Origin of the sequence: Lysinibacillus telephonicus, from assembly GCF_003966145.1 — a bacterium.
Lineage (GTDB): Bacteria > Bacillota > Bacilli > Bacillales_A > Planococcaceae > Ureibacillus > Ureibacillus telephonicus.
Window position 1 is genome coordinate 1 of sequence record NZ_RXNR01000001.1, and the last position, 56,057, is coordinate 56,057.

The 56,057-nt window shown below is 35.7% G+C and carries 71 protein-coding genes and 1 pseudogene (1 of these 72 running past the window's edge); 7 read left to right on the plus strand and 65 right to left on the minus strand.

Translation table 11 applies throughout. From position 1 onward, the window contains the following. From EKG35_RS00005 to EKG35_RS00060, 11 genes are all read right to left on the minus strand, one after another. On the minus strand, positions 1-554 hold a 554-nt coding region (locus tag EKG35_RS00005; protein ID WP_148103492.1), incomplete at its 3' end, for a transposase. Positions 555-838: 284 nt separating this feature from the next. Then, positions 839-1,897 (minus strand): Mrp/NBP35 family ATP-binding protein, encoded by a 1,059-nt coding sequence (locus tag EKG35_RS00015; RefSeq protein ID WP_126292267.1) that lies wholly within the window; start codon positions 1,895-1,897, stop codon positions 839-841. A gap of 124 nt (positions 1,898-2,021) precedes the next feature. Then, positions 2,022-2,816, minus strand: a complete 795-nt coding sequence (locus EKG35_RS00020; protein ID WP_126292268.1) for a glycerophosphodiester phosphodiesterase — start codon at positions 2,814-2,816, stop codon at positions 2,022-2,024. A gap of 135 nt (positions 2,817-2,951) precedes the next feature. Further along, positions 2,952-4,325, minus strand: coding sequence for an ABC transporter substrate-binding protein (locus EKG35_RS00025; protein WP_126292269.1), 1,374 nt, complete (start codon positions 4,323-4,325; stop codon positions 2,952-2,954). A 90-nt stretch (positions 4,326-4,415) separates the two neighbouring features. Then, the gene (locus EKG35_RS00030) at positions 4,416-5,231 is read right to left on the minus strand and encodes a carbohydrate ABC transporter permease (RefSeq protein ID WP_126292270.1); all 816 of its coding nucleotides are present in this window, start codon (positions 5,229-5,231) and stop codon (positions 4,416-4,418) included. Then, positions 5,228-6,172 carry a carbohydrate ABC transporter permease gene (locus EKG35_RS00035; RefSeq protein WP_126292271.1) on the minus strand — a complete coding sequence of 315 codons (945 nt, stop codon included), beginning with the start codon at positions 6,170-6,172 and terminating at the stop codon, positions 5,228-5,230. Before EKG35_RS00035 ends, EKG35_RS00030 begins: the two co-directional genes overlap by 4 nt. Before the next feature lie 2 nt (positions 6,173-6,174). Continuing rightward, positions 6,175-7,287, minus strand: a complete 1,113-nt coding sequence (locus EKG35_RS00040; protein ID WP_126292272.1) for an ABC transporter ATP-binding protein — start codon at positions 7,285-7,287, stop codon at positions 6,175-6,177. Positions 7,288-7,571: 284 nt separating this feature from the next. Next, positions 7,572-8,285 carry an N-acetylmuramoyl-L-alanine amidase CwlD gene (cwlD, locus tag EKG35_RS00045; protein WP_126292273.1) on the minus strand — a complete coding sequence of 238 codons (714 nt, stop codon included), beginning with the start codon at positions 8,283-8,285 and terminating at the stop codon, positions 7,572-7,574. Positions 8,286-8,475: 190 nt separating this feature from the next. Then, positions 8,476-10,296 carry an ABC transporter ATP-binding protein gene (locus EKG35_RS00050; RefSeq protein WP_126292274.1) on the minus strand — a complete coding sequence of 607 codons (1,821 nt, stop codon included), beginning with the start codon at positions 10,294-10,296 and terminating at the stop codon, positions 8,476-8,478. Then, positions 10,289-12,028: an ABC transporter ATP-binding protein gene (locus EKG35_RS00055; protein ID WP_126292275.1), complete on the minus strand. Its 1,740-nt coding sequence runs from the start codon at positions 12,026-12,028 to the stop codon at positions 10,289-10,291. The genes EKG35_RS00050 and EKG35_RS00055 overlap by 8 nt, the downstream gene beginning before the upstream one ends. 75 nt (positions 12,029-12,103) lie before the next feature. Further along, complete coding sequence (locus tag EKG35_RS00060; protein ID WP_126292276.1) at positions 12,104-12,427, minus strand: 2-keto-3-deoxygluconate kinase; 324 nt, start codon at positions 12,425-12,427, stop codon at positions 12,104-12,106. A gap of 168 nt (positions 12,428-12,595) precedes the next feature. Between EKG35_RS00060 and EKG35_RS00065 the strand changes: the two genes are divergently transcribed. The 3 genes from EKG35_RS00065 to EKG35_RS00075 all read left to right on the plus strand — a co-directional run bounded on the left by EKG35_RS00065 (position 12,596) and on the right by EKG35_RS00075 (position 15,279). Continuing rightward, positions 12,596-13,453, plus strand: coding sequence for a carbon-nitrogen hydrolase family protein (locus tag EKG35_RS00065; RefSeq protein ID WP_126292277.1), 858 nt, complete (start codon positions 12,596-12,598; stop codon positions 13,451-13,453). A gap of 26 nt (positions 13,454-13,479) precedes the next feature. Beyond that, a complete protein-coding gene (locus EKG35_RS00070) occupies positions 13,480-14,148 on the plus strand; it encodes a GNAT family N-acetyltransferase (RefSeq protein ID WP_126292278.1) in 669 nt (222 codons plus the stop codon). Positions 14,149-14,361: 213 nt separating this feature from the next. Beyond that, a complete protein-coding gene (locus EKG35_RS00075) occupies positions 14,362-15,279 on the plus strand; it encodes a PhzF family phenazine biosynthesis protein (protein WP_126292279.1) in 918 nt (305 codons plus the stop codon). A 145-nt stretch (positions 15,280-15,424) separates the two neighbouring features. On the opposite strand, the gene EKG35_RS00080 is transcribed toward EKG35_RS00075, so the two are convergent. Both EKG35_RS00080 and EKG35_RS00085 read right to left on the minus strand, forming a co-directional pair. Continuing rightward, positions 15,425-15,688 carry an alpha/beta-type small acid-soluble spore protein gene (locus EKG35_RS00080; RefSeq protein WP_126292280.1) on the minus strand — a complete coding sequence of 88 codons (264 nt, stop codon included), beginning with the start codon at positions 15,686-15,688 and terminating at the stop codon, positions 15,425-15,427. 147 nt (positions 15,689-15,835) lie between these two features. Next, a complete protein-coding gene (locus tag EKG35_RS00085) occupies positions 15,836-16,045 on the minus strand; it encodes a hypothetical protein (protein ID WP_126292281.1) in 210 nt (69 codons plus the stop codon). Between the two features lie 178 nt (positions 16,046-16,223). Between EKG35_RS00085 and EKG35_RS00090 the strand changes: the two genes are divergently transcribed. Then, positions 16,224-16,646, plus strand: coding sequence for a hypothetical protein (locus EKG35_RS00090; RefSeq protein WP_126292282.1), 423 nt, complete (start codon positions 16,224-16,226; stop codon positions 16,644-16,646). A gap of 94 nt (positions 16,647-16,740) precedes the next feature. Here the strand turns inward: EKG35_RS00090 and EKG35_RS00095 are convergent, their stop codons facing one another. Beyond that, positions 16,741-17,400 carry a class A sortase gene (locus tag EKG35_RS00095; RefSeq protein ID WP_185807590.1) on the minus strand — a complete coding sequence of 220 codons (660 nt, stop codon included), beginning with the start codon at positions 17,398-17,400 and terminating at the stop codon, positions 16,741-16,743. A gap of 409 nt (positions 17,401-17,809) precedes the next feature. Between EKG35_RS00095 and EKG35_RS00100 the strand changes: the two genes are divergently transcribed. Continuing rightward, the gene (locus tag EKG35_RS00100; RefSeq protein ID WP_126292284.1) at positions 17,810-18,784 is read left to right on the plus strand and encodes a S8 family peptidase; all 975 of its coding nucleotides are present in this window, start codon (positions 17,810-17,812) and stop codon (positions 18,782-18,784) included. A gap of 113 nt (positions 18,785-18,897) precedes the next feature. Here EKG35_RS00100 and rpsI (EKG35_RS00105) read toward each other — a convergent pair. The 13 genes and pseudogenes from rpsI (EKG35_RS00105) to EKG35_RS00165 form a co-directional block, all read right to left on the minus strand. After that, positions 18,898-18,969 (minus strand): annotated as a pseudogene (gene rpsI / locus EKG35_RS00105) (30S ribosomal protein S9); the annotation flags it as partial. A 210-nt stretch (positions 18,970-19,179) separates the two neighbouring features. Then, positions 19,180-19,740 (minus strand): GNAT family N-acetyltransferase, encoded by a 561-nt coding sequence (locus EKG35_RS00110; protein ID WP_126292285.1) that lies wholly within the window; start codon positions 19,738-19,740, stop codon positions 19,180-19,182. 174 nt (positions 19,741-19,914) lie between these two features. Continuing rightward, positions 19,915-20,544, minus strand: a complete 630-nt coding sequence (locus tag EKG35_RS00115) for a hypothetical protein (protein WP_126292286.1) — start codon at positions 20,542-20,544, stop codon at positions 19,915-19,917. A 156-nt stretch (positions 20,545-20,700) separates the two neighbouring features. Further along, entirely contained in the window at positions 20,701-21,798 is a 1,098-nt protein-coding gene (locus tag EKG35_RS00120) for an oxidoreductase (protein ID WP_185807591.1), read from the minus strand. Then, the gene (locus EKG35_RS00125) at positions 21,788-22,153 is read right to left on the minus strand and encodes a MazG nucleotide pyrophosphohydrolase domain-containing protein (protein ID WP_126292288.1); all 366 of its coding nucleotides are present in this window, start codon (positions 22,151-22,153) and stop codon (positions 21,788-21,790) included. Before EKG35_RS00125 ends, EKG35_RS00120 begins: the two co-directional genes overlap by 11 nt. 2 nt (positions 22,154-22,155) lie before the next feature. Then, on the minus strand, positions 22,156-22,947 hold the full coding sequence (locus tag EKG35_RS00130) for a dCTP deaminase domain-containing protein (RefSeq protein ID WP_126292289.1): 792 nt from the start codon (positions 22,945-22,947) through the stop codon (positions 22,156-22,158). A gap of 1,046 nt (positions 22,948-23,993) precedes the next feature. Then, the gene (locus EKG35_RS00135) at positions 23,994-24,527 is read right to left on the minus strand and encodes a hypothetical protein (protein ID WP_148103493.1); all 534 of its coding nucleotides are present in this window, start codon (positions 24,525-24,527) and stop codon (positions 23,994-23,996) included. A gap of 624 nt (positions 24,528-25,151) precedes the next feature. Continuing rightward, positions 25,152-26,108, minus strand: coding sequence for a transglutaminase-like domain-containing protein (locus EKG35_RS00140; RefSeq protein ID WP_185807592.1), 957 nt, complete (start codon positions 26,106-26,108; stop codon positions 25,152-25,154). Further along, positions 26,077-27,912 carry a PKD domain-containing protein gene (locus tag EKG35_RS00145; protein ID WP_185807593.1) on the minus strand — a complete coding sequence of 612 codons (1,836 nt, stop codon included), beginning with the start codon at positions 27,910-27,912 and terminating at the stop codon, positions 26,077-26,079. Before EKG35_RS00145 ends, EKG35_RS00140 begins: the two co-directional genes overlap by 32 nt. A gap of 10 nt (positions 27,913-27,922) precedes the next feature. Further along, on the minus strand, positions 27,923-28,966 hold the full coding sequence (locus tag EKG35_RS00150) for an S-layer homology domain-containing protein (RefSeq protein WP_126292293.1): 1,044 nt from the start codon (positions 28,964-28,966) through the stop codon (positions 27,923-27,925). Between the two features lie 29 nt (positions 28,967-28,995). Beyond that, positions 28,996-29,583 (minus strand): hypothetical protein, encoded by a 588-nt coding sequence (locus EKG35_RS00155; RefSeq protein ID WP_126292294.1) that lies wholly within the window; start codon positions 29,581-29,583, stop codon positions 28,996-28,998. Between the two features lie 47 nt (positions 29,584-29,630). Beyond that, positions 29,631-30,545 carry a DnaD domain protein gene (locus EKG35_RS00160; protein ID WP_126292295.1) on the minus strand — a complete coding sequence of 305 codons (915 nt, stop codon included), beginning with the start codon at positions 30,543-30,545 and terminating at the stop codon, positions 29,631-29,633. Positions 30,546-30,601: 56 nt separating this feature from the next. Continuing rightward, entirely contained in the window at positions 30,602-30,877 is a 276-nt protein-coding gene (locus tag EKG35_RS00165) for a helix-turn-helix domain-containing protein (RefSeq protein WP_126292296.1), read from the minus strand. Positions 30,878-31,032: 155 nt separating this feature from the next. Here EKG35_RS00165 and EKG35_RS00170 point away from each other — a divergent pair, with 155 nt between their 5' ends. Then, positions 31,033-31,746 (plus strand): helix-turn-helix domain-containing protein, encoded by a 714-nt coding sequence (locus EKG35_RS00170; protein WP_185807594.1) that lies wholly within the window; start codon positions 31,033-31,035, stop codon positions 31,744-31,746. Between the two features lie 60 nt (positions 31,747-31,806). Further along, positions 31,807-33,012, plus strand: a complete 1,206-nt coding sequence (locus tag EKG35_RS00175; protein WP_126292298.1) for a tyrosine-type recombinase/integrase — start codon at positions 31,807-31,809, stop codon at positions 33,010-33,012. A 97-nt stretch (positions 33,013-33,109) separates the two neighbouring features. Here EKG35_RS00175 and rpsI (EKG35_RS00180) read toward each other — a convergent pair whose 3' ends face one another. From rpsI (EKG35_RS00180) to EKG35_RS00365, 38 genes are all read right to left on the minus strand, one after another. Further along, a complete protein-coding gene (gene rpsI / locus EKG35_RS00180; RefSeq protein ID WP_106781794.1) occupies positions 33,110-33,502 on the minus strand; it encodes a 30S ribosomal protein S9 in 393 nt (130 codons plus the stop codon). 22 nt (positions 33,503-33,524) lie between these two features. Further along, on the minus strand, positions 33,525-33,962 hold the full coding sequence (gene rplM, locus EKG35_RS00185) for a 50S ribosomal protein L13 (protein WP_126292299.1): 438 nt from the start codon (positions 33,960-33,962) through the stop codon (positions 33,525-33,527). A gap of 200 nt (positions 33,963-34,162) precedes the next feature. Further along, positions 34,163-34,903, minus strand: coding sequence for a tRNA pseudouridine(38-40) synthase TruA (truA, locus tag EKG35_RS00190; RefSeq protein WP_126292300.1), 741 nt, complete (start codon positions 34,901-34,903; stop codon positions 34,163-34,165). A 14-nt stretch (positions 34,904-34,917) separates the two neighbouring features. After that, positions 34,918-35,715: an energy-coupling factor transporter transmembrane component T family protein gene (locus EKG35_RS00195; protein WP_126292301.1), complete on the minus strand. Its 798-nt coding sequence runs from the start codon at positions 35,713-35,715 to the stop codon at positions 34,918-34,920. Beyond that, a complete protein-coding gene (locus EKG35_RS00200; RefSeq protein WP_126292302.1) occupies positions 35,712-36,584 on the minus strand; it encodes an energy-coupling factor ABC transporter ATP-binding protein in 873 nt (290 codons plus the stop codon). The genes EKG35_RS00195 and EKG35_RS00200 overlap by 4 nt, the downstream gene beginning before the upstream one ends. Further along, complete coding sequence (locus tag EKG35_RS00205; protein WP_126292303.1) at positions 36,560-37,405, minus strand: energy-coupling factor ABC transporter ATP-binding protein; 846 nt, start codon at positions 37,403-37,405, stop codon at positions 36,560-36,562. Before EKG35_RS00205 ends, EKG35_RS00200 begins: the two co-directional genes overlap by 25 nt. Positions 37,406-37,889: 484 nt before the next feature. Then, positions 37,890-38,270 (minus strand): 50S ribosomal protein L17, encoded by a 381-nt coding sequence (gene rplQ / locus EKG35_RS00210; RefSeq protein ID WP_126292304.1) that lies wholly within the window; start codon positions 38,268-38,270, stop codon positions 37,890-37,892. Positions 38,271-38,317: 47 nt separating this feature from the next. After that, entirely contained in the window at positions 38,318-39,262 is a 945-nt protein-coding gene (locus tag EKG35_RS00215) for a DNA-directed RNA polymerase subunit alpha (protein ID WP_122971292.1), read from the minus strand. A gap of 140 nt (positions 39,263-39,402) precedes the next feature. After that, entirely contained in the window at positions 39,403-39,792 is a 390-nt protein-coding gene (gene rpsK / locus EKG35_RS00220; RefSeq protein ID WP_036172483.1) for a 30S ribosomal protein S11, read from the minus strand. Positions 39,793-39,817: 25 nt separating this feature from the next. Further along, entirely contained in the window at positions 39,818-40,183 is a 366-nt protein-coding gene (rpsM, locus tag EKG35_RS00225; protein WP_126292305.1) for a 30S ribosomal protein S13, read from the minus strand. Positions 40,184-40,205: 22 nt separating this feature from the next. Then, a complete protein-coding gene (gene rpmJ, locus EKG35_RS00230) occupies positions 40,206-40,319 on the minus strand; it encodes a 50S ribosomal protein L36 (RefSeq protein ID WP_000868344.1) in 114 nt (37 codons plus the stop codon). Between the two features lie 37 nt (positions 40,320-40,356). Then, positions 40,357-40,575, minus strand: coding sequence for a translation initiation factor IF-1 (gene infA / locus EKG35_RS00235; protein WP_016839390.1), 219 nt, complete (start codon positions 40,573-40,575; stop codon positions 40,357-40,359). A 436-nt stretch (positions 40,576-41,011) separates the two neighbouring features. After that, complete coding sequence (locus tag EKG35_RS00240) at positions 41,012-41,668, minus strand: adenylate kinase (RefSeq protein ID WP_126292306.1); 657 nt, start codon at positions 41,666-41,668, stop codon at positions 41,012-41,014. Positions 41,669-41,731: 63 nt separating this feature from the next. Continuing rightward, the gene (gene secY / locus EKG35_RS00245; RefSeq protein WP_126292307.1) at positions 41,732-43,027 is read right to left on the minus strand and encodes a preprotein translocase subunit SecY; all 1,296 of its coding nucleotides are present in this window, start codon (positions 43,025-43,027) and stop codon (positions 41,732-41,734) included. Further along, the gene (rplO, locus tag EKG35_RS00250) at positions 43,027-43,467 is read right to left on the minus strand and encodes a 50S ribosomal protein L15 (protein WP_126292308.1); all 441 of its coding nucleotides are present in this window, start codon (positions 43,465-43,467) and stop codon (positions 43,027-43,029) included. The genes secY and rplO overlap by 1 nt, the downstream gene beginning before the upstream one ends. 33 nt (positions 43,468-43,500) lie before the next feature. After that, the gene (rpmD, locus tag EKG35_RS00255) at positions 43,501-43,683 is read right to left on the minus strand and encodes a 50S ribosomal protein L30 (RefSeq protein WP_126292309.1); all 183 of its coding nucleotides are present in this window, start codon (positions 43,681-43,683) and stop codon (positions 43,501-43,503) included. Positions 43,684-43,696: 13 nt separating this feature from the next. Further along, positions 43,697-44,197: a 30S ribosomal protein S5 gene (gene rpsE / locus EKG35_RS00260; protein ID WP_122971286.1), complete on the minus strand. Its 501-nt coding sequence runs from the start codon at positions 44,195-44,197 to the stop codon at positions 43,697-43,699. Between the two features lie 21 nt (positions 44,198-44,218). Next, the gene (gene rplR, locus EKG35_RS00265) at positions 44,219-44,578 is read right to left on the minus strand and encodes a 50S ribosomal protein L18 (RefSeq protein WP_126292310.1); all 360 of its coding nucleotides are present in this window, start codon (positions 44,576-44,578) and stop codon (positions 44,219-44,221) included. A gap of 33 nt (positions 44,579-44,611) precedes the next feature. Then, on the minus strand, positions 44,612-45,151 hold the full coding sequence (gene rplF, locus EKG35_RS00270; RefSeq protein WP_126292311.1) for a 50S ribosomal protein L6: 540 nt from the start codon (positions 45,149-45,151) through the stop codon (positions 44,612-44,614). Between the two features lie 30 nt (positions 45,152-45,181). After that, positions 45,182-45,580 (minus strand): 30S ribosomal protein S8, encoded by a 399-nt coding sequence (rpsH, locus tag EKG35_RS00275; RefSeq protein WP_122971283.1) that lies wholly within the window; start codon positions 45,578-45,580, stop codon positions 45,182-45,184. Between the two features lie 29 nt (positions 45,581-45,609). After that, the gene (locus EKG35_RS00280; RefSeq protein WP_097073484.1) at positions 45,610-45,795 is read right to left on the minus strand and encodes a type Z 30S ribosomal protein S14; all 186 of its coding nucleotides are present in this window, start codon (positions 45,793-45,795) and stop codon (positions 45,610-45,612) included. Between the two features lie 21 nt (positions 45,796-45,816). Continuing rightward, positions 45,817-46,356 (minus strand): 50S ribosomal protein L5, encoded by a 540-nt coding sequence (gene rplE / locus EKG35_RS00285; protein ID WP_126292312.1) that lies wholly within the window; start codon positions 46,354-46,356, stop codon positions 45,817-45,819. 28 nt (positions 46,357-46,384) lie between these two features. After that, positions 46,385-46,693: a 50S ribosomal protein L24 gene (gene rplX / locus EKG35_RS00290; RefSeq protein WP_126292313.1), complete on the minus strand. Its 309-nt coding sequence runs from the start codon at positions 46,691-46,693 to the stop codon at positions 46,385-46,387. Between the two features lie 37 nt (positions 46,694-46,730). Next, positions 46,731-47,099, minus strand: coding sequence for a 50S ribosomal protein L14 (gene rplN, locus EKG35_RS00295; protein ID WP_126292314.1), 369 nt, complete (start codon positions 47,097-47,099; stop codon positions 46,731-46,733). A 42-nt stretch (positions 47,100-47,141) separates the two neighbouring features. Continuing rightward, positions 47,142-47,405 (minus strand): 30S ribosomal protein S17, encoded by a 264-nt coding sequence (gene rpsQ, locus EKG35_RS00300; protein ID WP_036172453.1) that lies wholly within the window; start codon positions 47,403-47,405, stop codon positions 47,142-47,144. Between the two features lie 17 nt (positions 47,406-47,422). Next, the gene (rpmC, locus tag EKG35_RS00305; protein WP_004233646.1) at positions 47,423-47,623 is read right to left on the minus strand and encodes a 50S ribosomal protein L29; all 201 of its coding nucleotides are present in this window, start codon (positions 47,621-47,623) and stop codon (positions 47,423-47,425) included. Then, positions 47,613-48,047 carry a 50S ribosomal protein L16 gene (rplP, locus tag EKG35_RS00310; protein ID WP_126292315.1) on the minus strand — a complete coding sequence of 145 codons (435 nt, stop codon included), beginning with the start codon at positions 48,045-48,047 and terminating at the stop codon, positions 47,613-47,615. The genes rpmC and rplP overlap by 11 nt, the downstream gene beginning before the upstream one ends. A 2-nt stretch (positions 48,048-48,049) precedes the next feature. Continuing rightward, entirely contained in the window at positions 48,050-48,706 is a 657-nt protein-coding gene (gene rpsC / locus EKG35_RS00315) for a 30S ribosomal protein S3 (RefSeq protein ID WP_126292316.1), read from the minus strand. Between the two features lie 3 nt (positions 48,707-48,709). Further along, on the minus strand, positions 48,710-49,054 hold the full coding sequence (gene rplV / locus EKG35_RS00320; RefSeq protein ID WP_036183146.1) for a 50S ribosomal protein L22: 345 nt from the start codon (positions 49,052-49,054) through the stop codon (positions 48,710-48,712). Between the two features lie 22 nt (positions 49,055-49,076). Next, a complete protein-coding gene (gene rpsS, locus EKG35_RS00325; RefSeq protein ID WP_126292317.1) occupies positions 49,077-49,355 on the minus strand; it encodes a 30S ribosomal protein S19 in 279 nt (92 codons plus the stop codon). A gap of 60 nt (positions 49,356-49,415) precedes the next feature. Continuing rightward, a complete protein-coding gene (gene rplB, locus EKG35_RS00330) occupies positions 49,416-50,246 on the minus strand; it encodes a 50S ribosomal protein L2 (protein WP_126292318.1) in 831 nt (276 codons plus the stop codon). 46 nt (positions 50,247-50,292) lie between these two features. Then, positions 50,293-50,577 (minus strand): 50S ribosomal protein L23, encoded by a 285-nt coding sequence (gene rplW / locus EKG35_RS00335; protein ID WP_126292319.1) that lies wholly within the window; start codon positions 50,575-50,577, stop codon positions 50,293-50,295. Further along, positions 50,577-51,200, minus strand: coding sequence for a 50S ribosomal protein L4 (rplD, locus tag EKG35_RS00340; RefSeq protein WP_126292320.1), 624 nt, complete (start codon positions 51,198-51,200; stop codon positions 50,577-50,579). The genes rplW and rplD overlap by 1 nt, the downstream gene beginning before the upstream one ends. A 26-nt stretch (positions 51,201-51,226) precedes the next feature. After that, complete coding sequence (gene rplC, locus EKG35_RS00345; RefSeq protein WP_126292321.1) at positions 51,227-51,856, minus strand: 50S ribosomal protein L3; 630 nt, start codon at positions 51,854-51,856, stop codon at positions 51,227-51,229. A 47-nt stretch (positions 51,857-51,903) separates the two neighbouring features. Next, positions 51,904-52,212 carry a 30S ribosomal protein S10 gene (rpsJ, locus tag EKG35_RS00350; protein WP_036172433.1) on the minus strand — a complete coding sequence of 103 codons (309 nt, stop codon included), beginning with the start codon at positions 52,210-52,212 and terminating at the stop codon, positions 51,904-51,906. Positions 52,213-52,562: 350 nt separating this feature from the next. Further along, a complete protein-coding gene (locus EKG35_RS00355) occupies positions 52,563-53,879 on the minus strand; it encodes a Na+/H+ antiporter family protein (RefSeq protein WP_126292322.1) in 1,317 nt (438 codons plus the stop codon). Between the two features lie 133 nt (positions 53,880-54,012). Next, complete coding sequence (locus EKG35_RS00360; RefSeq protein WP_126292323.1) at positions 54,013-55,983, minus strand: FtsX-like permease family protein; 1,971 nt, start codon at positions 55,981-55,983, stop codon at positions 54,013-54,015. Further along, positions 55,973-56,057, minus strand: partial view of an ABC transporter ATP-binding protein gene (locus tag EKG35_RS00365; RefSeq protein ID WP_126292381.1) — the end only. It continues 677 nt past the right edge of the window; only the last 85 of its 762 coding nucleotides appear in the window; its start codon lies off the right edge, out of view — the gene reads right to left on this strand; its stop codon occupies positions 55,973-55,975. The genes EKG35_RS00360 and EKG35_RS00365 overlap by 11 nt, the downstream gene beginning before the upstream one ends.

Genomic DNA, 56,057 nt, shown 5'->3' on the forward strand with positions numbered 1-56,057 from the left:
TCAATCCGATCTTGATTCAATTCTTCTTGAAGTTTAGCTTCATATGCCCGAGTCTCTTTACGTACCATCTTCTTCTCGAATTTACGTTTATTCGCACTCGCTTTAACATGCGTTGAATCGATGAAAACATGGTCAGCACTTAGTAATCCTTTATCAGCAATTTCTTTAAGTATTCGATAGAAAATCTGTTCAAAGATATCTGTGTCTTGAAAACGACGTTCATAGTTTTTACCGAAGGTTGAAAAGTGTGGTACTTCTGAATGGAAGCCAAATCCTAAAAACCATCGATACGCCATATTCGTTTCGATTTCTTTTATTGTTTGACGCATTGAACGGATTCCAAATACATATTGAACAAATGTCATTTTGATTAATACGACTGGGTCAACACTCGGGCGACCTAATTTAGAATACAGCGGTTCTACTAGTGGATAGATGAAAGAATAATCAATGGCTGATTCAAGCTTTCTAACAAGATGGTCTTTTGGTACAAGTTCTTCAATCGTAATCATCTCAATTTGATCGCGTTCATTTATTTGATTTTTCGACATCATTTCCATTCACCTCAACGTATATTTAGAAGTAGTTGATTGTAGTGTAGGCGGCGACTCCTGCGGGAAAAGCGTGACGGCCGATACCCCGCAGGAGCGTAGCGACGAGGAGGATTGGCCCACGCCCGCGGAAAGCGTCCGCCGAAACGGAAATCAACTAACTTATTCAAAAAGGGTTATTAATTTTATTTTAAAAGAAAAAAGACTGTAGGCAAACTCGAATTTTCGAGTTTGTCTACAGTCTGAGCGGACTGCCTTAATGCAGTCCGCTATTATTTTTCAAAATACTATTTCGCTAATTTATTGACTACTTTTTGTGCCATTTCTAAATAAATTTTTCCGGTTGGATGATCTTCTTCATAAATAGAAGGGGCAAAATCTTCATTTGACCAGTCAGGTTGTCCAAGCGGAATTTGTCCTAATAAATCGGTACGCAATTCATCAGCAAGCTTTGGTCCCCCTCCTTGACCAAATACAAATTCACGTTCACCAGTTGTTTTAGATTCAAACCATGCCATATTTTCAATAACGCCAAGAATATCATGATTTGTTTGCAACGCCATTGCACCGGCGCGAGCAGCAACAAAAGCAGCTGTTGGATGAGGAGTCGTAACAATAATTTCTTTTGAAGATGGCAGCATTTGGTGAATATCTAACGCTATATCACCTGTTCCTGGTGGTAAATCTAATAGTAAATAATCAATATCTCCCCATTCTACATCACGGAAAAATTGATCTAATACTTTCCCAAGCATAGGTCCACGCCAAACAATCGGCGCATTATTTTCAACAAAGAATCCCATTGAGATAACTTTTACACCTTTACGTTCGACAGGATAAATTCGCTCATCTTTTACTACTGGCATTTCTTGAATGCCCATCATATCAGGTACACTAAATCCATAAATATCAGCATCAATTAGACCGACTTTTTTGCCAAGTCTTGCAAGCGCAACCGCTAAGTTAACCGAAACTGTAGATTTCCCTACTCCACCTTTACCAGAAGCAATTGCAATAAATTGAACTGTAGATAATGGAGAAAGTAAATCATGCACCTCTGATTCTGTTGCTTTGCCACGGAAACTTTCTAATACGTCTGGAGACAATTCCTCAAAACGAATGCCCACCGTTGCAGCACCAGCTTCTTTTAAAATTTCTACAATTTTCATTTGTAATTGCATTTGTTCAGGTGTATTCGTTTTTGCAATTGCTACTTTTACACTAACATGATTTTTTTCTTCTTTAATGGATACGTTTGTTACCGCATTTGTTTCAGCAAACGTTCTATGTAAAAAAGGATCTTGTAACTGCCCTAATATTTCACGTACTTGTTGTTCGTTTATCACTCGAAACACTCCCCTATATTTGCTTCAATTTTAGTATAACACAGTGATCGTTGAATGCTTTAATGAAACATTCTACTACATCATTTTTCACATTCCCGCATTAAATTACCGATTTAATAACTTCTTAGTAAAAGAAACCATCTACATTTAATTCTCTCATTTTTTCTTGTTGTGCTTCTATCGATTCTACATTATGAAAAAACACATGTACTTCTTTTCCTTGTTTATGCAAAGCATTAATTGTTTTTATGCTTGCATCAGAGGATTCTAAACCAATAACGGGATAATCAACGCTTAACGCTTTATTTAAATCGAATTTGCCTTTTTTGAAAAGCAAAGTTAAACGTAAGTCAGGAGCTAGTTTTGCCATCTTTTCCAAACTTTTTTCAGAAAAGGATTGAATAGCGACTTTTTCTTTCTTTAATAAATTATAGTTCTTCAGCAATTGGACTAACGGCTCCTCCATAATAGCTTCTCCATTTACTAATCGAGTTTCTATATAGTATCTTTGTGTATCTCCAAAAGTTTGAAATAATTCTTCCAACGTCGGAATATCTTCTTTTGTCGTTTTTCCATTATATTTGCCTATTGTTTCATATTTTTTAATTTCTTCTAAAGATAAGTCATTTACTTTTCCTTTACCATTTGTTGTTCGGTCAATTGTTTCATCATGCATGATAATTAACACATTATCTTTTGTCATTCGCAGATCCAGTTCTAAAGCATCCACGCCATTTTTTGCTGCAATTTTATATGACGTGATGGTACTTTCATTGAAGCTATTAATTGCACCTCTATGAGCAAATATTTTAGGCTTGTCTATAATTCCAGGCAATGCTTCATTTTCTCTAATACCAAAAACTATTAATCCAAGGAGCACCAAAATAAAAAATACAATCCATATTTTAAGCAGCTTCATATTTATTTACACTCCATATCTATCCAAGTTGCTATATGTATAATACCCATTAAGCTCTATTTAAATAGAAAAAGAATAAAGCGCAATATTCAACGCTTTATTCCTTAACTAAATATTATTATTTATTCAACCTTATTATTCACCGCGGGCAGCATTTGCTTTTTCGATTGCTGCATTAAATTGCTCTACTGCTGTATTGTAGGCCTCATCAACATCCCCGCCATTGTAGACTTTTTCCAAAGCAGTTTCCATAACTTTACGTCCCTCTGGAAGCATGTCCATTAGTGCACCTTGTGTTGCATAAGAAGGTTTAGTTGCTTGCAGCTGATCAACTGTAACTTGTAATTGTGGTTTTTCAGCATATGCATCTTTTACAATTTGCTCATCATATGCAGCTGGGTTAATTGCAAAGTACCCTGTTCCGATATGCCACTTCGCTTGTACCTCTGGTGTTTGAAGGTATTTCATAAACTCCCAAGCTGCTTTTTGTTCTGCTTCAGGTTTGCCGTCGATCATCCAAAGGCTGGCACCGCCAATAACTACCCCTTGACGTTCTTTATTTTCTGGATGCGGTAAAAAAGCAATTCCTACTTCAAATGGTGCATTGTCAATTACATCTCGTGAACTAGCAGAAGATTGTAGGAACATTGCTACATCTCCAGCTAAGAAACCAGCCATCATATTATCGCTGTTTGTACCATAGTTCGCAAAAGTACCAGCGTCTACCATACGTTTTACCCACTCAAAGATCGACTTGCCTTCTTCTTCTGTCCAACCAATTTCTGTAGGCGTACCTGTACGTCCATTGTCATTATTTAATAATAACGCACCTTGGTTTGCCAGTAATTGCTCCCATAACCAACCATACGCTTGTAAAGCAAAACCTTTCATGTCTGGGTTCGATTCAACAATCGCTTTTCCTGCAGCTTCTACCTCTTCAAAAGTTTCCGGTGGAGCTTCTGGATCAAGTCCAGCTTCTTTAAATGCATCTTTATTGTAGTACATAACTGGTGTAGAAGAGTTAAACGGCATTGAATAGAATTTACCATCTAATGAATAGTAGTTCGTGATATTTTCTTCCAGACCGCTCATATCATAGCCATCTGCATCAACAAATTCTTGAATCGGCACAATTTGACCGCTATTAATCATAGATCTTGTTCCGATTTCAAAAGTTTGAATCATTGTTGGCGCACTGTCACTTCCTGCCACGGCATTAAATTTTGTTAATGACTCGTCATATGTCCCTTGGAATTCAGCATTTACTTGAATGTCATCTTGAGAGTTATTGTAATCTTCAACGATTGCGTTCAACGTTTCTTGACCAGCACCACTCATTGAGTGCCAAAATGTTACGATTTGCTTTTCCTTTGATTCAGTATCTCCCGTAGATTCCGAGTTATTCGATGAATTCGTTTCTGTTGTTGATGAACTTTCATTTGAGTTACATGCCGCTAAAATCACAACAAGCAACATCATTAAAGACGTTAGTAAAAATTGTTTTTTCATTTTTCCTACTCCTTTTTAGTTCATTGATCTATTATTTATCCTTTTATCCATTTGACGAATGAAGAGAAAAGGTATAAACCATTGTATTCCTTATTTAATTGCTCCTTCAGTTAAGCCTTTTTGCAATTTCTTTTGTCCGAGGAACAACAACACTAAGGTTGGGATAATGACAATAATGGCACCCGCCATAATCATCCCCCAATCATTTAGCTGCTCTTGATTTTGTAGTTGCTTTAACCCGATTTGAACTGTTCTGACTGTATCATTTGTTGTTGAAAGCAGCGGCCATAGATACATGTTCCAAGATGTTAAAAAGCCATAAGCACCCAAAGTAACTAAACTTGTTTTTGAAACAGGCAGTACAACCTTTAAAAAGAACTTAAAATCGCCCATTCCTTCAATTAGACTTGCTTCTCTTAACTCTTTCGGAATTTGCTTATAGTTTTGTCGAAGTAAGAAAGTTCCAAATGCCATTGCAAAAAATGGCACTGTTAATCCTAGATATTTATCAATCCATCCTAGATCACGGATGATATGGAAATTTGGAATAATAGATGCTTCAAATGGCACCATCATCGTTGCGATAAATAAAAAGAATAAAAAGTCTCTGCCTTTAAACTCTAAAAATACAAAGGCATAAGCCGCTAAACTAGATAAAACCAATTGTCCAAACGTAATAACAAGTGCGACTACTAAACTATTAAACAAATACTTCAGCAGCGGAAACTTTTCAAATGCCTTGACATAATTGTCAAAGGATAATGTCTGCGGCAAACTTCCAGTCATAATGTCTTTGTTGTCCATAAAGCTCATAACGAAGGCCATTATGACTGGTGCGAATATCACAAGTGCTGAAATCATCAGCAATATATAAAATAGAATTTTTCTGCTGATTGGCACGGTCATTGATAATGAACCTTCCTTTCACCAAGTTTGAACTGTAGTACCGTCATAACGAGAATAATGATAAATAAGACGATTGACTGAGCGCTGGCAGTACCAAATTGATAATTTGCAAAAGCCTCACGATAAATTGAGTAAACGATTAAATTCGTCGTATTTTGTGGGCCGCCTTGAGTTAAAATATCGATTTGTCCAAATGTTTGGAACGCATTAATAATTGTGACTGTAATGACAAAAAAGAGTGTTGGAGATAACATTGGAATTGTGATTCTTCGCAATTTATAAAAATAACTCGCACCGTCAATATCTGCACTTTCATATAAATAGGAATCTATGGATTGAAGACCGCCTAGTAAAATTAAGAATGTAAATCCTAGATTCATCCAAATCGTTGTTGCAGAAACTGCAAGTAATGCCCATTTTGGATCAGTCAACCAACCAATAGCGTCAATCCCAAATATTTCGAGCATTTTATTTAAAAAGCCAATCGAAGGATGAAACATGTATAACCAAAATACAGAAGCTGCCGCAACTGAGATTCCCATCGTCGAAGAAAAAATCGTACGGAATAATCCAATCCCTTTAAGTTTTTCATTTGCAAGCACTGCCAAGAACAGTGCAATAACAACTGTAGTTGGAACAGTATATAAAACAAATAAGAATGTTGACTTCATACTTTGTTGAAATACTGGAGAAGCAAACATATCAATATAGTTTTGCAGTCCAACAAACACAGTCGTTTCACCTTGTGCATTTGTTAAAAAGAAACTAAGATAAATCGTTTTGAACAGCGGATAAAACAAAAATGCTCCGAATAATACAATGGATGGAAGTAAAAACAACATCCCTTTAGCAAAACTCTTCAAACGTTGTTTCTTTTTGATTTGCTCGAAATTAATTTCACTAATTTCATTTTCCAATGATTCAAGTGTAGGATTACTCATACTCATATCTTCACAACCTCTTGTTTATTCGTATTGGAAGCAGCTTGAATTAAGTTTCCTGTATGCGCATCGAAGAAATGTATATTTTCGATTGAAATATGAACCGGTACCTTATCCCCCACTTTTCCTAACCATTGACCAAGCCATTTCGCCGTCCACAGTTCTGATCCGACTTCAAAAGATACTAATGTTTCATTTCCTAGTTGTTCGACGTTCACAACCTCTATTTCATAGGTTTCTTCACCATTTGACCCCAAAGGCAAATTCTCAGCTCGGATGCCAATAATTAAGTTTTTATTTTTAATATTTGTTTCTATTTGAGTTGAGTTAATAGGTATTTTGAGTTCTTCTTCAATAATAAGATGGTCGTCTGTTAAAACTGCTTTTCCTAAATTCATTTTTGGAGAACCAATGAAAGAAGCTACGAATAAATTTGATGGCTTGTTATAAAGCGTAATTGGTTCACCAACTTGCTGAATAACTCCATCATTTAGCACCATAATTCGATCACCCATCGTCATTGCCTCAACTTGGTCATGTGTAACATAAATCATTGTTAAACCTAACTGCTTTTGAAGACGTCGAATTTCAATTCTCATATTGGCACGTAATTTGGCATCTAAATTTGATAACGGCTCGTCCATTAAGCACAGTGGTGCCTCACTAACTACCGCGCGTGCTAAAGCAACACGTTGTCTTTGCCCGCCAGATAGTTCACGAGGCTTGCGTTTTAACAAGTCGCTTAAACCCATTAGTTTCGCTGTTTCTTCTAATCTTTTCTTTTGCACTTGTTTATCTATTTTTCTTGCATTTAGTCCAAATAATATATTTTGTTCAACTGTTAAGTGAGGATATAGTGCATAGTTTTGGAAAACCATCGACAGATTGCGATCCTTTGGAGGAAGATGGTTCACGATCTTCTCATTAATTTTTAATGTCCCTCCTGAAATTTCTTCTAGCCCTGCAATCATCCGAAGTAATGTACTTTTCCCTGAACCAGAAGGCCCAACTAAGACGAAAAATTCACCTTTCTCTATGTTCAAGTCAATACCATTCAATACATTACTTTGTTTGTTGTATGACTTTGAAATATCCATCAATTCGATGTATCCCATACCTTAACCCCTTTCAAAGAACTACACTTATTCAACCATAAAATTATGACAAAAACGATTGGTTATGGAACTTTTTACATATATTATTACTAGATTTATAACTTTTACATTTGATAAATAATTCATATACAAAATTAAAAAACCATTCACAAGAAGTCGTGAATGGTTTTATCAAATAATATTTTTTTATAAATAATAACTGCTTAATAATACTTAGAAACCCTGACATTATAAGGCTTGTACCATAAACTAAAATAACTTTAAAAATCAAAAAATGTTTTTCATTATTCGAATTCCAAGTTTACATAGTTTTCAATACCTTCCACAATTGCATTTGCCATTTTCTCTTGATAGTCTTCATCGGATAATAATTTACGTTCTTCGTTATTGCTTAAGAACCCTGTTTCGACTAATACTGAAGGAACCTCTGTTTTCTTTAAAAGATAGATTTGCTTAATGGCCAATGCTTCACGATCCGTATTTTGCAAAGTTTCTTTAATAGAGGATTGAACAGACTTTGCTAACAATTCACTATTGGCGTGTCCATCTTTATGATAAAAAACTTGTGCCCCTCGCCATTTTTCTTCAGGAATGGCATTTGCGTGAATGGTAATGAAAATATCTGGTTCATTGGACTTCACAAGATTAGCTCTTAAAAAGATGTCTTGCTTTTTTCTTTCTCTTAATGTAGCAAATTCTTCACTTGGAGCATGTTCAGCTAGTACATCCTCATCTGTTGTTCGGGTCATGACTACTTCCGCTCCCATACGCTTTAATTGGCGTTCCACCTTTTTAGCAATTGCAAGCGTTACATCTTTTTCAATAACTTCTCCCGATGAAGCTCCCCCATCAATTCCTCCATGGCCAGCATCAACGACTATTTTCACTCCACCTAATGGTTCTGGTAAAAAGAAACGTCGATCGGATGCGCTTGTCTCATAAAATACAACAAGTAAACAACATAACAAAATAACTCCTAGAGCGATCCACCGCTTCAAAACTATTACACCGCCTTTAGCAACCTTTTGAACTACTATACGCTTGAAGTTGGTTTTGTATGCGTAAAGTTCAAATTACATAAAAACAAATATAGTATGTTCAATCATTAAACTATTTAGAACGGTTTCATCGTTTTTTTCAAAATCAAAAAGCTATCCACCTTCTTATAAAAGTGGACAGCTTAAAAGATTATTGAAGCTGCAATTGGTTTTGCAGATTTTCGTAAAAGCCCTTTTGCATCATTAATGTTTCATGGTTGCCTTTCTCTAATATTACTCCATCTTTAATAACTAATATTTGATCCGCATTTTCAATTGTTTTTAAACGATGTGCAATAACAAAGCTTGTACGACCCTTCATTAAATTATTTAACCCTTTTTGAATGTGTACTTCTGTCATTGTATCAACGCTTGAAGTAGCTTCATCTAGTATTAATATATCAGGGTCTTCCAATATTGCCCGTGCAATTGCGATTAACTGGCGTTGACCCTGACTTAAATTCAGTCCGCCTGAAACAAGCATCGTGTCATATGATTGCGGCAAATATTTTATAAAATTGTGGGCGTAGGCGATTTTCGCAGCTTTTTCGACTTCTTCATCTGTCGCATCCAGCTTACCGTAACGGATATTTTCTCGAACTGTCCCCGAGAAAAGATACGTATCTTGCAGTACTATGCCAATATGATCACGTAAGTTTTCCATTTGGTACTGTTTAATATTTTCTCCATCAATTAATATTTCACCGCTTTTGGCATCATAAAAACGATTAAGCAGTTGTATTATTGTTGTTTTCCCTGAACCCGTCGGACCAACAAGGGCAATCGTTTCTCCTGCCCTAGCATGGAATGAAAGGTTATGAAGAATTGGTTTATCGTTTTGATAATAAAATTGGACATTACGAAACTCGACATCCCCATTATAACGTTTCTTGGCAATTGCTCCCGCAACATCTGCTGCTTCTTCTTTTTCATCTAATATTTCAAATACACGTTCTACTCCTGCGATAGCAGATTGGAATGTATTTAATAAATTCGACAATTGGTTAATTGGACGGAAGAATTGTCTTGAATAAGTAACAAAGGAAGCAATCACCCCAATTGAAACCCCAAAGTTGCCTAATACCATTAAAGCCCCTACACCAATTATTAACCCAATCCCGAAGTTATTAATGAAGTTGTTGATTGGTCCAAGGAATCCCGAAGTAATATCTGCACTTAAAGCAGATGCTCTTAGTTTTTCATTTGCTTGTTTAAATTGAGCAATCGTCTGCTCTTCTTTTCCGAATAATGTTGTAATATGGGAATTCGATATCGTTTCCTCAATAAAACCATTTAAATTCCCTAAATCTTTTTGACGCTGAACGTAATTCTTACTACTTCGTTTAATAATTTGTTTCGTAGACCAAATTATAATTGGAATAACAAGTAGTGTTACTACCGCTAATACCCAGTTTAAATAAAACATTGCAATTGCAGTTCCCACTACTGATAATATTGTTGAAATGATTTGAATAACACTTTGTGATAGTGCAGCATTTAAATTTTCAATATCATTTGTCATCCGACTCATTAAATCGCCCTGTTGACGTTTATCGAAAGTTGATAAAGGAAGTGATTGGAACTTCTCAAATAAATGTTGTCGAAGCTGATGAATGGTTTTTTGTGATACACGAATCATCACAAAAGTTTGCAGCCACATAAATATTGCAGATACAATATATATTCCTGCAAGTATCAAAATCATTCTTATAGTTCCATCAATATCAAACTTTAAAATATGTTCATCGATAATAATTCCAATTAATAACGGACCTAATAAGTTTAAAATAGATGAAAAAACTACAAAGAAAATAGAGCTGATGATTCCTATTTTTTGGTTTTTTAAATATAACCAAATTCGTTTAAGTGTCGCTTTTTGATTTTTTGCTTTTTCTGCTGGACCATTAAATCTTGGACCGGGGTGTTTTCCAATTGGAGGAGGTCCAGGTGATTTTTCTGGTGATTTATTCATTTAAAATCCCTCCTCTTACCAGCTGTGTTGAAACAATTTCTTGATATACCCTATTTGTTTCAAGTAGTTCTTCATGGGTCCCTTGCCCTACGATACTGCCATCATCCAACACCAATATTTTATCCGCATGACGAATCGATGAAATTTTCGATGACACAATAAACTTCGTACTTTCCTTAAAATTGTTTGCGATGGCATTTTGTATTCTTCTCTCTGAAAAACTATCTACAGCAGATGTTGTATCGTCTAAAATTAATATTGCCGGCTTGCGAATAAATGCACGGGCCATTGCAAGACGCTGCTTCTGTCCGCCTGATAGGTTGGTTGCACCTTGCGTGATATGATGCTGTTGTTTATCATCAAACTTTTCAACAAATTCTAATGCACAGGAAGATTCTAATGCTTCTATTAATTCGTCCATTGTTGCCTCGTCATTCCCGTATTTCACATTCGCTTCAATTGTTCTGGAAAATAAAGTTGCCTTTTGAGGAGCAAAGCCAATTGAACTTCGTAATGTATGTAAATCATAGTGACGAATAGGTTGGCCATCGATTTTAATAACCCCTTGATCCGCTTCAAACATTCTTGGTATTAATTGAACAATAGTTGATTTCCCACTACCAGTCATGCCAATAATACCGATAGTCTCTCCTGGATTCGCTTTAAAGGAAATATTCTTTAACACTGGTTCATTATTTTTGTTATAAGCAAAACTAACATTTTCAAACTCAACAGCACCTTTAATAGGGGTACTCATTGGGTTTTCAATATTTTTAATTTCAGATTTTTCTTCAAGCACCTCGACAATGCGTTTGGCACTTGGTACTGCACGGGCAATTTGCATTAATACATTAGAAGAACTCATTAACCCACCCATAATCATCATTAAATAGTTAATAAATGCTAAAATTACCCCTACCTCAATTGTTTCATTCCCTATCTTGAAAGCACCCATCCATAGAGCTGCAATAATGCCCATATTAACGACAAATGCAGTTAAAGGCATTAGAATGCCAATGATTTGATCTGCGTGAATATTCCGCTTCATTAATGTTTCATTTACCGTTGTAAATTGCTCGATTTGATGTTTTTTGCGGTTATAAGCTTTAATGACACGGATGCCGGCTAAATTTTCTTGTACTCTTGTGTTTACGGCATCTATCGCTTCTTGTACTTTTAAAAATAGCTTTCCAGATAATTTTGTGAAAAAATAAATGGATATTGCCAGGATTGGCACAACAACTAATAAAATTGGAAATAGTTCACGGGCTGTAATAAATACGATGACAATGGCACCAATAAAAGTGAATGGACCGCGTACAAAAATCTTTAATAGCATCGTAAGTGCTCGCTGCAACATTTCCACATCACTCGTAATGTTTGTAATGAGCTTCCCAATCGTAAAATGATCTTTATTACTATTTGAAAAATACGTAATTGTCTCATATAAATCTTGGCGAATATCCGCCGCAAAATTAATGGCTGTCTTTGAAGCATAAATGGAACAACCAGCACCGCCTATTAATCCCATCACTGCACATAGAATAATCAGTCCAAACATTTTAATTACGTATGGCATATTGTCTTTTGCAATACCATTATCAATAATATGCTGCATAATTGTCGGTTGAATTAAATCCATCGCTACTTCAAGCACCATCATTAATGGAGCGATAATTGCAAAGACCATATATGGTTTCATATATTTCTTTAAGGAGAATATGGCTTGCATGATGTACCTTCTTTCTGTTGATACGATAGTAAAAGTTATTTGAATCCATGTAAATTAGTTATTGAAAGTCTACAGTTATTGATTAGACTTGTCATGCTTATTTAAGTCTGATATTTCATTAGAAACCTCTTGTAATTCAAAGGCTGCTTTGAAGTCATTTATGATGTCCTCAGTTGCTTTTAGTTCACCTGCAATTACTTGCTGTATTGTTTGATATTCTGGGCATGCCAATTGTTTCTTTAGTGTATCCCGCTTAATAACTAGCTGCTGATAAAAAGCTAACACTCTTCCACGTCTAAATGTTTTGGCTCCATGACTTCCTCTTCCTCGCTTACCGATTCCTTGATCATGTTCAGAAAAAGCCACTTCACCTAATTGACCATTCTGTTTGCTAATCATAAAAATGCACCGCCCTCTGCATACAATTGTATACATAAGTATACAAATTTACAATAAACTTTCATTAAAAACTTTTATGCATGGAGAAGAGAAGTTTAAATACTTCATTTAAGCAGAAAATCTCCTATAATATAACTATCAAAAAAATCTTAAAAAAGAGGGTTGTGTATGAAGTTTCGTGTTTCAGCAGTACAATATCATCTACATTCAATTCAGTCTTTCGAGGAATTTGCTCACCAATGTGAGCATTATATAAAGGCAGCTTTAGAGTTTGATACAGAGTTCATTTTATTCCCTGAGTTTTTTACAACACAATTACTATCGATTAAAGGCAAAGACGGCAAAGCTCTAACAATTAATGATTTACCTTCCTATACAGAGCAATATCAAGAATTATTCGTTTCATTTGCTAAAAAGTATAATATTTATATTATTGCGGGTACGCATGTTGTCGAGGTAAATGGAAAATTGCGCAACACCGCCCATTTATTTTACCCGGACGGTCGAATCGGAACACAGGCGAAACTTCATATTACTCCTACAGAAGTCCATGAATGGAATATGTCTCGCGGTGAAGGTTTAGAAATATTCGATACAGACAAAGGGAAAATTGCAATTCTTACTTGTTATGACATTGAATTCCCAGAAATCGTTCGTATGGCAAAAGCAAAAGGAGCAGATGTCATCTTCTGTCCATCGTGCACAGATGACCGCCACGGTTTCCATCGTGTACGTTATACAAGTCATGCCCGCGCGATCGAAAATCAAGTATATGTTGTCTTAACAGGTACTGTAGGAGCTCTTCCTACTGTTGATTTTATGCGTGCAAACTTTGGGCAAGCTGCAATTATTACTCCTAATGATGTACCTTTCCCTCCTAAGGGTCTTTTAGCTGAAGGGGAAATTAACAACGATATGATTATTACAGCAGATTTAGATCTTGAGCTGCTTTATAAAGTGCGAGAAAAAGGCTCTGTAACTACTTGGCGTGATCGAAGAGTTGATTTATACACAGATTGGGAATAGAAATTTTTGTTTAGGGGGAGAAGCACATGTATCGGAGTGAGCAGCTATTATTTGATAACGGAAAACCAGTACCAATTATTATCCGCAACTATTCAACAGATGATTTCGATGACTTAATCGAGATACAAGCGGAATGTTTCCCACCTCCTTTTCCATCAGAATTATGGTGGAATAAAAAACAGCTAACAAATCATGTAACACTTTTCCCCGAAGGTGCTTTATGCATTGAAATTGACGGGAAGGTCGTTAGCTCATTGACAGGGGTTTGTGTTCACTTTGACCCTGCACACCCTGAACATACTTGGGCAGAAGCAACCGACCACGGCTATATTACAAACCACGATCCAAATGGCAATACACTTTATATTGTAGATATAAGCGTTCGGCCTGCTTTCCGATCTCTAGGACTTGGGAAAATTATGATGCAATCCATGTATCATGTAATAATTGAAAAAGGATTAGACCGCTTGCTTGGCGGCGGACGAATGCCTGGATACTACAAACATGCTAACAACATGACAGCTAACGAATATATCGACGCAGTTGTTCGAGGGGAGCTGCATGACCCCGTAATTTCTTTTTTATTAAGATGCGGTCGCTTACCCTTAACTGTAGTAGAGAATTACTTGGATGATGAGGAATCACTTAATTATGGAGTTTTAATGGAGTGGAAAAATCCATTTAAGGGAATTTAGATTGTTCTTCCTATCCCACATTTGTAAGCAGTTTGTGTGCCCTAAGTGAACCATTGCTCTTTTTAATTTCAAAGGGATGCCTAGTTTAACTGGGCATCCCTTTAATTCATGTTACTCTAAATTACCATATTTCCTTTTACAAAACTGTATAATAAATACATACTTATAAATTTGTAAGTACAGTCTAAAATTTTAAAACTGGGGGGAAGGTATTTGAAAGAATATGTGTATACGTTAGTCGATGTATTTACAAATAAAAGATTCGGAGGCAATCCACTTGCTGTTTTTGAAAACGCAGAAGGTCTTACGACAGAAATGATGCAATTAATTGCTAATGAATTAAATTTATCTGAAACAACATTCGTATTTCCACCTAGTGTTCCTAATAACACTAAAAAATTACGCATTTTCACTCCGAAGTTAGAGCTTCCTATGGCAGGACATCCAACAATAGGAACAGCTTATGTATTAGCTACAAAAGGGATTGTTTCTACAAACGACGGCTCCAATGAATGGGTTTTAGAAGAAGGAGTTGGAGACATTCCAGTTACTGTTTATAAGGAAAATAATAATATTATTAAGAGCGAGATGGAACAACCGATTGCAGAGTTTGGAGAAACCTTTACGGATATAGATTTAATTTCACAGCTTTTATCATTGGAAAAAGAAGAAATTGCTCAAACATTGCCTATAATTTCTGTTTCCTCAGGCGTACCTTTTTTGTTTATTCCAATTAAATCATTAGCTGCAATGAAGAAAATAAATTTCCGTACAGATGTATGGCAGGAACATTTTAATACACATCCAAATCGTCAGCATATTTTTACATTTACTACTGAAACGGTAGAGGAAGTTTCGCAGGTTCATAGTCGAATGTTTGCACCTGCAATGGGTATAGCTGAAGATCCGGCAACTGGAGGTGCAAGTGGACCATTAGGAGCTTATTTAATAAAATATGGTGTTATTCCTAGCAATGCGGACGGCGTCTACCAAATTAGAAGTGAACAAGGATTTGAAATGGGGCGCCCAAGCTACATTGATATAACAATTCACAAGTCTAAAAATGCCATTCAAAAAATAAAAGTTGGAGGTCCAGCAATAATTATTGGTACGGGGAAAATTTATTTATAAATCGTTTTGAATATGTATCAGGCTGGAGGAATAATAAAATTTCTTCAGCCTTATTGACTTTTTTCGTTTTACAAAATAAAAAAAGCCCCAAAGCAAATGCATTGAGAGCCTTATATGTGCAAAAACTTAAAAATGAGTTTCTTTTTCATGATTGTTTTTTAGTTAAGTTTTCTTGAGCCATCTTTACAAGCTCCTTAACCATATTACCACCTAATTGTCCACCGACCTTGCCAGCTTCTTCAGAAGTAAGCTTTCCATTATAGCCTTCTTTTAACGGTATACCGATTTCTTGGGCAACCTCAAATTTAGCCTGTTCAGGATTAGCCGTGCCAGCAACTTTGGCCTTTAATTGATCCAGCGCCTGTCTTGCTTCTGGTATTAAAATTTTATTTCTATTTCTTCTCCCCATAATTGTCCCTCCTTTATTTTTATGATGTCCTGAAAGAGGGAAAACATGTTTCGAAGTTATTTATTCTAACGCTAAACACACGAAAATATTTTACCAAGTGAATCTGAACAAAGTGATTATCCTGTTTATTATAACTACGGTCATTTTTTATTTTGATTTTTCTTTTCTTGATTGCATATATTGCTGTGTTAGCATCCCTGCATTATAAACTGAAATAATCATTACTAAATAAAATAACAGTCTAGGAAGATTAAATTCTCCCCGAAATGAAAAGTCCGTATAGTTAAAAGAATTAATTATAAAACCCAGAGCAACTGCTATCGATAAAAAGAATTGGCCTTTTATAGATTTTACCATCATAATCCTCCAGACACACTTGTAAAATTTCCTTTATTTTACCATTTAAATTTTCACTTCTCCATCTAAATAAACCTTAAAAAATTCTGTTTATAAATAAGCGTGTTATTCCACCCGAATATCTCGCTGTTTTTTGTACATATTATCAATACAAATGTATATAAAGGTGGGAATCTATATGGAAGACGCCAAAAAAAGATTGGAAATACTAATAGATAATACACTACAAGTTCTTGATCATATGGTAGTAGATTCTGAATATAACGAAATGCTTCAATCTATTAAAAGTGGGTTAAGCGAGCAAAAAAGAAAGGCCGCGGCATTCTCGAATAACACAAATGAAGAGCTCAAAAATGAAGCACTTGCTATGACTAAAACTTTAAGTGAAATTAATAATAAGGTACAGGAATTAGAAACAAATTTAATGGAGGATTATAAAAAATCAACAGGGAACCGAATTGAAGCATATGAGAATTTGTCTATAGATGAGCAAAGAGAGCAAGCTGAGTCCTATCATGATAAAATTGATTACTTAAGTGCTGTAAAGGTCCGTGAAAATATAAATGATATGAATGAGATTTTATCTAAAATAATGTCTTAAAAATTCGAAAGATATATCCAGAGGTTTTGAATTTTTTCTTAAAAATAAAACACATCAACTCGTAATGTTGATGTGTTTCGTTTTCGATCCTCTTTTATTTATTATTCAACTCTATTTGAAAAGCCTCTATTACTTTACTTGTCGCCTCTTTAATCGGTATTTTTTTTACGAAATGAGCCCTTGTCAGTAATCTAGCGTTACCATCATTATCGCATGTAATTAAAGTTAAGATTTTCTTTCCTTCTATCTCATCAAGTACTTCAATTGCTGTTGCCTCGATTGTTCTTTGCTCGTCTACCTGATATTCATAAACATACTTTAAATCTGTTAGATAAACTGCTGCACCCTTTTCAACTTGAAATAAAGGGCTAAAAAGTAAATCTTCGCGATCCATATGATGCCCTGCTAAAGCATAATTGCCTTCTCCCATTGCTTGGTTCTCTTTCATTGTTCCTGCTGTTAATGCTAGTGTATAACTAGAAGTTCCTTTCCCGATAGGCAAATTCAAATTAACACTTGGAATGCTTATAGCTCCGATGACGGATATATCATCCTTATTTAAATTCGCTTTAAGAATTGTCTTTAAATCTAATTCTTCTACCTCTTCAAAGTTAAACGAAGTATTCTTTTCATTATTTTTTTCTATCTCACTTGCACTTATTGTATCTATTTTAATTGAATCTGTTCCCATTGAAACAAGTCGATTTTCTATTGTATTATGGAATACTAATAAAACCCCAATTAATAGAAGCATCAAAAATATTATGTTCTTTACTATTTTTAATATCTTTTGATTTTCCCTCATAATTTTCTCCCAGCATTAGATAGATATTGTCGTCATAACAAAACCCAAAAATAATTTCTTTAATTAAAGAGTTACTACTAGGTATTTACATTATATACATTAACTTATATTTTATCTTTTACTATATACTAAACAGCACCTAAAAATAAATGACCCGTAAGTAGTAGTTATTTTTGGGTACTAAATTAAGGGGGAATTTTTTAATGAAAGTTTATCTTCTCTGAAATAAACCTACCCCTTAGATGGAATGTAAAATTTATATACGAAAGAAGGAATACAAAACTTTATGTTGAACTTATAAAATAGGAAGTCATTACCAATTGGTAACTTCCATATTTTAATTTGAAGGAGGATGAAAATGATTCATAAGCCGTTACAAGTCAAATTAATCCCTTACACTATTGAGTCGATTGTAGAAATGGCAAACGAAACACCAAAAGGGGTAGATTTAATTCAAGCACCCTCGATTTGGGAAGATAGTAATCAAGGTGAAGGCATTGTAATTGCAGTAATTGATACTGGTATTGAAACCGACCATCCCGACCTCAAAGATCAAATTATCGACGGACGAAATTTTACTTCCGATTATGATGGAGACCCTAATATATTTGAAGATAACAATGGACATGGAACCCATGTCTCAGGAACGATAGCCGCTAGTTTAAATAATGAAGGCGTTGTTGGTGTAGCTCCTAAAGCTAAAATTTTAAGTTTGAAAGTATTAACTGGACAAGGAACGGGAGATTATGAGTGGATTATCAACGCTATTAACTATGCAGTAGAATGGCGTGGACCACAAGGAGAACGAGTACGCGTAATCTCAATGTCACTTGGTGGTCCTGAAGATGTTCCAGAATTGCATAAAGCCATACAAAACGCAGTTAGCCAAGATATATCTGTTGTTGTCGCAGCTGGAAACGAAGGGGATAATATTGAAGATACATTTGAGTATTCTTATCCTGGAAAATATAATGAAGTCATTCAAGTTGGAGCCGTTGATCATAACTTAAGGCTTGCTCCGTTTACAAATAACAATGAAGAAATAGATATTGTTGCTCCTGGAGTAGAAGTTGTTTCTACTTACTTAGGACACAAATACGCTTCTCTTTCCGGCACATCAATGGCTACCCCTCACATCGCTGGCGCTATAGCATTGCTTATTAATTTAAGTGAAAGAGAGTTTGGTAGACCTTTTAGTGAAACAGAAATTTATGCACAGCTTATTAAACGAACTTTACCAATAGGAAAACGTAAAAGTTCTGAAGGTAATGGATTTCTCATACTTAACTTAGTTGAAAAAATTCAAGACATTATGAATGCGGCTCGAATTTAACGCCACTGAAAATAACATGGTTTCTCACAAAGCATTTTATCCTTTGTGAACCACAAAAAAACCCTTTCTCGGCAATCCGAGAAAGGGTTTTAAAACGTTGATATAACGTAATATTAACGTTTTGAGAATTGAGGCGCACGACGAGCACCTTTAAGACCGTATTTTTTACGTTCTAAAATTTCAGCTATTTCATGGAGTTTCATTTAATAGCATAACGCTTTAATTTCAGTAATTTTATACTCAATCATTTTCATTCTAATTAATATAATTTCAGAAACTCATAGTTATTTTATAGTTAAAAACTTTAAATGCTGGCGGGCAATATTTCAAATACCATAATAAATGAAAGATGGGTAAAAGAGAAAAATATCTTTTCTATCTCAAAAACAAACGGTTCAAGATTTAATCCAAATAATGTCTGCAGCTTTATTTACAATAGTATTATCATTACCCCAAATCACATTGAAACCGTGTTTTTTATAGAAATAATCGAGCTTATCAAAATGATCCTTATCTGCGTAGGAAATCCAACCTAAAATTGTCTTTATAGAGTTATCTATAGCAAAATTAATTAAAGAATTAAGTAATATTGTCCCGTAACCCCTGCCTTCATTCTCCCCAATAACTTCTATATCACAAAGCTCAATTGTTTCTTCATCATTGAATTTGGCACTTAAACGTATTCGGTTCAATACTATACCTTTTTTATTAATAACTTTAAGTTCTATAAAAAATGCTCTAAAAATCTCACTTTGATCTAACTTATTAAGATAAACAATGATATGCTCACCATTTTTATGTAAAACATTAAGAATCAATTTCTCAGAATCATCTTCAATCTTTTTAGTCTCCATTTTTAATACTGTGTCTAAATCCTTTATTTCATTTTTTGAATAATGTCTTTTCTTCCATTGTCGCTCTAAATCAAATAAAAAATCAGCAAAAGATTCACCCATATAATCACTCCTAAAAGAGTTTATTTTTGATTAAATACAGTCTTATATGTAGGAAAAGTTAACCGCTGTCCATTTTGAAAACTATTCGCCATCGCCGCAGAGCATAGCAATTCAAATAAATTAGTTAAAAATTAAAAAAGTTGTCGGGTATTACTTAGCAAGATAGATTAATGCTTATAACTTTTTTGATAATTCAATCAGTTTGGAATTTAATTGTTTTTCCATACTTAGTGAAAGAAACCTATCATTTTTTGGTCGTAGTAAAACACTCAATAATACTTTACTAATCGTATATTCTTTCTTTGAGGTATCTAATTTTTCTATCTCTTTAAACAACTCTTCTAAAAGATTTGAATAGGCTATTATGTATTCTATTTTAATTTTTAATATATCGTTTACATGTTCAATCGCTAAAATTAAAAATTCTTTAACTATATCAATATTACATAAAACGTCTTGGAATACCTGTCGTTCTACAACGCTCTTTACAGCAGTCTTAACTAATTCTTGATATTCAAAGTCAAAATTATCAATAAACTTTAAATGCAAGCCTTTTAAAATCGCACTAAAATCTATTTTCTCTATACTGACTTTTTGCTCTTTTAATACCGCAGTTAGCATATAATAACAAATACTTGAATCATCAAGCATTAAATCATCTACCTTATATCCTTTAAAAAAATATTGTCCTTTACCAGACTTCTTTTTATTTAAACAAGTAACACCTTTAATATAACTAGGGGTAATTAACATCTCACTATGATCTGAAACATATTTAAATTCTAACTTTTTGATGTTTTCCATGTTCTATTCCCTCATTTTGCTTTTTAAAAGTTTAATTAATAATGTTAACGCGTTAACATACTGATATATAAGCGTTTTATCGTTAACCAGGTGTAAGTTTTGACATCTAACAAGAAATTTCTTTGCATTGGATTTGCAAAAATATAATTTTATAACTTAATTTCTTGAGGCCTCATATATTGGGCAAGTTATATTTTCTTTTCCAAGGGAATAGTAATGACATTGGTTTTTCCTCTCGCAATGATTGATACTTAATTTATGACCACTAAGTGATTTTGTTATAAAAGAAGGATCTGCTATAAGAGCTCGTCCGATTGAGAAAGAAAGATTTTGAGGTTGCTTTTCTAAGTCTAATTCATCTATATCCCATATATTACCTGATGCATTCCAAATTATATGTGGGTATCTTTCTGCAAAAGGAGCTATCTTTTTTATGAACACACCGTGTCCCCAATTTTTTAAAGGGTATATTAGTTGCTTATTTACATCATATATTCCATTGGAGAAACTGATCATATCAATATCTAGTTCCACTAATTGATTAATTAACAAATTTTTATATGCTAACTCAGATTCTTCCGAGATAAGACCATCGATTAATGAAATCCTCACATCTAAAATTAAGTCGCTTGGTAAAATTTCTCTGATACCATTTATTATCATAGATATCATTTTAAGCTTATTTGTTCCAAATTCATCATCTCTAACATTTAATTCTTTATTTAGCATTTGTGATAAAAAGTAACCATGCGCTGCATGAATTTGTATCACTCTAAAACCAACTTCATAAGCAAATTGTGCATTGTGAACAAAAAGTGAAACAATTCTCTCAAGTTCTGCTTTAGGTAATTGTTTTAATTCTTCTTGAACTGTCTGAATATAGATTTCTTTTTTAGTATTTAACATTCTTTTCACAGGAACTATACTTGAGTTTCTACATGCTATCTGAATACCTGGAATTGAACCTGCTTCTGAAATAACTGATGTTAGTTCCTTCCACTTAGAAGTACTTTCTGTAAAGTAAGATGTATTTTTATTAGTTACATATTGAGGCTCAATAGAAACGTTGCCAACATAACTTATTCCTATTCCCTTTCCAGAGCGCTCATTATGGAAAGTAATAAGCTCACTTTGCGGCTCTCCATTAAAAGAAAATCCTGTATTAATAGGAGCAAGAAAAAACCTTGTCGGTATTGTTATATCTCTTAATTTATAAGATATGTTCCTTGGGTCATTATCCACTTTACTTATCAACTTCATACCTCTTAAATCTCTCCCTATTCTTCTTTATTTTATAAAGATATTTCTCGGTCATATCCATATCAAGATGGTTGGCTATCCTTATTAAGTAGATAAATGTATCAATCAATTCTTCTTCTAAATCTCCTCTGATTTTGCTAAAATTAGCTTCAAATTCAATATCCTTTACTCTTTCTAAATCTAGATTAAGCTTTTTTATTAAATTGGAAAATTCACCTATCTCTCCAAAAATACCAATTAAGTCCTTGTTTATTAGTTTTACCTTTTCCTTAGTATCATTACTTTTTAAAGCCCAACCATGTTCGTAGTCAAACTCATTCTGTATCCTAATAATCTCCTCAATATCCATTTTTACCTCCTAAAATTAGTAGCAGCCCAAGTTACAAACGTATAAAGCACATTAGAAAAAACCCCCAACAAAATAGAAGATACAGGAGTTATCCAATTTGTCCCTTGAAGAGCGGCTATGAGTACAAGCGTAAATGTGAAGTACCCAATGGTAGCAATTACAAACTTTCTTTCATACTTATATATCCTATCGATTACCTTTCCTACGTTTGATCCATGGGATAATACAATTTCTTCAGGAATATTCTTGATTCTAGGATCATTCCTAACTTCTTCTTCTGTTAAAATCATCTCCCGTGGTACAGGCCAGACTCCCGTTTGAAAACCATGTTGACCTGAGTAAGAGCGTTCTACGTTTTTTTCTAACTTACTAAACTCTATCTTTGCAATAGATTCTCTTGGTTTAATCTTTAGATAGTTATTTGATAAATTAGAAAACACTATGCCCAAATTTCCTGAAAATCCAGGATCGGCATATGTATTAACAGGTAGAAGTCCTATTGAAAATAGTTTACCTTTTGTCAAAATTCTACCTAAAATATTTGGCGGCATTTCTAATCCTTCTAATGTCATAATAACAACTAATTGTTTAGGTTTTATTAAAATATAACTATCATCTGCAACTTCTATTTTTCTATCGGAAACAGTTATATCGTAATAAATGTTACTAGCCCTTAATTCATAGCATGCTTGCTTTACATTCCTCTCATTAAATTCTTCTGTAATCAATTTTCCATTTTGACAAAACTCTTTTATATCTTTATCACTTAATGTACCTACAGACAATTCACTCATACCATATCCTCCTGAAACCTTACATTGACTCTCTATCAATTTTTTCTACATAACTCCGTAGATTCCTCCATATATCAGCAAATCTTTATACAAAAACTCTTCCGTGAAATATTTTCCGAGAAGATTAGGTAATCTCAAAAACAATTCACTTGTAGATTGGTATTTTAGTATAAATCAATACATATAGTTGACTAATCAATAGCATTAGAATCCCTTAACTTAACACCAAAAAATTAATAGCCTCTCCATAAGGAAAGGCTATTTACTCTTACTCACTGTTACACCACTTAATTTTCTTTCTAATCAAGTAGTGTAACACTACATGTGTTATAAACTTGGTGTAGTTATATCCATTTTAATTAGAATAGAAAGAAAGAGCATAAGGGAAAACTGTCCCCACTTTCAGTGTGGAACTAGGCAAAGCCTAGTGTTTTTAAGGGGACATCAATTCTTCAAATTGACAAAAAATTTGACAGCAAAAAATGGTCATTTGACAAAATTTTTGACAGCATTTTTTCTAGAAAAGCCAGGTGTTAAAAAAATATTTTTTTACTGAAAAGGAGAGCCAAACCATGAAAGTAAAAGACCTAATTTTCCATTTGCAAGAACTGGGTCAAGAGGGTAATACTCGTATCTTCACTCACAAAAACGGACGTCCTCTTTGTGATACAAAACCTATTCAACCTACCGCATTGACTATGTTGTCGATCAAGATTCTATTTACGTGATTTCAGTAAATACAGATTTTGATTATCCAATTAAGAGGAAACACTAATTATCCCGCAACCACAAAATGAATATGACAGCACATCGTGGAATAATAAATTCAGAGGAAAAATGTAATATGACAATAAAGTTATTTAATTTTAATACCTCAAACAAGCATAACCCCGTTCTAAGCAAGGACGGGGTTAAAAATATAGTTGTTTAATTTTTGATGTAAGATACTTCTCTACACTAAAAAATAACAATAAAGTCATATAAAAATTAAAGTTTTATTCAACTAAAGCCCCCGTTAGATAAACAAGAGAACTTTTTGACTTAATTCAATAATAAATAGAATTAGCTATCTGAACTAAAATTTCAGGAGTAATTTTTTCCAAGATCCTTTTATCTATACTGAACCTGTATTGCAAGTTATCTTTTTCAAAGATCAATATAATTCCTCTTCCATAATCCAACAAGTATGCAGTGTCTCCACCCTTCAGTTTAAATTCGTTTATAACTTCTTTATCCAATATCTCAAAACCATCCTTTGGTGCTACACTTATCAGGAAATTATCCCCATATGATTTCTCATTTATAAACTGCATTTCAAAAAGATCTCCCCTGTATCCTTCAATAGTTCGAGCAAACACGTGAGTATAGACAACAGGTGGAACTCTTAATGGAAGTTGTAATTCCTTTTTATAGTGGTATTTATAATCTTTTAATGCTTCCCCGACTGATTTATATCCAATTTCAAGATAACTTTCTTCAATAGTTCGAGGTTGGAAGTGAGAATTGGCATCTACTTTTCCATTAAATAATGCTCCACAAATTATGGTAGACATAAGTAAAAGTAGAATAAACTTGTTCAAATAAATCACCCTTTATTTATTATTTGAATTATTTTAACCAAGTCTATTCGTACTATCCTTATTCAACTATATGGCCCGTTTGTTAATAAACAACTTTGTTACTTAACAAAAAAATTGAATGTTTTGAAGGAAAAAGATTTTGTGATATTGTTGAAGTATTAGAATCCAAAGGGAATTGTTAATGTAAATCAAAAGACAAGTCTGTTATGTAATATGGGCAACCGTTATTCCAAAACAATTTTAATTATATAAAACAAAAAAGAGTCTCCGGATAGAGACTCTTTTTCATTTTGCCCGATTCCAGGCATTGAATATAGCAAATATATATAATTTTTCAGGACTCCCTGAAATGAGTTTTTCATTTCAATCTTTATTGTATTATAAAATTTTGCTAATTGCTAATAAATATTCTTTATAAAAAGTTAAAAAACACCCGTCAACTTTTTTTGGCAAATCAACAAAATCATGTACCATGAAAACACTAGGATCTGCCTAGTTCCACACTGAAGGTGGGGACAGTTTTCCCCTTATGCTCTTTCTAACTCATTTTATTTATCAAACGTGTATAAAAGTAAAAGATAGAATTTGATTGATGACCCCTCATTGAGAGGAGACTTTTATGATTTATAAGTTAGTAGTATAAACTGAAACATAATTATCGTATTTTCTATTTTTATCAAACCCATTTCCAGTAGTATCTACTGGAACCCATTCATCATTAATTTTAATCTCATTCCAAACATGATTTATTTTTTTAGATTCACCTTCAAAATTACCGAAAGCTAATCTATTTTCCACGTTGTATGTGTCTAAATATAGTTTGTAGAAGTAGGCGAAATCAAAGCAAACACCTTTCTTAGTTTGCACAAAATTTTCAATCCCTTCAGCATTTGTATAATTGTTAATTGTCTCTTTAAGTAATTCAGCTTTTTCAGTATCGTAATCAAAGGTATTACTTATATAGTTGAATCCATTTTGAGCAATTTCGTATGCGTCTTCTGGATTTTTTGCTGTCGGGGCTTTTAAAATTTCATTAATAATTAAATCATTATCCCAGGCTGTTTGCTTTGCTTCAAATAACTTTTCTAAATAAATTTGGGCAGATGAATTGGTATCTGTTACTGAATATTGCTCGTTAATTAATGCCCCATTATAGTAATCTAATACCCCTAGATTAACAAATTTATATTCGGTTTGTGCATTTTCGTTTGTTGGGGTAGCTTCAAAATTAACTGTGACAGGATATTCATAAACGGTTGCGTTATATCCTTGAGTTTTGTAATCCGCTAGAACTTCTTTTTGATTGGAAAAGTCTAGTGTCAAAGTGTCATTTTGATTTTTCAGTGCTGCTCCATCAATTTTTATCGATGATGGATCAATTGATTTATAATTATCTGATTCAGTATTCAATAACTGCAATACTTCCTCAGGAGATAAATCGAATTGAGCAAGGTCTACATTGCTGACAAACTTCATTTCTAGTTCAACATCTTTTGTTAAAGTTTCATTTCCACTAGAGCAAGCTCCCAGAAGTAAAACCATACCTATACTAATTAAAACTTTTGGTAGTGTAATTTGCATTGTTCCATCCCTCCACAGCAGTGAGTAGTACATGATATTTTCCGACATACGGAGTTTCAAAATTTAAGTTGTAGTTGTTATCAAAAGAAGCAAATATTTTTAAGTTAGGGAATTCTGGGTGTTGATAATCATAGGTTTTTCCGACAACCATTTCATTACTAGAAAAATGCACGACTGGTTCATCATCTTCATACTCCCCGTCATTATTTGAATCGTAAGTAACTGAGTAAATGTATTCCTCTATCACATCCCCATCGGGTGAAGTTGCTTTACCATAGATAGTCTGGTCAGTGTATGGAAAATTGCTGTGTAGATTTTTAGGGTTCATATATACTATTGGTGAAGTTTCTATTTCTGCAACAGGTGGTAAATCTGGTTCAATGAAAAATGTTCCTGTCGCTTTATCACTTAATCCATGTTTGTTAACAACATAATGGGTTATTTTATAATCACCTGTTTTTCTGAATAGCAAATCAAACTCTTTTTTATCGTAGAAAGTACCCTTACCAACATGCTCACCGCCTAAATAAATTCGAATATGCTCGTCATTTTTACTATCAACTGCTGAAACCTCGACATATGATTTCGACCAATCAATAGCAGAGTATTTGGATCCAGTACTTGTCGTAACGAATGTTAAATCTCTATCCTCTTTAAAATGTCCTTTAACTTGAAATCTTGCGTCTGGTTTAGGAGGAGTAACTTTAATTGTATGAGTTGTGTCGTCAGAAGAACCTGCATCATCTGTTACTTGTAACTCAATTTCGTACTCTCCTTCATCTTCAAAGTAAACACCACATTTATTTTCTGTCGTTTCTGTCCAACCTTCTTCATCGTTTTTATCTAATTCAAGGTCACCACTAACATACCAATCGTGAAATACGATATAGCCATCAGAATCATAAGACTTAGAACGTATACAGAAATCTTCTCCAACTTCTACCTCTTCCGGTGCGTCAATGACTGCTACTGGAGGGGAATTTGGTTCTTTTTCGGGGTCTCCTGGTTCGGGAATTGGTTCACCATTTTCTAATACATTCAAGTAAGCTGTTTGTGAGCGATTATTATAAACTGCGGTGACAGTTAGCGAGCCTTTTGAAGTTCCCATAAACTTACCGTTTCCGTCGGATGTAGCAAGGTTAGTATTCATGGACTTCCATGTAGAGAGTTCTGTTACATCAGTTTCTTCACCGTTTTCCGTCCAAATTGCACGATATTGCGCTTGTTCTCCAACATAAATCGACTGTTCTGGTGGGATGATTGTTAATTTCGATCCGCCTTGTTCTCCATCAACTGTAAATGCTAATTTAAGATAAAAATCTAGGTTATTGTAAAAGTATGCCTTATCTCCATCTTTACAGGGTGTTACATCAAGTTTTTCATCTTTTTCAGAATGAATAACTGGTTTCCCTCGACTTGAATCGTAAACAAGAGTTTGCCCCGAAGCTAAAGCTTTTTGATATATATCCTTGCCATACAGGGCAATTATCTCATTCTTATAGTCAGCTACTTCATAAGTTTTATCTCGTCCGCTATCATCTGTTCTAACTGGCTTACCATCTTCTACCCAATCACCGCCTAGACATATATATAGCTGTCCGCTATAACCAGTACGTCCATCGGGGTCTTCTAAAAGTGTGTAACTTACTTCCTCATATCCAGAAGGCTCACGTCCGAAATTAAATTCATCGTGCGCTAGAATCCCTTCAATCGTAAAAGTTTGAACTTGTGTGAAAGCACTTGTAAAAACTGTTGCTAGAATCAATAGAGGGATTAACAATAATAAAAGTTTTTTTTTCTTCATCATTTACACCCTATCTATCAGAATAGTAAATATTTCCGTCATCATAGTTATAATACATAGAGAAATTACCTGAATCGTAAACTTCACCAGTTTTGACAATCTGATTAATAATGTCTGTAAATTCTTCCACAGAAATATTTGTGTGACGGGCTTTCGAATCTATAAATTGTCCTGTTGTTATAGCGAGTGCATTATAAACTGATTTATTATCTTTAAATCGACTTCTATTATCGTCAGCAATTCCAAATCCACCTACACCATTATGTAGTTCGCGAGTGCGAATCTCGATTTGTTCAGCATTTTGTTTCTCTGTTGTTACACCTTCTGGTCTAGGAACATCTTCTTTTTTCATCGCATATATATCTACCATTTCAGCAATCTTGATATACTCTTTATCTGTTAATTCGAATAAACCTTTTTCATCACCTTTTGTTTCTTGATCTGCCTCAATAACTTCTGAATCTCTATCTATGTTCATAGCGCGATACATGAATACTGCAAAGTGCGAACGTGTTAGACTTTCTTTCTCACGGAAAGTGCCATCTTCATAGCCGGTTGTTACATCATTTTCGTACAAGGCACTTACATATGGCTCAATGCCTTTTGAAACGTCTTTTAACGAGTTTTTGTCTCCTTCTAAGTTAAATGCTACAGAAATGATTTTAGCCATCTCTCCACGCGTTAGAGGGGCATTTGGATTGATGTTACCTTTTCCATCCACCTCTAACAAATCGGCTTTAATAAGTGCCTTTATATCGTTGTAATTAGCATTTTTAGAAGAAAGGTCTTTTGGTTGTGTGAATTCTTCTGTTTCTGGTAAATCAACAGCACGATTAATTAGAGCAGAAGCATGTTTTCTAGTGATAGATTGATTAGGTCTAAATGTTCCATCTTCATAGCCATTGATAATGCTCTGATTCGCCATTTCAACAATGATGTCGTGATATACATTTTTACTTGATACATCTTTAAAAGATGGTGCTTCAGCAAATGTAATAGTTGGAACTGTTGCAATTAAACTAGTTAAAGCAATTGTTTTTACTAATTTTTTCATGATTAAAAACTCCTTTTGAATTTGATTTTTTATAGTGCATATGGAATGAATACTAATTTTTCATTTTTGGCCTTTGGAATATAGCGTTGTACAAATTCGATTTCTTTTTCGATTTCTGAACGAATGTCTTCCAAGTGGCTTGTCTTATCTGTTCGATAATCTTTAGCCAAAGATACTAAGAGGTCAATGTTATATTCACCTTCAGAGTTTAATAGTTTGTTTACGTATTTTAGCGACTGATTAAGTTCCTCTAAATATTCTCGTGCCATACGTGTACGTAAGCCCTCTATCGCTTCGTCCAACATCCACTTAAACGGTATAACCCTTCCATGGCGCTCTAAAAAATTAGCTAGTGTTTCAAACTGTAGCCATTGAAATAAACCGTCTTTTTTAGGTACCACAATCCAACCCGTGCTCAAAGTCCAAGTCAACAAACCACATTCAGTCTTAATAGATTTTTCTACTGACAAATAAAACGAGTTAGGTTCTAACAATTCATCTAATACAACTTGATCTAGCTCAAAACCTATTAAAATATCATTTATATTACAACGTAACAGGTCTGTTTTTTTTAATACTTTTTCTAGTAACTCTTCTTTACTTTCAAATTTTTGCATTAATATTATCCTCCTATAAATTTCATAAATATCCCTCAAAACAGGTTTCATCGCCCCAGTTTTTCAAGAACTCGTTGTCTCTCTGCTTCAAAATCAATTGGTTCTTGATGTTGCTCTGATAAATTTTGTTGATTGCGATTGTAAAACCACTCTGGAATTACTTCTTTTTTGCTATGCTTATTTTTATACTGAAGTTGTTTGCGCGACTCTTTTTCTACCAACAATTGGTAAGTGGTTATACCTTCAAGTTTCCAGTTACGAAGTATTCCATCTGCATATCGCTCTTTAGATTCAATTTTTTTATCTAACAGAACTCTATTAAATGCCTCTACAATTAATTCTTCATCAAAATAACTTTCTAAGAAGTAATTAATATCCTCTTGGAGTTGTTCACATGGTAGTTTATTTAATCGCTTTGTAAATAAATTAAATAATTTTTGTGAAGAATTAGACGACAACTTAATATCTTGTTGTTGTTGTTGTTCTTCTTCTTCTTCTTCTTGTTGTTCTTTTTCTTGTCCACGTATCGTGGGCGTATCGTTATACGAATCGTAAATTTCCTTAATTAAATAATTTTGAATGCTTGCAGCAACATACGAGATTAATGAAGTATCTTTTACATTTTTAATCTCTGATCTTACGCAATCTAAAACTGGTTTACCGCCTTTGTTAAAGTTGTATTTACCCCAGTTTTTTATTGCGATTTCACGAGTCTCTAAGTTGTATTTAATGAGTTTATGATGATCTATAAATCGTTGCATAAGTGCGTTTACACTTTCGATAGAATAACCAAGTTCAAATGCAATCTGTTTTTTTGTAATTCCGTATATACCAATCTGTGTTGTATGTTCATTTGTCAAAAGATAAAGAAAAAAGTATTTATCCTCGGGTGTCATTTCTTCAGAAACATAGGGATCGTTCCAAAAGTTTGTATAGACCATACGAAATTTTGCTTTTGCCATCTCTTCACCTCCTAAAAAAATTATTATTCCCCTTACACATATTGCCCGCCAATGTTTTATTTATATTTTTCTAGAAAATCATCAATATCTTTTTTACTTACTATTTTAGTTCCATCTACTTCAATAATTGGTAAACCCATTTTTACGAGCTTTTGAAACGTATTGATGCTGATTCCAATGTATTGTGCCGCCTCCTTTTTGTTCATATATGGTCTGTATGAACCATTCTGAACTTTTTCTATTGCTTCCCTAGCTAGGTTTTCAAATAGTTTTTCATAAGATTGAAAAAACTCACTCGAAACTTCAATTGGTAACATCATTGTATTTCGCATATTTACCTCCCAGAAAGTAAGTATAGTTATCTAAAAAGAATAACTTTAGTTATTCATATGATATTATATGATATCGAATAATGTCAACAAAAAAACAAATCATACTTATCGAATTTAATTAAGTATGATGTTATTATAAGATTGAGGTGATGAGTTTGATTAAGATAAACCTGAAAAAAATATTAAAAGAAAAGAAAATGACATTAAAAGAACTATCGGAATTAACAGGGATTTCAACTACTTCACTGGGTGCTTTAGCAAATGGGAAAAGTAACGGAATTCAATTTAATACATTAGAAAAAGTATTAATTGCTTTAGAAATAGATATTGAAGAGTTAATTAAAAATGTAAATTCTATATTTTCTTTAAGATTAGTGCCAACTAACGTACAAGAGCATATTTTAGACCAAACACTTTATCGATTTCATTACACATTAGTCGGACATGATTTAGATACTAATCAATCAGAAGAGTTACCTATATCTGTAAATATCGTTTCAACTAATAATGCTATTCGTAAGGTAAACCTATTCTCGTATGAACCCCTACAAGAAGATTCTGAAAAGAGTTATCTTGCCCTTAACCTTTGTGGAGGAAATTCCTCTTTATTAAAAGCTTTGGACTTCCTAATAGTTCATGATGTAAATACTAATAATCGACTTCAACAAGGTTCATTAGATGATTTATATCTATTTGATTATTCGCTAATCTCCATAGGAAAATATCTTGATGGATTTCGTACAACTTTATTAGGAAATGATACATCTGAGCCCTTATTGGATTTCATCGAATATGTAGCTGACCCTGGCATAGATGAAATTATTTTTGACGAAGATAATAAATTTGAATGCATTAATGTTTTTTTATAGTAAATTTTATTCCTTTTACACATATTGCCCGCCAGCATATGAGAAAAGGAGCGCAATAAAATGATTCATTCAAAAGTAACTAAATACAAAGATATTAAAATCACACCCTATGTAAAGAAAGACGGTAAAACCTACTATAAATTTCAAATTTCTCTAGGCTTTGATCCGAGCAAAAATAAGCATATTAACACAACAAAAAGTGGTTTTGAATCCGTTAAAGCTGCTAAACAAGCTATTAACAAATTACTGATTGAGCGTGAAACAAAAGAATTTCATCAATTGAAAACTTACACGTTTAAGGAAGTATACGAAATGTGGCTAACTCAGCATAAAAACGAAATTAAACCGACAACCCTAAAAAGTAAGAAAAGTAAGTTTAGAACAAGGATCTTACCGAAATTCGGCCATTTAAAAATCAACGATATTACAAGCTATTATTGCCAGGAAGTTATTAATGAGTGGGCTAATGAAATGACAGCTTTTAACGACTATAAAATCCAAACAAATATAATTTTTAAATACGCTATAATTCATGGCATTATCGAACGAAATCCATTCGACAAAGTTGTTACTCCAAAAAAGCAAAATACACTGGTATTTGACGAACAAGAAGAAAATCTGAATTTCTACAGCAAAGAGGAATTAAGATTATTTTTGAAAAGGGTTCATCAGGAGCAACCTTTAAAGTACTTTGTTATGTTCCGTATTTTAGCTTTTACGGGACTTCGAAAAGGAGAACTATTAGCGTTACATTGGTCTGATATTAACTTTAAGGAAAAGATATTAAGGGTGCGTAAAACACTAGTCGAAATAAAAGGAGAACGGATACTTCAAACTCCTAAAACAAACGCCTCTAGACGTGTTATCAGTCTTGACGAAGGTACTATTTCATTTCTAGAAAAATGGAAAGAGGAACAAACGAAAGAGTATGAGGAATTTAATTTAAAAGTCGAAGAAGATACAAAGCAATTGATTTTTACAAAGTATGATATTTCATCCAACAGATTTAAGTCGTTTCGTCTAGCCCATTTAAACGATAAGCTCCAAAGTATTTTATCACAACACGACGATATACCTGACATAACTGTTCATGGTTTACGTCACACGCATGCTTCTCTTTTATTTGAAGCCGGTGTGACAATTAAAGATGTTCAAGTCCGTTTGGGACATAGTGATATTAAAACAACGATGGATATATATACTCATGTGACAAACTCTGCTAAGGAAAAAGCAGCTAAACAATTTGAGGATTTTATGGATTTTTAAATTCTCATAGTTTTTTCATAGTTAATGAACCTTATAAATAAAAAAACCCTCTCTCGGAATACCAAGAAAGGGTTTGAAAACGTTGATATACGTAATATTAACGTTTTGAGAACTGAGGCGCACGACGAGCACCTTTAAGACCGTATTTTTTACGTTCTTTCATACGTGGGTCACGAGTTAGTAAACCTGCAGATTTAAGTGCTGGACGGAAATCTGGGTCAACTTGTAGTAACGCACGAGCGATACCGTGACGGATTGCACCAGCTTGACCAGTGAATCCACCACCGTTTACGTTTACGAATACATCGTAGCTACCTTTAGTTTGAGTAGCTTCTAAAGGTTGGTTGATGATTAAGTGTAAAGTTTCGAATGGTAAGTAGTCTTCGATGTTACGGTTGTTGATAACGATTTTGCCTTCGCCTGGTACTAGACGTACGCGAGCTACTGAGCTTTTACGGCGACCAGTGCCGATATATTGAACTTGTGCCAAGTGTATATCCTCCTCTAATTAATTATCCGCGAAGCGTATAGCTTTCTGGTTTTTGTGCTGCATGTGGATGTTCTGCTCCAGCGTAAACGTGAAGTTTACCGAACATTTTACGACCTAAAGAGTTTTTAGGAAGCATACCTTTTACTGCTAATTCAAGCATTTGTGTTGGGTATTTTTCTTTCATTTCACCAGCTGTACGTTGTTTTAAACCACCAGCGAATTGAGTGTGACGGTAGTAAATTTTACCTTCTAATTTGTTACCAGTTAATTGAATTTTTTCTGCGTTGATGATGATTACGTGATCACCTGTGTCAACGTTTGGTGTGAATGTTGGTTTATGTTTACCGCGTAAGATAGAAGCTACTTCAGAAGCTAAACGTCCAAGTGTTTGGCCTTCTGCGTCAACAACTAACCATTTACGCTCTACTTCGTGACCTTTAGCCAAGAATGTTGTACGCATTTATATATCCTCCTAATCGATTCGATTACCGTTATTTTTCATTAGTATACACTTATAAGTTTCGGGGCTTATTTGTGGTTGGTAATGAAAATACCATATGTCATAATATAATAAATTACAAAAGAAGTCAAGTGAAAATGTGCACACCTGGAAAAGTTGTTTTTTATTTAATGGAGAACAAATAATAACCCTTCAGGCTATTAATAGTATACTTTTTCAAGGTATAAACCTTGTGCTGGCGCGGTTTTGCCGGCTTTACCACGATCCATCGATGCAACGATTTCTAGTAAATCACTCGGTTCACGTTTGCCGATGCCGACTTCCCATAGTGTACCTGCAATGATTCGCACCATATTATATAAAAAGCCATTTCCCTCAATTACCATATGCAACTCTTCACCATGCCACTCAAATGTTAGGTCATGTACGGTGCGTACTTTATCGACAACACTCGTATTGGCCGCGCAAAAACATGAAAAATCATGCGTACCGATAATAAACTGAGCAGCATCCCGCATTTTTTCAACATCTGGTTTTACCCCATTCGTATCAACTGTGTATTGTCTGCGAAAAGGACTTTGTACTTCCTCGCAATTCCAAATGTAACGATAGCGTTTGCCGCTTACACTAAATCTTGCATGAAAATCACTTTCTGCCTCTTCAACTGCCAATACACGAATATCGCGAGGCAGCTGCACATTTAACGCTTTTTTGTAACGGTCGAGTGGTATTGTAAGATTCGTATCAAAATGAATGACTTGTCCTGTTGCATGGACGCGTGCATCGGTACGCCCACTAGCAGTTACTTTCACTTTTGAGCCTTTATGCATTTTTGTTAATACATTCTCCAGTTCAAGCTGCACAGTACGTTCTCCAGGCTGAACTTGATACCCAGCAAAAAGGGTACCATCATAACTAATTGTTGCTTTTAAACGTCTCATACCTTCACCTCGCATTAGCTGCGGAAGAATATTAATACAGCAGTCATCACTACTAGCACGATGATACTTGATGAATCACGCCAATCCCATTTTAGCTGGCGATATCGTGTTCTACCTTCTCCTCCACGGTAGCCGCGTACTTCCATGGCAGTAGCTAAATCCTCCGCACGTTTAAATGCACTTACAAACAGAGGTACAAGAAGAGGTACAACTGCTTTAAGACGATCTTTTAGTGGTCCTGCACTTAAATCAGAGCCGCGTGCCATTTGCGCCTTCATAATCTTATCTGTCTCATCCATTAATGTTGGAATAAAACGAAGTGCTATCGACATCATTAATGCTAATTCGTGAACAGGCATTTTAAGCTTCTTTAATGGATTTAACAATACTTCAATCCCATCTGTAATAGAAATTGGTGAAGTAGTTAGTGTTAAAATAGATGTCATGAATACGAGCACTAAGAAACGAATTGAAATAAATATCCCTTGTCTTAATCCTTCCTCATACACCTTAAAGAAGCCAAGTTCAAAGAGAATATCGCCTTCTCTTGTAAATAAAATATGAATAAGGAACGTGAAAACTAATAATATAATGACAGGTTTTAAACCATTAATTAAAAAATACAAACGTATTTTAGACATAAAGATAACAAATAATGTGAACGCTAATATGAAAGCATATGTCACAGCATTGTTAGCTAAAAAGACTATTACGATAAAAGCAAATACAAAAATCAATTTTGAACGAGGGTCTAATCTATGGACAAATGAATCCCCAGGGATGTAACGACCAAAAATCATCTTTTCCATCATTGCACATCACGCCCCTCTCGTAGTGCTCGGGCAACTTCTTCGGCCAACTCTTCTTCTGTTAAACAGATTTTCGATAGTTTCTGATTTAACATCGCTTCAATTTTTTGTTGGAAACGAACGATATGAGGCAATTCTAAACGATAATTTTCGAGCGTCTTGCCGTCCGCAAAAATTTCTCTAGGTGTTCCACTTAACACGCAATGCCCTTCATGCATTATAGCAATATTATCTGCATACCGAGCTGCATCTTCCATACTGTGTGTAACAAGTATTGTCGTAAGTCCCCGCTCTTTATGGAGCTGATAAAACATATCCATAATTTCACGTTGACCACGTGGATCTAAACCTGCTGTTGGCTCGTCCAATACAATTACTTCAGGATCCATTGCAAGAACTCCAGCAATTGCTACACGGCGCATTTGGCCCCCAGATAAGTCGAACGGGGATTTATTTAACACTCCTTCAGGAAGACCTACTAATTTAATAAGCTCCCGAGCACGCTGTTCAGCTTCCTGCTCTGACACTCCAAAGTTCATTGGGCCAAACATAATATCTTTTAAAACAGTCTCTTCAAACAATTGATGTTCTGGAAACTGAAAGACTATTCCAACTTTTTGGCGTATAGGTTTTAACTCCTTCGCCTTTTTTCCAGCTTCAATCACACGTTCCCCAATATGTACTTGTCCCTTTGAAGGTTTTAAAAGGCCATTAAAATGCTGTAGGATGGTTGATTTGCCCGATCCAGTATGCCCTATTATTGCTTGATATGTTTTCGACGGAATTGTTAAATCTACATCGAATAATGCAAACTTCTCAAAAGGTGTACCCATTGAATAGGCGTAACTTACTTGTTGAAGTTTGATGTCCATAAATCATTCACCAACTCTTCTTCTGTCATATGTTCTCCTGCTAGCTGTACACCCTTTGATTGGAAAAGCTTTGTCATTCTCATCGCAAAGGGCAGTTCTAAACCAAATTCTACAAGCTTATCCCCTAAAGCAAATATTTCAGTTGGTGTACCTTCAGCATATTTTTTCCCGTCATTCATAAATAAAATACGGTCTGCATATAGCGCCTCCTCCACATCATGTGTGATGGAAAGCACAGTTAAACCTGTTTCTTCACGCAATGCGCGAACAGTTTTTAATACTTCATCTCTACCTTGAGGGTCGAGCATCGATGTAGCCTCATCTAAAATAAGTAGTTTAGGCCGCATAGCAATTGCACCTGCTATTGCAACACGTTGCTTCTGACCACCAGATAAATGGTGGGGTTCATGATTTAAAAACTTGTCCATCTTTACTTGTTCTAGCGAAGTATGAACGCGTTTTACCATATCTTCAAAAGGCACACCGTTGTTTTCTAATGCAAATGCAACATCATCTTGTACTGTCGCGCCAACGAATTGGTTATCAGGATTTTGGAATACCATTCCGATATTTGATCTCGTTTTCCAAAGATTTTCTTCAGTTAATACATCTTTCATAAAACGGACTTCTCCTTCTTGAGGGAAAAGTAATCCGCTTACCATTTTAACCATAGTTGATTTTCCAGAACCATTATGACCGACGATTGCAATCCATTCCCCTTTTTGGATGGAGAAGGATACATTTTGAACAGCTTTGCGGGCATCCGGAATTTCTGGACTATAAGAGTAACTTACGTTGTTAAATGATAAAATCTCTGTCACTTGCCTAGCTCCTCTCAAACTCACTCTACTAACTAACTTACACTGTTTTTATGTTCATTGCTACCATTTTTGATGTATTAGACAATGATTCTACATATATAAAAATAAGGTACGTTTACAAATGAACTAACCGATTAGTTTTAGAAACGTACTTTATTTTTGTATATGTATTAACTTTTAGGCAAACTATGAAGTTGGTATACTTTGCCATTTTTAAGAGAATAAAAAAGCGCGCACCTCATTCAGAGAAATGCGCTAATTACATTTAGAAACAAGAACACGGCTGCTCATTTCCGTGTTCTTATGAATGAGGTGCGGAGAGCTAGACGAGACGCCGCACGCATAGTGCTCGCTCATTATAACGCTCAAGCCATTTTATTGTCGTATAAATCATTTTAATGCTTATAAAAAGAGAGGGGTCCGGGTTCAACCGGTGAACCGGACACCCTCTTTTACCAGTAGTTTATTTGATAATATAATCAAATTATACTAATTCAATAACAACTACAGGTGCACCGTCTCCACGGCGAGGTCCTACTTTAAGGATACGAGTGTAACCACCTTGACGATCAGCGTAACGTGGTGCAACATCATCAAATAACTTTTGAAGTGCAAATGAAGTTGTTTCGTTACCTTCTGCGTCAGTAGTTGTTACTACTTCACGACGGATAAATGCAGCCGCTTGACGACGAGCATGTAAGTCTCCACGTTTACCTAAAGTAATCATTTTTTCAACTACAGAACGTAATTCTTTAGCACGTGCTTCAGTTGTTTCAATGCGTTCGTTGATGATTAAATCTGTAGCTAAATCACGTAATAACGCTTTACGTTGAGAACTTGTACGACCAAGTTTTCTGTAACCCATGGACGTTCCCTCCTTTATTTCTGATCTATATAGATTCATTCACTTGCTTAGTCTTCTTTGCGTAATCCTAAACCAAGCTCTTCTAATTTTGCTTTTACTTCTTCTAGCGACTTACGACCAAGATTACGTACTTTCATCATGTCGTCTTCAGACTTATTCGCAAGTTCTAATACCGTATTGATACCAGCGCGTTTTAAGCAGTTGTAAGAACGAACAGAAAGATCTAGTTCTTCAATCGTCATCTCTAAAACTTTTTCTTTTTGATCCTCTTCTTTTTCGACCATGATTTCAGCAGTTTGTGCTTCATTCGTTAAGCCTACGAAGATATTAAGGTGCTCAGTCAAAATTTTTGCTCCGAGCGAAATCGCCTCTTTTGGACCGATGCTACCATCTGTCCACACATCAAGTGATAACTTGTCGAAATCAGAATTCTGTCCAACACGAGTGTTCTCCACTTGAAAATTAACGCGTGAAACTGGAGTGTAAATAGAGTCGATCGGGATCACGCCGATAGGAAGATCCTCACGTTTGTTTTGATCAGCAGGAGTGTAACCACGGCCACGTCGAGCATACATACGCATACGTAAATGACCATTTTTAGCGATTGTTGCAATATAAAGATCTGGATTTAGTATTTCAACGTCACTGTCATGCGTAATGTCAGCAGCTGTAACTGTTGCATCACCTTTCACATCAATCTCAATAACTTTTTCTTCATCAGAGTAGATTTTCAGTGCAAGTTTTTTGATATTCAAAATAATTGAAGCAACGTCTTCTACTACACCTTCTACAGTTGAAAATTCGTGTAATACACCATCAATTTGGATAGATGTAACAGCAGCTCCTGGTAATGAAGACAGAAGGATACGACGTAAAGAATTACCCAAAGTGTTTCCATATCCGCGTTCAAGCGGTTCTACAACAAACTTGCCATATTTGGAATCTTCGCTGATCTCAACAGTTTCAATCTTTGGTTTTTCAATTTCGATCATTCAATTTACCCTCCTTCAAAACATCGAATGTATAGGTTCATACCATCATAATAGTCAAAAATCGTTGACTTTATAAAATTGCACAAGATTTTATTCTGTACAAGCAATGATGAACTCAAAAGAAATTTGAGATGCACCCATTACACACGACGACGTTTTGGCGGACGGCAACCGTTATGTGGAACTGGAGTAACATCTTTGATTGCAGTTACTTCTAAACCAGCAGCTTGAAGTGCACGGATAGCAGCTTCACGACCAGCACCAGGACCTTTAACAGTTACTTCCAACGTCTTCAGACCATGTTCAAGGGATGCTTTTGCAGCAGCCTCAGCAGCCATTTGAGCAGCGTATGGAGTAGATTTACGTGAGCCTTTGAAACCAAGCGCACCAGCACTAGACCAAGATACTGCGTTACCTTGCATATCTGTAATCGTTACGATTGTATTGTTAAATGTAGAACGAATGTGTGCAATACCAGATTCAATATTCTTTTTCACACGACGTTTACGAGTTTGTTGTTTACGAGCCATGTTAAGAAGGAACCCCCTTTACTTATTATTTTTTCTTGTTCGCTACAGTTTTACGAGGACCTTTACGCGTACGCGCATTGTTTTTCGTATTTTGACCACGAACAGGTAAACCACGACGGTGACGGATACCACGGAAAGAACCGATTTCCATCAAGCGTTTAATGTTAAGTGAAACTTCACGACGTAAGTCACCCTCAACTTTGTATTTATCTAATTGTTCACGGATTTTGTTTAATTCATCTTCAGTAAGATCGCGTACGCGAGTATCTTCAGAAACACCAGCAGCAGCTAATACTTTTTGAGATGTAGTTTTACCAATTCCGTAGATGTAAGTTAATGAAATTACCACGCGTTTGTCACGAGGAATATCAACACCAGCAATACGTGCCATTCTTTAGCGCACCTCCTTTTAATTATCCTTGTTTTTGTTTATGCTTAGGATTTTCACAGATTACCATTACTTTACCGCGTCGGCGAATTACTTTACATTTTTCGCAGATCGGTTTCACAGATGGTCTCACTTTCATCTAACCTAACCTCCTTAATAGTCCGGAGTGCAAAAGATTATTTAAAACGGTATGTGATACGACCGCGAGTTAAATCATAAGGAGATAACTCGATAGTAACCTTATCTCCAGGTAAAATTCGGATAAAGTGCATACGGATCTTTCCAGATACGTGTGCAAGCACCGTGTGCCCATTTTCTAATTCTACCTTAAACATCGCGTTTGGCAAAGTCTCAACAACTGTTCCTTCGACTTCAATTACATCGTCTTTCGCCATCAATCCTGTCTCCCTTCTATATGCAATTTCCGATTCTCTAACATACACGAAACAGAGAATCTATGCAACTGTTTTCTTCCAAATAAGAAGCAACTCCATCAACATATGCTTGGATTGTATGAGAGATGTTCGAAAGACGCTCGTCTGGTTTCGCTTCACACAATCCAGGGAATGGACTAGATCCGGTTAAGGAAACTTGCCTTCCTTATGTTATTCACGATAGCCGGAATGTCTTGAATGAGAGATTCATACCCGTTACACAGATGCTTCCACGAAACCCATTACACTAATCACAAAATAAATATAAAATTATATTCTTTTGTTTTCAATGTATACCGGGCACATTATGCTTTTGCAACTCTCAAAAATTATTGTTTTTTTGTTGCACCCGCAATCTCCCGCGAAAAGCAGTTTGACTTTCGCCTAATGCCGGGTATCAGCTGCGGCTGCCCTGTAGTAATAGAGCGTTTAAATCAGCAAATACTTTGTCAATATCTTGCTGACCATCAATATTTGTTAAAACACCTTTAGCTTCATAAAAATCAAGTAAAGGCTGAGCTTGATTCATATTTACTTCCAGACGGTTTGCCACCGTTTCAGGATTATCGTCCGCACGAGTATATAATTCGCCGCCATCTTTATCACATTTACCTTCCACTTTAGGAGGGTTAAAAATCACATGATAAGATGCACCGCAAACTTTACAAATACGACGACCACTTAGACGTGCAATAAGTTCATCTTTTTCAACTTGAATATTAATTGTATGTTCAATTTTCTTCCCAAGTTCGACTAAGATGCTGTCTAACGCTTCAGCTTGAGGAACTGTACGCGGGAATCCGTCTAATAAGAAGCCTTTTTCACAATCTTTTTGAGCAAGTCGTTCACGAACGATGCCAATCGTTACTTCATCAGGTACTAAAGCACCTTGATCCATATACGATTTAGCTTGTAAACCTAATTCTGTGCCATCTTTAATTGCTGCACGGAACATATCGCCTGTAGAAATATGAGGGATTTCGTACTTCTCAACAATTTTGTCTGCTTGTGTGCCTTTACCAGCACCAGGCAAACCCATTAAAACGATATTCATACGGAATTACTCCCCCTAAAGCTAGCTGGCTTAGGAAACTTAAACGTTTCCTAAAACCCGCAATTATTTCATAAAGCCTTTGTAATGACGTTTTACTAGTTGTGCTTCAAGCTGTTTCATCGTTTCTAAAGCAACACCAACTACGATAATTACACTAGTACCACCAATTTGAGCCGAAGCAGGTAGGTTCATGAAATTAATGAATAGAATTGGCAGCACAGAAATGACTACTAAGAATATAGCACCAACAAATGTTAAACGATACAATACTTTTGTTAAGTAACTTTGAGTGTCATTACCTGGACGAATACCAGGAATATAAGCACCTTGTTTTTTCAAGTTGTCAGCCAAGTTTTCAGGATTCACTTGAATAAATGCATAGAAAAACGTAAATAGAATTATCAATGCAATATAAATTATCATTCCAACAGGTTTTGTATAATCAAACGTGCTTTGAATGAAGCTAGTGACACTGTTTTGGCCGAAGAACGTAGCTAAAGTTTGAGGTGTAACAATGAACGCAATTGCAAAGATTACTGGAATAACCCCAGCAGCATTTACTTTTAACGGTAAATGAGTTTGTTGTCCACCAACTTGTTGATTACGACCCGCAACTCGTTTTGCATATTGAATTGGAATTTTACGCAACGCTTGTTGAATGTAGATAACTCCAACTACAACAGCTAGCATAACTAAAGCAAGTAATACTAGGATAGCGATTCGAATGAAAAGTTGATCTCCAGCATCCTCGATTTGTTGTGCATAGATTTGGTTCACTGATGTTGGAATTGCAGCAACGATCCCTGCAAAAATGACTACTGATATACCATTTCCAACACCGTGAGCAGTAATTTGTTCACCTAACCATAAAAGGAAGGATGTACCTGCAGTTAAAACGATCGCAATTGTTACGTACGACATTATACTTGTATCAGTAATTAACGTACCACCGTACATTTGGTTAAAACCAAAAGACATAGCGAAAGCTTGAATGAAGGCTAAAACAACTGTTAAATAACGAGTGACTTGAGCCAATTTACGTCGACCTACGTCACCTTGTTTTGCCCATTCTGCAAACTTCGGAACAACATCCATTTGTAGTAACTGAACAATAATAGAGGCCGTGATGTAAGGCATAATACCCAATGCAAAGATTGAGAAGTTTGACAAAGCACCACCGCCAAATGTATTAAGGAAACCAATTAAATTGAATTGATCGGCAACCTTTAATACATCAGCGTCAACATTTGGTACTGGAATAAAAGTTCCAATACGAAAAACGATTAACATCAAAAGCGTGAAAATGATTTTATTTCTTATATCTCGAACGCGCATAAAGTTTGAGATTGTTTGAAACATTAAATCACCTCAGTAGTTCCGCCAGCGTTCTCAATTGCTTCTTTAGCCGAAGCAGAGAACTTTTGAGCTTTAACGTTAAGCTTTTTGTTAAGTGTTCCATTACCTAGAATCTTAACTCCTGCTTTTTCGTTGCTCACAATACCAGTTTCTAATAATAATGCAGGTGTTACTTCTGCACCATCTTCGAAACGATTTAATGCATCAAGGTTAACGATAGCGTATTCTTTACGGTTGATGTTCGTAAAGCCGCGTTTTGGTAAACGACGGAATAGTGGGTTTTGACCCCCCTCAAATCCAGGACGAACGCCGCCGCCAGAACGAGCGTTTTGACCTTTATGACCTTTACCTGCAGTTTTACCGTTACCAGAACCGATACCACGACCAACACGGTTACGCTCTTTACGAGATCCTTCTGCTGGTTTTAACTCATGAAGTTTCATATGGGTGGCACCTCCTTGTTCAATGTTTGAAAATTAATTTTCTTTTACAGTAACTAAGTGAGCTACTTTATCTAACATACCGCGGATAGCTGCGTTGTCAGCTTGTTCTACAGTATGATTAACTTTACGTAAACCTAAAGCTTCAACAATTTTACGTTGTTGTGGCTTTGTACCGATCAACGATTTAGTAAGGGTGATTTCTAATTTATTAGCCATTATAATTCCCCCCTTATCCTAATAGTTCTTCCACTGATTTACCGCGAAGTTTTGCAACGTCCTCTGCGCGTTTTAGTTCAGTTAAACCTGCAATAGTTGCACGCACCATGTTAATAGGTGTGTTTGAACCTAGAGATTTTGAAAGAATATCAGTAATACCAGCAAGTTCAAGTACGGCACGTACAGGACCACCAGCGATAACTCCAGTACCTGGAGCAGCAGGTTTTACTAAGATTTTACCTGCTCCAAAGTGACCAACTACATCATGTGGAGTTGTTCCACCAACACGTGGCACTTCGATTAAGTTTTTCTTCGCGTCTTCAACAGCTTTGCGGATAGCATCTGGAACCTCTTGAGCTTTACCAGTACCGAAACCTACATGACCGTTTTTATCACCTACAACAACTAGTGCTGTAAAGCGGAAGCGACGTCCACCTTTAACAACTTTAGCTACGCGGTTAATAGTAACTACGCGTTCTTCAAGTTCAAGTTTGTTTGCGTCAATGCGACTCATGAAGTATGTCCCTCCTTCTTATTAAAATTCTAAGCCGTTTTCACGTGCAGCTTCAGCTAAAGCTTTCACACGTCCATGATATAAGTAACCACCACGGTCAAATACAACAGCAGTAATATTTTTTTCCGCAGCGCGTTTAGCGATTGTTTCACCAATTTTTGCCGCAGCTTCTACATTGCTACCTGCACCCTCGAAATCTTTTTCTTGAGTTGATGCACTAACAAGTGTTACGCCTGCAACATCGTCAATAATTTGCGCATAGATGTTCTTGTTTGAACGGAATACGTTTAAACGTGGACGCTCAGCAGTACCCGAAATTTTAGAACGAACACGCGCATGACGTTTTTTACGAACTTGATTTTTATCTTGTTTCGTAATCACAGAGGTCACTCCTTTCTAACGCTTTATGCAGCATTATTTACCTGTTTTACCTTCTTTACGACGTACGAATTCGCCTTCATAGCGGATACCTTTACCTTTATATGGCTCTGGTGGACGAACGTCACGGATGTTAGATGCAAAAGCACCAACGCGTTCTTTACTAATGCCTTTAACGACTACTTTTGTGTTTGAAGGAACTTCGATTTCTAGACCTTCTTCTGGTGTGAACTCTACTGGGTGAGAGTAACCAACGTTAAGAACAAGCTTTTTACCTTGTAGTTGCGCACGGTAACCTACACCGATAAGTTCTAGAGAACGAGAGAATCCTTCAGAAACACCAGTTACCATGTTTGCTAGTAAGGCACGAGTTGTACCGTGAATAGTACGGTGTTCTTTTGATTCAGAAGGACGAACAACTGTGATGATGTTGCCTTCTTGCTCAATTTTCATATCTTTGTTGAATTGACGAGTTAATTCGCCTTTTGGTCCTTTAACAGTAACTGTGTTGTCATCAGCAACAGTCACAGTAACGTTAGCTGGAACCTCAATTGGTTTTTTACCTACACGAGACATTTAGTTGCACCTCCATTCATTTATTACTTATTACCAAATGTAAGCTAAGATTTCTCCGCCAACTTTTTTAGCACGTGCTTCTTTGTCAGTTAATACACCTTGAGAAGTTGATACTAAAGCGATACCTAAACCATTTAGTACTTTTGGTACTTCGTTTGTTTTAGCATATACGCGTAAACCTGGTTTTGAAATACGTTTTAAACCAGTGATAACACGTTCGTTATCTTTTCCATATTTTAAGAAGATACGGATGATACCTTGCTTATTATCTTCAACATACTCAACATCACGAACGAAACCTTCACGCTTTAAAATTTCAGCGATTTCTTTCTTTAAGTTGGAAGCGGGTACTTCTAACTTTTCGTGACGAACCATGTTAGCATTACGAATGCGTGTAAGCATATCTGCAATTGGATCTGTCATTGTCATAAATTTTACCTCCTTCCCAATTTAGGGGATTACCAGCTAGCTTTTTTAACGCCAGGAATTTGTCCCTTATATGCAAGTTCACGGAAACAAATACGGCAAAGTTTAAATTTACGATATACAGAATGTGGACGACCACAGCGTTCACAACGTGTATATTCTTGAACTTTAAACTTTTGCTTACGTTGTTGTTTAATGACCATTGATTTTTTAGCCACGTTTTCGCCCTCCTTGTTTTATTACTTTTGGAACGGCATACCGAATTGTGTCAATAACTCGCGAGCTTCTTCATCAGAATTCGCAGTTGTTACGATCACGATGTCCATACCGCGTACTTTTGAAACTTTATCGTAATCGATCTCAGGGAAAATTAATTGTTCTTTAACACCTAATGTGTAGTTTCCGCGACCATCAAATGCGTTTTTAGAAACACCACGGAAGTCACGTACACGTGGAAGTGCGATAGCAATTAATTTATCCAAGAATTCATACATACGTTCACCACGTAGTGTAACTTTTGCACCGATAGGCATTCCTTCACGAAGACGGAAACCTGCAATCGATTTTTTCGCTCTTGTTACTACTGGTTTTTGACCAGTGATGATTGTTAATTCTTCTACAGCAGCATCTAATGCTTTAGAGTTTTGTACTGCATCACCAACACCCATGTTGATAACGATTTTTTCAACTTTAGGCACTTGCATTACTGATTTATAATTAAATTTGCTCATTAGAGCAGGAGAAACTTCTTTTAAATATTTTTCTTTTAGGCGGCTCATGTTCGTACCTCCCTTCTCAATTTACTTATTAGTCGATTACTGCACCTGATTTTTTTGCAACACGAACTTTTTTGCCATCTTCGATTTTGTAACCTACACGAGTCGGCTCGCCAGATTTAGGATCGATTAGCATTACGTTCGATACGTGGATTGCAGCTTCTTGGCTTACGATTCCACCTTGTGGGTTTAACTGGTTAGGTTTAACGTGCTTTTTCACGATGTTTACACCTTCAACAAGAACACGGTCTTGTTTTGGGTAAGCAGCTAGAACAACGCCAACTTTACCTTTATCTTTACCAGTAATAACTTTTACTTTGTCGCCCTTTTTAACATGCATTATGTGTCGCACCTCCTTGATTGGTACTATCATGAAATTAAAGAACTTCTGGAGCTAATGAAACGATTTTCATGAAGTTGCTATCACGTAATTCACGTGCAACAGGCCCGAAAATACGAGTTCCGCGTGGTGACTTATCGTCTTTGATGATTACGCAAGCATTTTCGTCAAATTTAATATAAGTACCATCTTTACGGCGAACGCCAGATTTTGTGCGAACGACAACAGCCTTAACAACGTCACCTTTCTTGACAACGCCTCCTGGTGTTGCTTTCTTAACTGTACAAACTACGATATCACCGATGTTAGCAGTTTTACGGCCAGAACCACCAAGCACTTTAATTGTTAAAACTTCACGTGCACCTGAGTTGTCAGCAACTTTCATACGAGTTTCTTGTTGGATCACTTAGGTTACCTCCCTTCGGAATATGAATGTTTCCGAAATGTATTAAATAATAACCGCTTTTTCTACGATTTCCACTAGGCGGAAACGCTTAGTAGCTGATAGCGGGCGAGTTTCCATGATACGTACGATATCACCGATTTTCGCTTCATTTAACTCATCATGAGCCTTGAATTTTTTAGAGTATTTTACACGTTTTCCGTATAATTTGTGTTTCTTATAAGTTTCAACAAGAACAGTAACTGTTTTGTCCATTTTATCTGAAACGACACGGCCTGTGTAAACTTTGCGTTGGTTACGCTCAGTCATTCTTTCAAACCTCCTTATCAGTTATTTGCGCTGATTTCTCTTTCACGAATCACAGTTTTCATGCGCGCAATCGCTTTACGAACTTCGCGAATGCGAGCTGTGTTTTCTAATTGACCAGTCGCCAATTGGAAGCGAAGGTTGAAAAGCTCTTCTTTCAGTGATTTCACTTTTAATTCAATTTCAGAAGTGGCAAGGTCACGGATTTCATTAGCTTTCATTAGATTCACCACCAGTTTCTTGACGTTTCACAATTTTACATTTAACAGGAAGTTTGTGTGATGCTAAACGAAGTGCTTCGCGTGCTATCTCTTCAGATACACCTGCAACTTCAAACATTACTTTTCCTGGTTTTACTACTGCTACCCAACCTTCTGGAGAACCTTTACCAGAACCCATACGTACCTCTAGAGGCTTTTTAGTGTAAGGTTTATGTGGGAAAATTTTAATCCAAACTTTACCGCCACGTTTCATGTAACGTGTCATTGCGATACGGGCAGCTTCGATTTGACGGTTAGTGATCCAGCTTGCAGTTGTTGCTTGTAAGCCCCATTCACCAAAAGCTACTTCTTTACCGCCTTTCGCTTCACCACGCATGTTACCACGGTGTTCACGACGATATTTAACGCGTTTTGGTAATAACATAATTATTTGCCTCCTTCCACAGAGTTCTTCTTCGTAGGAAGGACTTCACCACGGTAAATCCATACTTTAACACCTAATTTACCATAAGTAGTGTCAGCTTCTGCATGAGCATAGTCAATGTCAGCACGAAGAGTATGAAGTGGAACAGTTCCTTCGCTGTAATGTTCAGCACGCGCGATATCAGCGCCACCTAAACGACCAGATACTTGTGTTTTAATTCCTTTTGCACCAGCACGGATTGTGCGTTGGATTGCTTGTTTTTGAGCACGGCGGAATGATACGCGGTTCTCAAGTTGACGAGCGATGTTTTCAGCTACTAAACGAGCATCAAGATCAGCTTTTTTAATTTCTACGATGTTAATGTGTACACGTTTACCAGTTAAATCGTTAAGGTATTTACGTAAGTTTTCTACTTCTGTACCGCCTTTACCGATTACCATACCTGGTTTCGCAGTGTGAATTGTAATGTTTACGCGATTTGCAGCGCGCTCGATTTCTACTTTAGAAACTGATGCATCTTTTAAAGCAGATTCGATATATTTACGAATTTTAATATCTTCGTGAAGTAAAGTCGCATATTCTTTTTCAGCGTACCATTTTGACTCCCAGTCACGAATAATACCAACTCGCAGTCCTATTGGATGTACTTTTTGACCCACGGATTAACCCTCCTTCTTCTCAGATACCACTACAGTAATGTGGCTTGTGCGTTTATTAATTGCGCTTGCACGTCCTTGTGCACGTGGACGGAAACGTTTTAATGTTGGACCTTCATCTACAAAGATCTCAGAAACAACTAGGTTGTTTACATCTAATTCATAGTTGTGCTCAGCGTTAGCAACTGCAGATTTTAATACTTTCTCAACGACTGGAGACGCCGCTTTTGGAGTATGACGTAAAATTGCAACTGCTTCACCAACTTGCTTGCCTCGGATTAAGTCTACTACTAGGCGAACTTTACGAGGAGCGATGCGCACTGTGCGAGCGATAGCTTTAGCTTGTGTCATTAGGATTTACCTCCTCTCAAAATTAGCGTCTTGTTTTCTTGTCATCCGCACCGTGACCTTTGTAAGTACGTGTTGGTGCGAACTCGCCTAATTTATGACCTACCATATCTTCTGTCACGTATACAGGAACATGTTTGCGTCCATCATATACTGCGATCGTTAGTCCGATGAAATTCGGGAAGATAGTAGAACGGCGAGACCAAGTTTTAATAACTTGTTTTTTCTCAGAACCTTGTTGTGCTTCAACCTTTTTCATTAAGTGATCATCCACAAAAGGTCCTTTTTTCAAGCTGCGACCCATTTAGGAACCTCCCTCCGTGACTCCACCACGGCCGGAATACCGAACCGTAGTTTTATCACATTATTTTTTGCGACTACGAATGATTAACTTATTAGTTTTGTTTTTCTTCTTGCGAGTTTTATAACCAAGAGCTGGTTTACCCCAAGGTGTCATTGGAGATTTACGTCCGATTGGAGAACGTCCTTCACCACCACCGTGTGGGTGATCGTTAGGGTTCATTACAGAACCACGAACAGTTGGGCGTTTACCTAACCAACGAGAACGACCTGCTTTACCAATGTGGATAAGTTCGTGTTGTTCGTTACCAACTTGACCGATAGTAGCACGGCAAGTTGCTAATACTAAGCGAACTTCACCAGATTGTAGACGGATGATTACGTATTTGCCTTCACGACCAAGTACTTGTGCAGAAGTACCAGCAGAACGTACCAATTGTCCACCTTTACCAGGTTTTAACTCGATGTTATGGATTGTAGTACCCATTGGAATGTTTGCTAATGGTAATGCGTTACCTACTTTAATGTCTGCATCTGGACCAGATTCGATTGTTTGACCAACTTCTAATCCTTTTGGAGCTAAGATGTAACGTTTTTCACCGTCAGCGTAGTTAATTAATGCGATATTCGCAGAGCGGTTTGGATCATATTCAATAGTAGCAACGCGTCCTGGAATTCCATCTTTAAGACGTTTGAAGTCGATTACGCGATATTGCTTCTTATGACCGCCACCATGATGACGAACAGTAATTTTACCTTGGTTGTTGCGACCAGCTTTGCGTTTGATTGGTTCTAATAAAGACTTTTCAGGTTTATTAGTAGTAATTTCCGCAAAGTCAGATGACGTCATGTTACGACGACCATTTGAGGTTGGTTTATACTTTTTAATCGCCATTTGTTTTCCCTCCTTCTTAATTGTTCACTTTATATCTTCTAAGATATTAGATCTCAAAAATTTCGATTTCTTTACTATCAGCAGTTAATTTAACGATTGCTTTACGGCGTTTGTTTGTATAACCACCGAATTTACCAACGCGTTTAAATTTACCTTTGTAATTCATAATGTTCACTTTTTCAACTTTTACATCAAAGATAGCTTCTACAGCATCTTTAACTTGAGTTTTGTTTGCGCGAACATCAACTTCGAAAGTGTATTTTTTGTCAGCCAAAAGTTCTGAAGAACGCTCAGTAATGACCGGACGTTTAATGATATCACGTGCTTCCATTATCCAAGCACCTCCTCAACTTTTTCTACTGCAGCTTTTGTGAAAACAACTTTGTCGTGACCTAATAGATCAAGAACGTTGATTCCTGCAGCTGTTAAAACAGTTACACCAGGGATGTTACGAGCAGATAATGCTACGTTTTCATTTAGCTCAGCTGTTACGAATAAAGCTTTTGAATCAATGTTTAAGTTATTTAAGATCGCTACGAAATCTTTAGTTTTTGGTGCATCTAATTGTAATGCATCAAGAACTACGAAGTTTTGTTCTACAACTTTAGCTGATAAAGCTGATTTAAGAGCTAAGCGACGAACTTTCTTCGGTAATTTATAGCTGTAGCTGCGTGGAGTTGGTCCGAATACGACACCACCACCGCGCCATTGTGGAGAGCGGATAGAACCTTGACGTGCACGGCCAGTTCCTTTTTGACGCCATGGTTTACGTCCACCACCAGAAACTTCAGAGCGGTTTTTTACTTTATGATTACCTTGACGTAGAGAAGCGCGTTGAGCGATTACTGCGTCGAATAATACTGCTTCGTTTGGCTCAATTCCGAAAACTGCATCGTTTAATTCGATTTCGCCAACTGAAGCACCTGTTTGACTAAGTACAGATACCTTTGTCATTCCTGTTTCCTCCTTTCTTCGAGAAATTATTTAGATTTTACAGCAGACTTAACTGTAACTAATGCTTTTTTAGAACCAGGAACATTACCTTTAACTAGTAGTAAGTTACGTTCTGCATCAACTTTTACGATTTCTAAGTTTTGGATCGTAACTACATTGCCACCAGTTTGACCAGGTAAAGCTTTTTGTTTGAATACGCGGTTCGGAGCTACTGGACCCATTGAACCAGGACGACGGTGGTAACGAGAACCGTGAGCCATAGGACCACGAGATTGTCCGTGGCGTTTAATTACACCTTGGAAACCTTTACCTTTAGTAACACCTGTTACATCTACTACATCGCCTTCTGCGAAAATTTCTACTTTGACTTCTTGACCAACTTCGTATTCTTCAACGTTTACGTTGCGGAATTCACGAATGAAGCGCTTAGGAGCAGTATTCGCTTTTGCTACGTGACCTTGCTCTGGTTTGTTTGAAAGCTTAACGCGCTTATCTTCAAAACCAACTTGGATCGCTTCGTAGCCATCAGTTTCAACAGTTTTCTTTTGAAGCACTACGTTTGGAGCAGCTTCGATAACTGTTACTGGGATTAAATCGCCATTCTCAGCGAAAACTTGAGTCATACCGATTTTTCTACCTAAGATTCCTTTAGTCATTTGTCACACCTCCTGTGATTATTAAAAAGTTCTATTTGTTTTTACCATTAAAGTTTGATTTCGATATCAACGCCAGATGGTAAATCAAGTTTCATTAACGCATCAACAGTTTGTGGTGTTGGGTTAATGATGTCGATTAAACGTTTATGCGTACGCATTTCGAATTGTTCACGAGAATCTTTGTACTTGTGAACCGCACGAAGAATTGTGTACACAGACTTTTCAGTTGGTAACGGAATCGGACCTGATACACTTGCACCTGAACGTTTAGCAGTTTCCACAATTTTCTCAGCAGATTGATCTAAAACACGGTGATCATACGCTTTTAAACGGATACGAATCTTTTGTTTTGCCATTATTTTCCCTCCTTCTCGCCTATTTTCTAGACATTCTCCACGGAAATTTCCCACACGCTCGCCATGGCAAAGCGGCCGGGTGTGTCGGCAACCTCCCGCTTCATCGCAGTCAAAGACCAACATTCAACATTATATACAATAAAAAAAGAATTAGCAAGCGTTTTTGCTATATTCTTTTAAATTGTTGTCATTTTATAAGACATTTTTCTAGAATAAGTTTTGAAGCGTTTATTAGTATAAAAGAAATTATTCATTCTTTCAAACTATTTCTCGAAAAAGTTCATGGTAATTTGAGTTTGGATTGCCTTTTAAATGTAAACAACGCTCCCTCATCCAAGGAAGCGTTCGTTTTATAAAACAAATACGATGGCAAGCCAGCCAAATATGATTAATGGAATATTATAAAATATGAATGTGGGTACACATGTATCCCAGATATGATTATGCTGACCATCTGAGTTTAAACCTGATGTTGGTCCTAAAGTAGAATCCGAAGCTGGGGAACCAGCATCTCCAAGTGCACCCGCTGTCCCTATCAACGCAATAATCGCTAACGGACTAAGACCTAGTTCAAGTGATAACGGCACAAATATAGCTGCGATAATTGGAATTGTTGCAAAGGAAGAACCGATACCCATTGTTACAATCAATCCGATAAGCAGCATAAGTAAAACTGCTAAACTTACATTTCCATCTAATATCTTCAATGTATTTTCAACTAAAGTCTCTACATCTCCAGTCGCATTGATAACAGATGAAAAGCCATTTGCTGCAATAATAACGAATCCAACAAACGCCATCATTCTCATCCCATCAGAAAGAATGACATCTGCATCCTTCCATTTCAAAGCACCTGTAATATACAGTACTCCTATACCAGCAAGGGCACCTACAATCATTGAATCTGTTGGAATTTGAACCAGCACTGCTGCAATTAGAGCAATAATAGTAAAAATAATATTTCGTTTTTTAATCGTTACTTCAATTGCATCTTTTTCAATGTTAACCATTTTATATGTTCTTGGCTTACGATAGAAGAAGAATGCACATACCAAACCAAACACCATACCTAGTGCCGGGATAGCCATCGCTTTTGGTATTTCAGACATGTCAATTTCTAAACCAAGAAGCCCCATCTGTGTAGCAACGATCTCTTGATAAATAAACCCAAACCCATATGGTAAAAAGATATATGGTGTAATTAAACCGAATGTAATTATACAAGCAACTAAGCGACGGTCCACTTCTAATAAATTTAAGATCTTTAAAATTGGTGGAACTAAAAGTGGAATAAATGCAATATGAATTGGAATTAGGTTTTGAGAGAAGATAGCCATTAATAATAGGAAGAAAAAGATAAGCCCTTTTGCCAATACCTTATTTTTTGAATCTCCTTCTTTACGAACAACCTTTAGAATGAGTGAAATAAGTAAATCAGGAATTCCCGTTTTTGAGATGGCTACAGCAAACCCACCTAGCAAACCATAACTAAGTGCTACTTTTGCACCTCCGCCTAACCCTTCATTAAATGCAGCAATTGTTTCTGTAATCGTCATCCCACCAGTTAAACCACCGACGATACCACCGATTATAAGTGATATTACTACATTAACTCTGAACAAGCTTAAAACCAACATGACGATTACCGCTATTAAAACCGCGTTCATTGTTTTACCTCACACTTTCATCTGCTAAATTAACAACGTGTTAAAGTGTAACTTCATTAAATTTAAAAGTCAATGCAAATAAAAATCGTTATAATTTTCCCTACATTCGAAAAATTATAACGATTTCCTTTTATTATAATGACTCTCTTATAACCCTTTTATAATAGCCGATTGAAAGAATCATAAATATAACATACATCATCACATATAAGCACATTGTAATAACGAGTGGGGCTACTAACTCTGTACCAAATAGCCACCAACCAGATTTTACTGCAAAATAACTGTGAAGTAGGCCGATTATTAAAGGCACACCAAAATTAAATGCTTGTTTAGCATATATCCCTTTCATAATCTGAGAAGATGAAAAACCGATTTTTCTTAGAATCATATATGAAGCTTTTTCTTCTTCAGCTTCTGCCATCTGTTTAAAGTAAAGAATGCTGCCTGTAGTTAGTAAAAAGGCTAATCCTAAAAATGCAGTTATAAAAATGGTTAAACCAAAAATAGCAATATTATTTTCCCTTAGTTGTTCATACGATGATTGGGTGTAATTTTTGTTATTTAAGACTACCTGTCTCTCTTCAGCAAGGCTGCTATAAATCTCTTCAGCTTTCGGCATATCCTCTTCATGTACGAGGTTTATTCCTATTTGTGAATAAATCTCATGCTGTTCATTAGCTGTATTAATTTCCTCAAATAACTTATCTGGTACAACTAATATTGGGCCACCATACATAGCACGGCTTGATAAAAGGTAATCTTCTCGAATATCCTTAATGAACAATGAAACATCTTTCCCGCCTAAACTTACTACGATGTTCTGTTCTTTTTTTAAAGGTAATATTTCAAAAAGTATATTTACATAGCTTGTGACAAAAGCTTCTCCCTCTTTCAATTGAATACTAGGCTCTACTTGTTGAAATTGACTTAAGGGAATAACAGGTGTTGTGGTCTCTTCACTAAATAAAGGACTATTCTTCAAATTATCATCGACCAAGTCTTTTATATCTAGCATAACACTTGCAATATCATACGTTTCTTTCTCATATTCAATGTTTTCTAGAGTTAATCGATCCAAAAATTCAATTCCTTGATTATTCAATAAAATATAATCATACGGTGAAGACTGCCTTGCATTTGTTTCTGATGAATAGTAGGAAATGTAGGATAAGCTTGTAATACCCACTGACAATCCAGTTAAAACAGTAATTAGTGTTAATGACTTCGAATTCCCCTTCATGCGATGCATAATAGGAGTTACAGCTAATACGTCTGTTATGTTTAAATGCCCTTTCTTGCTTCCACGCAGCATATTCATGATTAAAGCAACCGAATAACGGAAAACAAAATACGTCCCTAAAATAGTAGTCCCAAGAATAATTAGCATATGCAAAAATAGGTTATTAAATAAATCGCTTTTTCCTGCATCAAATAAAAGTGTAGATTGGTAGTAGCCATAAACAATTAGAAGCAACCCTAGTAACCCCATTACCATATGGAAAATACTAAAGCGTTTCACTCGTTCATCTGTTGTCTTAGCTGCAGTAAATAACGATAATAAAGAAACACTACGTATTAACCATGTCATTTGCAGCAATATGACGACAAGCAAAATTGAAAAGATGATTACAGATTGTTTAAATGCCTCCTGAGAAAACGATAAATGCACAATCATATCAACTTCCAACATTTTTATTAAAATCATCGCAAAAAGACGAGAGCTAAAAAATCCAATAATCATCCCAAGACTAATGGCCAAGACAAATAAAATAATATTTTCTAGTGCAATCAATCTAACAACTAACCCTTTTGTCATTCCAATCAATTGAAACAAACCAAATTCTTTGCTTCGCCGCTTCATAAACAAATGATTTGCATACAGAACAAAGAACGTAACAATAAAATATAAAATATAACCCCCTGCTCCAAAGCCTGCGGATGCTGTACCACTTTCTTTAAGTGCTTCCTGAACAGTCGGGTTGTACCTTAGCGTAGTAAATGAAAAGCATAATGTTACACTAAAAATTAAAGCAAAGAAGTATAAGTAGTAATGCTTTAAATTTTTACGCATGCTTCTTAAAACTAATTTACTAAGCGTCATAGCCATCACCGCCTAGTACACTTTGCGTATTTAAAATTTGCTGGAAAAATTGTTGGCGCGTTTTATCTCCTCTA

Excerpts from the sequence above, each read along its gene's own strand:
- EKG35_RS00020 (WP_126292268.1), bottom strand. The coding sequence starts at position 2,816 with ATGAAGCTGCTTAAAATATGGATTGTATTTTTTATTTTGGTGCTCCTT.
- EKG35_RS00025 (WP_126292269.1), bottom strand. The coding sequence starts at position 4,325 with ATGAAAAAACAATTTTTACTAACGTCTTTAATGATGTTGCTTGTTGTG.
- EKG35_RS00030 (WP_126292270.1), bottom strand. The coding sequence starts at position 5,231 with ATGACCGTGCCAATCAGCAGAAAAATTCTATTTTATATATTGCTGATG.
- EKG35_RS00035 (WP_126292271.1), bottom strand. The coding sequence starts at position 6,172 with ATGAGTAATCCTACACTTGAATCATTGGAAAATGAAATTAGTGAAATT.
- EKG35_RS00040 (WP_126292272.1), bottom strand. The coding sequence starts at position 7,287 with ATGGGATACATCGAATTGATGGATATTTCAAAGTCATACAACAAACAA.
- EKG35_RS00050 (WP_126292274.1), bottom strand. The coding sequence starts at position 10,296 with ATGAATAAATCACCAGAAAAATCACCTGGACCTCCTCCAATTGGAAAA.
- EKG35_RS00055 (WP_126292275.1), bottom strand. The coding sequence starts at position 12,028 with ATGCAAGCCATATTCTCCTTAAAGAAATATATGAAACCATATATGGTC.
- EKG35_RS00060 (WP_126292276.1), bottom strand. The coding sequence starts at position 12,427 with ATGATTAGCAAACAGAATGGTCAATTAGGTGAAGTGGCTTTTTCTGAA.
- EKG35_RS00065 (WP_126292277.1), top strand. The coding sequence starts at position 12,596 with ATGAAGTTTCGTGTTTCAGCAGTACAATATCATCTACATTCAATTCAG.
- EKG35_RS00070 (WP_126292278.1), top strand. The coding sequence starts at position 13,480 with ATGTATCGGAGTGAGCAGCTATTATTTGATAACGGAAAACCAGTACCA.
- EKG35_RS00080 (WP_126292280.1), bottom strand. The coding sequence starts at position 15,688 with ATGGGGAGAAGAAATAGAAATAAAATTTTAATACCAGAAGCAAGACAG.
- EKG35_RS00085 (WP_126292281.1), bottom strand. The coding sequence starts at position 16,045 with ATGGTAAAATCTATAAAAGGCCAATTCTTTTTATCGATAGCAGTTGCT.
- EKG35_RS00090 (WP_126292282.1), top strand. The coding sequence starts at position 16,224 with ATGGAAGACGCCAAAAAAAGATTGGAAATACTAATAGATAATACACTA.
- EKG35_RS00095 (WP_185807590.1), bottom strand. The coding sequence starts at position 17,400 with ATGCTTCTATTAATTGGGGTTTTATTAGTATTCCATAATACAATAGAA.
- EKG35_RS00100 (WP_126292284.1), top strand. The coding sequence starts at position 17,810 with ATGATTCATAAGCCGTTACAAGTCAAATTAATCCCTTACACTATTGAG.
- EKG35_RS00110 (WP_126292285.1), bottom strand. The coding sequence starts at position 19,740 with ATGGGTGAATCTTTTGCTGATTTTTTATTTGATTTAGAGCGACAATGG.
- EKG35_RS00115 (WP_126292286.1), bottom strand. The coding sequence starts at position 20,544 with ATGGAAAACATCAAAAAGTTAGAATTTAAATATGTTTCAGATCATAGT.
- EKG35_RS00125 (WP_126292288.1), bottom strand. The coding sequence starts at position 22,153 with ATGGATATTGAGGAGATTATTAGGATACAGAATGAGTTTGACTACGAA.
- EKG35_RS00130 (WP_126292289.1), bottom strand. The coding sequence starts at position 22,947 with ATGAGTGAATTGTCTGTAGGTACATTAAGTGATAAAGATATAAAAGAG.
- EKG35_RS00140 (WP_185807592.1), bottom strand. The coding sequence starts at position 26,108 with ATGCAAATTACACTACCAAAAGTTTTAATTAGTATAGGTATGGTTTTA.
- EKG35_RS00145 (WP_185807593.1), bottom strand. The coding sequence starts at position 27,912 with ATGAAGAAAAAAAAACTTTTATTATTGTTAATCCCTCTATTGATTCTA.
- EKG35_RS00150 (WP_126292293.1), bottom strand. The coding sequence starts at position 28,966 with ATGAAAAAATTAGTAAAAACAATTGCTTTAACTAGTTTAATTGCAACA.
- EKG35_RS00155 (WP_126292294.1), bottom strand. The coding sequence starts at position 29,583 with ATGCAAAAATTTGAAAGTAAAGAAGAGTTACTAGAAAAAGTATTAAAA.
- EKG35_RS00160 (WP_126292295.1), bottom strand. The coding sequence starts at position 30,545 with ATGGCAAAAGCAAAATTTCGTATGGTCTATACAAACTTTTGGAACGAT.
- EKG35_RS00165 (WP_126292296.1), bottom strand. The coding sequence starts at position 30,877 with ATGCGAAATACAATGATGTTACCAATTGAAGTTTCGAGTGAGTTTTTT.
- EKG35_RS00175 (WP_126292298.1), top strand. The coding sequence starts at position 31,807 with ATGATTCATTCAAAAGTAACTAAATACAAAGATATTAAAATCACACCC.
- rplM (WP_126292299.1), bottom strand. The coding sequence starts at position 33,962 with ATGCGTACAACATTCTTGGCTAAAGGTCACGAAGTAGAGCGTAAATGG.
- truA (WP_126292300.1), bottom strand. The coding sequence starts at position 34,903 with ATGAGACGTTTAAAAGCAACAATTAGTTATGATGGTACCCTTTTTGCT.
- EKG35_RS00195 (WP_126292301.1), bottom strand. The coding sequence starts at position 35,715 with ATGATGGAAAAGATGATTTTTGGTCGTTACATCCCTGGGGATTCATTT.
- EKG35_RS00200 (WP_126292302.1), bottom strand. The coding sequence starts at position 36,584 with ATGGACATCAAACTTCAACAAGTAAGTTACGCCTATTCAATGGGTACA.
- rplQ (WP_126292304.1), bottom strand. The coding sequence starts at position 38,270 with ATGGGTTACAGAAAACTTGGTCGTACAAGTTCTCAACGTAAAGCGTTA.
- EKG35_RS00215 (WP_122971292.1), bottom strand. The coding sequence starts at position 39,262 with ATGATCGAAATTGAAAAACCAAAGATTGAAACTGTTGAGATCAGCGAA.
- rpsK (WP_036172483.1), bottom strand. The coding sequence starts at position 39,792 with ATGGCTCGTAAACAACAAACTCGTAAACGTCGTGTGAAAAAGAATATT.
- rpsM (WP_126292305.1), bottom strand. The coding sequence starts at position 40,183 with ATGGCACGTATTGCTGGTGTTGATATTCCTCGTGACAAACGCGTGGTA.
- rpmJ (WP_000868344.1), bottom strand. The coding sequence starts at position 40,319 with ATGAAAGTGAGACCATCTGTGAAACCGATCTGCGAAAAATGTAAAGTA.
- infA (WP_016839390.1), bottom strand. The coding sequence starts at position 40,575 with ATGGCGAAAGACGATGTAATTGAAGTCGAAGGAACAGTTGTTGAGACT.
- EKG35_RS00240 (WP_126292306.1), bottom strand. The coding sequence starts at position 41,668 with ATGAATATCGTTTTAATGGGTTTGCCTGGTGCTGGTAAAGGCACACAA.
- secY (WP_126292307.1), bottom strand. The coding sequence starts at position 43,027 with ATGTTTCAAACAATCTCAAACTTTATGCGCGTTCGAGATATAAGAAAT.
- rplO (WP_126292308.1), bottom strand. The coding sequence starts at position 43,467 with ATGAAACTTCATGAGTTAAAACCAGCAGAAGGATCTCGTAAAGAGCGT.
- rpmD (WP_126292309.1), bottom strand. The coding sequence starts at position 43,683 with ATGGCTAATAAATTAGAAATCACCCTTACTAAATCGTTGATCGGTACA.
- rpsE (WP_122971286.1), bottom strand. The coding sequence starts at position 44,197 with ATGAGTCGCATTGACGCAAACAAACTTGAACTTGAAGAACGCGTAGTT.
- rplF (WP_126292311.1), bottom strand. The coding sequence starts at position 45,151 with ATGTCTCGTGTAGGTAAAAAACCAATTGAGGTTCCAGCTAACGTTACT.
- rpsH (WP_122971283.1), bottom strand. The coding sequence starts at position 45,580 with ATGACAATGACAGATCCAATTGCAGATATGCTTACACGCATTCGTAAT.
- rplE (WP_126292312.1), bottom strand. The coding sequence starts at position 46,356 with ATGAGCCGCCTAAAAGAAAAATATTTAAAAGAAGTTTCTCCTGCTCTA.
- rplX (WP_126292313.1), bottom strand. The coding sequence starts at position 46,693 with ATGCATGTTAAAAAGGGCGACAAAGTAAAAGTTATTACTGGTAAAGAT.
- rpsQ (WP_036172453.1), bottom strand. The coding sequence starts at position 47,405 with ATGACTGAGCGTAACCAACGCAAAGTTTACACAGGCCGTGTCGTTTCA.
- rpmC (WP_004233646.1), bottom strand. The coding sequence starts at position 47,623 with ATGAAAGCTAATGAAATCCGTGACCTTGCCACTTCTGAAATTGAATTA.
- rplP (WP_126292315.1), bottom strand. The coding sequence starts at position 48,047 with ATGTTATTACCAAAACGCGTTAAATATCGTCGTGAACACCGTGGTAAC.
- rplV (WP_036183146.1), bottom strand. The coding sequence starts at position 49,054 with ATGACACAAGCTAAAGCTATCGCTCGCACAGTGCGCATCGCTCCTCGT.
- rpsS (WP_126292317.1), bottom strand. The coding sequence starts at position 49,355 with ATGGGTCGCAGCTTGAAAAAAGGACCTTTTGTGGATGATCACTTAATG.
- rplB (WP_126292318.1), bottom strand. The coding sequence starts at position 50,246 with ATGGCGATTAAAAAGTATAAACCAACCTCAAATGGTCGTCGTAACATG.
- rplW (WP_126292319.1), bottom strand. The coding sequence starts at position 50,577 with ATGGAAGCACGTGATATCATTAAACGTCCGGTCATTACTGAGCGTTCT.
- rplD (WP_126292320.1), bottom strand. The coding sequence starts at position 51,200 with ATGACAAAGGTATCTGTACTTAGTCAAACAGGTGCTTCAGTTGGCGAA.
- rplC (WP_126292321.1), bottom strand. The coding sequence starts at position 51,856 with ATGACTAAAGGAATCTTAGGTAGAAAAATCGGTATGACTCAAGTTTTC.
- rpsJ (WP_036172433.1), bottom strand. The coding sequence starts at position 52,212 with ATGGCAAAACAAAAGATTCGTATCCGTTTAAAAGCGTATGATCACCGT.
- EKG35_RS00355 (WP_126292322.1), bottom strand. The coding sequence starts at position 53,879 with ATGAACGCGGTTTTAATAGCGGTAATCGTCATGTTGGTTTTAAGCTTG.
- EKG35_RS00360 (WP_126292323.1), bottom strand. The coding sequence starts at position 55,983 with ATGACGCTTAGTAAATTAGTTTTAAGAAGCATGCGTAAAAATTTAAAG.